Source organism: Acidovorax sp. FG48 (assembly GCF_057809085.1).
The window spans coordinates 55500-113170 of the sequence record NZ_JBMDJH010000012.1; the positions used below are offsets into that span (position 1 = coordinate 55500).

Annotated in this window: 45 protein-coding genes and 2 riboswitches (2 of these 47 cut by a window edge); of the genes, 21 read left to right on the forward strand and 24 right to left on the reverse strand. The window is 65.2% G+C overall.

Annotation, left to right across the window (positions count from 1 at the left end):
• The 3 genes from ACODSU_RS17005 to ACODSU_RS17015 all read right to left on the reverse strand — a co-directional run.
• Nucleotides 1-600, reverse strand: partial view of an AAA family ATPase gene (locus ACODSU_RS17005; protein WP_488843435.1) — the 5' end (the start) only. The gene continues 1491 nt to the left of window position 1, outside the view; 600 of the gene's 2091 nt are visible here — the first part of the coding sequence; the start codon lies at nt 598-600; its stop codon lies off the left edge, out of view.
• 1 nt (nt 601) lies between these two features.
• Entirely contained in the window at nt 602-847 is a 246-nt protein-coding gene (locus tag ACODSU_RS17010; protein WP_060985330.1) for a hypothetical protein, read from the reverse strand.
• A gap of 347 nt (nt 848-1194) precedes the next feature.
• Nucleotides 1195-3078: a serine hydrolase domain-containing protein gene (locus ACODSU_RS17015; protein WP_488843437.1), complete on the reverse strand. Its 1884-nt coding sequence runs from the start codon at nt 3076-3078 to the stop codon at nt 1195-1197.
• A gap of 106 nt (nt 3079-3184) precedes the next feature.
• On the opposite strand from ACODSU_RS17015, the gene hrpA reads away from it, so the two are divergent.
• Nucleotides 3185-7270, forward strand: coding sequence for an ATP-dependent RNA helicase HrpA (gene hrpA, locus ACODSU_RS17020; RefSeq protein WP_488843439.1), 4086 nt, complete (start codon nt 3185-3187; stop codon nt 7268-7270).
• A gap of 94 nt (nt 7271-7364) precedes the next feature.
• Here hrpA and ACODSU_RS17025 read toward each other — a convergent pair whose 3' ends face one another.
• Nucleotides 7365-7721: a hypothetical protein gene (locus ACODSU_RS17025; protein WP_209819828.1), complete on the reverse strand. Its 357-nt coding sequence runs from the start codon at nt 7719-7721 to the stop codon at nt 7365-7367.
• Between the two features lie 269 nt (nt 7722-7990).
• On the opposite strand from ACODSU_RS17025, the gene ACODSU_RS17030 reads away from it, so the two are divergent.
• Entirely contained in the window at nt 7991-9676 is a 1686-nt protein-coding gene (locus ACODSU_RS17030; protein ID WP_476018304.1) for a long-chain fatty acid--CoA ligase, read from the forward strand.
• Nucleotides 9677-9761: 85 nt separating this feature from the next.
• Here ACODSU_RS17030 and ACODSU_RS17035 read toward each other — a convergent pair whose 3' ends face one another.
• A complete protein-coding gene (locus ACODSU_RS17035; RefSeq protein ID WP_209819826.1) occupies nt 9762-10136 on the reverse strand; it encodes a PilZ domain-containing protein in 375 nt (124 codons plus the stop codon).
• Between the two features lie 123 nt (nt 10137-10259).
• On the opposite strand from ACODSU_RS17035, the gene ACODSU_RS17040 reads away from it, so the two are divergent.
• The 4 genes from ACODSU_RS17040 (at nt 10260) to ACODSU_RS17055 (ending at nt 15614) form a co-directional block, all read left to right on the forward strand.
• Nucleotides 10260-13220 (forward strand): EAL domain-containing protein, encoded by a 2961-nt coding sequence (locus ACODSU_RS17040; protein ID WP_488843441.1) that lies wholly within the window; start codon nt 10260-10262, stop codon nt 13218-13220.
• Between the two features lie 225 nt (nt 13221-13445).
• Nucleotides 13446-13931, forward strand: a complete 486-nt coding sequence (locus ACODSU_RS17045; protein WP_291444511.1) for a hypothetical protein — start codon at nt 13446-13448, stop codon at nt 13929-13931.
• Between the two features lie 345 nt (nt 13932-14276).
• On the forward strand, nt 14277-15056 hold the full coding sequence (locus ACODSU_RS17050; protein ID WP_488843443.1) for a 2OG-Fe dioxygenase family protein: 780 nt from the start codon (nt 14277-14279) through the stop codon (nt 15054-15056).
• A gap of 120 nt (nt 15057-15176) precedes the next feature.
• Nucleotides 15177-15614, forward strand: a complete 438-nt coding sequence (locus ACODSU_RS17055; RefSeq protein ID WP_056067661.1) for a universal stress protein — start codon at nt 15177-15179, stop codon at nt 15612-15614.
• A 69-nt stretch (nt 15615-15683) separates the two neighbouring features.
• Here the strand turns inward: ACODSU_RS17055 and ACODSU_RS17060 are convergent, their stop codons facing one another.
• The 4 genes from ACODSU_RS17060 to ACODSU_RS17075 form a co-directional block, all read right to left on the reverse strand.
• Nucleotides 15684-16667, reverse strand: coding sequence for a tripartite tricarboxylate transporter substrate binding protein (locus ACODSU_RS17060; RefSeq protein ID WP_110958878.1), 984 nt, complete (start codon nt 16665-16667; stop codon nt 15684-15686).
• Nucleotides 16668-16865: 198 nt separating this feature from the next.
• Nucleotides 16866-18050 (reverse strand): beta-ketothiolase BktB, encoded by a 1185-nt coding sequence (gene bktB, locus ACODSU_RS17065; protein WP_488843446.1) that lies wholly within the window; start codon nt 18048-18050, stop codon nt 16866-16868.
• 91 nt (nt 18051-18141) lie between these two features.
• Nucleotides 18142-18903, reverse strand: coding sequence for an SDR family NAD(P)-dependent oxidoreductase (locus ACODSU_RS17070; RefSeq protein WP_488843448.1), 762 nt, complete (start codon nt 18901-18903; stop codon nt 18142-18144).
• Between the two features lie 39 nt (nt 18904-18942).
• Nucleotides 18943-19458, reverse strand: coding sequence for a MarR family winged helix-turn-helix transcriptional regulator (locus ACODSU_RS17075; RefSeq protein WP_488843450.1), 516 nt, complete (start codon nt 19456-19458; stop codon nt 18943-18945).
• A 75-nt stretch (nt 19459-19533) separates the two neighbouring features.
• Here ACODSU_RS17075 and ACODSU_RS17080 point away from each other — a divergent pair, with 75 nt between their 5' ends.
• Nucleotides 19534-20439: an EamA family transporter gene (locus tag ACODSU_RS17080; RefSeq protein ID WP_488843452.1), complete on the forward strand. Its 906-nt coding sequence runs from the start codon at nt 19534-19536 to the stop codon at nt 20437-20439.
• Between the two features lie 71 nt (nt 20440-20510).
• Here ACODSU_RS17080 and ACODSU_RS17085 read toward each other — a convergent pair whose 3' ends face one another.
• Nucleotides 20511-21173 (reverse strand): RluA family pseudouridine synthase, encoded by a 663-nt coding sequence (locus ACODSU_RS17085; RefSeq protein ID WP_488843454.1) that lies wholly within the window; start codon nt 21171-21173, stop codon nt 20511-20513.
• Complete coding sequence (locus tag ACODSU_RS17090; protein ID WP_488843456.1) at nt 21160-23412, reverse strand: PAS domain-containing hybrid sensor histidine kinase/response regulator; 2253 nt, start codon at nt 23410-23412, stop codon at nt 21160-21162. The genes ACODSU_RS17085 and ACODSU_RS17090 overlap by 14 nt, the downstream gene beginning before the upstream one ends.
• A 253-nt stretch (nt 23413-23665) precedes the next feature.
• On the opposite strand from ACODSU_RS17090, the gene ACODSU_RS17095 reads away from it, so the two are divergent.
• Nucleotides 23666-24322, forward strand: coding sequence for an NAD(P)H-dependent oxidoreductase (locus tag ACODSU_RS17095; RefSeq protein WP_060986838.1), 657 nt, complete (start codon nt 23666-23668; stop codon nt 24320-24322).
• Nucleotides 24323-24386: 64 nt separating this feature from the next.
• On the opposite strand, the gene ACODSU_RS17100 is transcribed toward ACODSU_RS17095, so the two are convergent.
• From ACODSU_RS17100 to ACODSU_RS17145, 10 genes are all read right to left on the reverse strand, one after another.
• On the reverse strand, nt 24387-25757 hold the full coding sequence (locus tag ACODSU_RS17100) for an MFS transporter (RefSeq protein ID WP_488843458.1): 1371 nt from the start codon (nt 25755-25757) through the stop codon (nt 24387-24389).
• Nucleotides 25747-27027, reverse strand: a complete 1281-nt coding sequence (locus ACODSU_RS17105) for an acyltransferase family protein (protein WP_488843460.1) — start codon at nt 27025-27027, stop codon at nt 25747-25749. Before ACODSU_RS17105 ends, ACODSU_RS17100 begins: the two co-directional genes overlap by 11 nt.
• Before the next feature lie 45 nt (nt 27028-27072).
• Nucleotides 27073-28143 (reverse strand): MerR family transcriptional regulator, encoded by a 1071-nt coding sequence (locus ACODSU_RS17110; protein ID WP_488843462.1) that lies wholly within the window; start codon nt 28141-28143, stop codon nt 27073-27075.
• 4 nt (nt 28144-28147) lie between these two features.
• Nucleotides 28148-28516 (reverse strand): FKBP-type peptidyl-prolyl cis-trans isomerase, encoded by a 369-nt coding sequence (locus tag ACODSU_RS17115; protein WP_082576793.1) that lies wholly within the window; start codon nt 28514-28516, stop codon nt 28148-28150.
• Nucleotides 28517-28724: 208 nt separating this feature from the next.
• Nucleotides 28725-31613, reverse strand: a complete 2889-nt coding sequence (gcvP, locus tag ACODSU_RS17120; RefSeq protein WP_488843464.1) for an aminomethyl-transferring glycine dehydrogenase — start codon at nt 31611-31613, stop codon at nt 28725-28727.
• Nucleotides 31614-31727: 114 nt separating this feature from the next.
• Nucleotides 31728-32102: a glycine cleavage system protein GcvH gene (gene gcvH, locus ACODSU_RS17125; protein WP_108625643.1), complete on the reverse strand. Its 375-nt coding sequence runs from the start codon at nt 32100-32102 to the stop codon at nt 31728-31730.
• Between the two features lie 81 nt (nt 32103-32183).
• Complete coding sequence (gene gcvT, locus ACODSU_RS17130) at nt 32184-33326, reverse strand: glycine cleavage system aminomethyltransferase GcvT (RefSeq protein WP_488843466.1); 1143 nt, start codon at nt 33324-33326, stop codon at nt 32184-32186.
• 47 nt (nt 33327-33373) lie between these two features.
• Nucleotides 33374-33505, reverse strand: a riboswitch (glycine riboswitch).
• A 13-nt stretch (nt 33506-33518) separates the two neighbouring features.
• A riboswitch (glycine riboswitch) is annotated at nt 33519-33624 on the reverse strand.
• Between the two features lie 5 nt (nt 33625-33629).
• On the reverse strand, nt 33630-34907 hold the full coding sequence (locus tag ACODSU_RS17135; RefSeq protein WP_488843468.1) for a TRAP transporter large permease: 1278 nt from the start codon (nt 34905-34907) through the stop codon (nt 33630-33632).
• Nucleotides 34904-35398, reverse strand: coding sequence for a TRAP transporter small permease (locus ACODSU_RS17140; RefSeq protein WP_488843470.1), 495 nt, complete (start codon nt 35396-35398; stop codon nt 34904-34906). The genes ACODSU_RS17135 and ACODSU_RS17140 overlap by 4 nt, the downstream gene beginning before the upstream one ends.
• 125 nt (nt 35399-35523) lie before the next feature.
• Nucleotides 35524-36495 (reverse strand): TRAP transporter substrate-binding protein, encoded by a 972-nt coding sequence (locus tag ACODSU_RS17145; protein WP_488843472.1) that lies wholly within the window; start codon nt 36493-36495, stop codon nt 35524-35526.
• Between the two features lie 448 nt (nt 36496-36943).
• Here ACODSU_RS17145 and ACODSU_RS17150 point away from each other — a divergent pair, with 448 nt between their 5' ends.
• The 10 genes from ACODSU_RS17150 (at nt 36944) to ACODSU_RS17195 (ending at nt 49698) form a co-directional block, all read left to right on the forward strand.
• Nucleotides 36944-37402 (forward strand): Lrp/AsnC family transcriptional regulator, encoded by a 459-nt coding sequence (locus ACODSU_RS17150; protein WP_056067700.1) that lies wholly within the window; start codon nt 36944-36946, stop codon nt 37400-37402.
• Between the two features lie 254 nt (nt 37403-37656).
• Nucleotides 37657-38568: a LysR family transcriptional regulator gene (locus ACODSU_RS17155; RefSeq protein ID WP_309823823.1), complete on the forward strand. Its 912-nt coding sequence runs from the start codon at nt 37657-37659 to the stop codon at nt 38566-38568.
• Nucleotides 38569-38828: 260 nt separating this feature from the next.
• Nucleotides 38829-39668: a putative hydro-lyase gene (locus ACODSU_RS17160; RefSeq protein WP_488843474.1), complete on the forward strand. Its 840-nt coding sequence runs from the start codon at nt 38829-38831 to the stop codon at nt 39666-39668.
• A gap of 24 nt (nt 39669-39692) precedes the next feature.
• Nucleotides 39693-40658 carry a TRAP transporter substrate-binding protein gene (locus ACODSU_RS17165; protein ID WP_056640576.1) on the forward strand — a complete coding sequence of 322 codons (966 nt, stop codon included), beginning with the start codon at nt 39693-39695 and terminating at the stop codon, nt 40656-40658.
• A 111-nt stretch (nt 40659-40769) separates the two neighbouring features.
• Nucleotides 40770-41279, forward strand: coding sequence for a TRAP transporter small permease (locus ACODSU_RS17170; RefSeq protein WP_056640579.1), 510 nt, complete (start codon nt 40770-40772; stop codon nt 41277-41279).
• Between the two features lie 21 nt (nt 41280-41300).
• Complete coding sequence (locus ACODSU_RS17175; protein WP_488843476.1) at nt 41301-42599, forward strand: TRAP transporter large permease; 1299 nt, start codon at nt 41301-41303, stop codon at nt 42597-42599.
• 42 nt (nt 42600-42641) lie between these two features.
• Nucleotides 42642-43607, forward strand: a complete 966-nt coding sequence (locus tag ACODSU_RS17180; RefSeq protein ID WP_488843478.1) for a TRAP transporter substrate-binding protein — start codon at nt 42642-42644, stop codon at nt 43605-43607.
• 31 nt (nt 43608-43638) lie between these two features.
• On the forward strand, nt 43639-44187 hold the full coding sequence (locus tag ACODSU_RS17185) for a hypothetical protein (RefSeq protein ID WP_488843480.1): 549 nt from the start codon (nt 43639-43641) through the stop codon (nt 44185-44187).
• Between the two features lie 49 nt (nt 44188-44236).
• Nucleotides 44237-47890, forward strand: coding sequence for a hydantoinase B/oxoprolinase family protein (locus tag ACODSU_RS17190; RefSeq protein WP_488843482.1), 3654 nt, complete (start codon nt 44237-44239; stop codon nt 47888-47890).
• A gap of 134 nt (nt 47891-48024) precedes the next feature.
• Nucleotides 48025-49698: a methyl-accepting chemotaxis protein gene (locus ACODSU_RS17195; RefSeq protein ID WP_488843484.1), complete on the forward strand. Its 1674-nt coding sequence runs from the start codon at nt 48025-48027 to the stop codon at nt 49696-49698.
• A 93-nt stretch (nt 49699-49791) separates the two neighbouring features.
• On the opposite strand, the gene ACODSU_RS17200 is transcribed toward ACODSU_RS17195, so the two are convergent.
• On the reverse strand, nt 49792-51510 hold the full coding sequence (locus tag ACODSU_RS17200; RefSeq protein ID WP_488843486.1) for an electron transfer flavoprotein-ubiquinone oxidoreductase: 1719 nt from the start codon (nt 51508-51510) through the stop codon (nt 49792-49794).
• A gap of 139 nt (nt 51511-51649) precedes the next feature.
• On the opposite strand from ACODSU_RS17200, the gene ACODSU_RS17205 reads away from it, so the two are divergent.
• The 3 genes from ACODSU_RS17205 (at nt 51650) to ACODSU_RS17215 (ending at nt 56365) form a co-directional block, all read left to right on the forward strand.
• Nucleotides 51650-52432, forward strand: a complete 783-nt coding sequence (locus ACODSU_RS17205) for an SDR family oxidoreductase (protein ID WP_015014335.1) — start codon at nt 51650-51652, stop codon at nt 52430-52432.
• A gap of 20 nt (nt 52433-52452) precedes the next feature.
• Nucleotides 52453-52878, forward strand: a complete 426-nt coding sequence (locus ACODSU_RS17210; RefSeq protein WP_110958852.1) for an acyl-CoA thioesterase — start codon at nt 52453-52455, stop codon at nt 52876-52878.
• Nucleotides 52879-53203: 325 nt separating this feature from the next.
• Nucleotides 53204-56365 carry an EAL domain-containing protein gene (locus ACODSU_RS17215; protein WP_488843488.1) on the forward strand — a complete coding sequence of 1054 codons (3162 nt, stop codon included), beginning with the start codon at nt 53204-53206 and terminating at the stop codon, nt 56363-56365.
• A 69-nt stretch (nt 56366-56434) separates the two neighbouring features.
• Here ACODSU_RS17215 and ACODSU_RS17220 read toward each other — a convergent pair whose 3' ends face one another.
• Both ACODSU_RS17220 and ACODSU_RS17225 read right to left on the reverse strand, forming a co-directional pair.
• Entirely contained in the window at nt 56435-57148 is a 714-nt protein-coding gene (locus tag ACODSU_RS17220; RefSeq protein ID WP_488843490.1) for a hypothetical protein, read from the reverse strand.
• 8 nt (nt 57149-57156) lie between these two features.
• Nucleotides 57157-57671, reverse strand: partial view of a peroxidase-related enzyme gene (locus ACODSU_RS17225; protein ID WP_488843492.1) — the 3' portion only. It continues 67 nt past the right edge of the window; only the last 515 of its 582 coding nucleotides appear in the window; the start codon falls outside the window, past its right edge; its stop codon occupies nt 57157-57159.

Sequence of the window (57671 nt, forward strand, 5' to 3'; positions counted from 1 at the left end):
GGCTGGCGGCAGGCGCCCGTCGGACAGCAGCGTCCACACGTCCTGGTAGCGCTCCACCTTCACGTCGGCGCCCTTGGTATCCACCGTGCGAAAGCGCTGGAACTCGTCCAGCACCAGGATGCCCGGCATGCCTTCGTGGATGCCCGAGTCGCCCAGCATGCCGGAGATGGACGAGCTGCGGTAGCTCGCGCCGTGGCTGAAGCCGTCCATCTGCACTTCCACAAACCGGTCGTAAAAGCCCAACAGCTGGGCCAGCCGCCGCGTGAGCTGCGTCTTGCCGGTGCCGGTCAGGCCCCACAGGCACACGATGACCGGCCGGGTGATGAGCTGCGGCAGCACGTACCAGGCGCGGATGGCGTTGATCACGCGGTCGATCACATCGTCGATGCCGAACAGCTCGGCTTTCAGTTGCAACGCCGCGTGGGCCAAGGCCTGCTGGCGCTGGGCCAGTTCTGCGCTGCTGGCAAGCACCGTGGAAGGCCCGACCGCTTGGGCACGCACGGGTGCGGGGTGCACCGCGTGCGTTGGCACACCGGCCAGCGCCGAATGCGGAGTGGGATGCCGCTGGTGTGGCGGCAGGGGGTTGTTGAAGGGATTCATGTCAATCGTTCAAAAAGGGGCTCTGGATCGCCTTTCGCAGGGCGACGTTGTCAGCGCGGCGCTGGGCCCCACGGGTTCGGATGTGCTTGCCTGCTGCGCTGGACAGGCTGCGTTGGGCCAGCGCTGCGGCCACAGGGTTTCGGGGCGGGCCCGAGGCTTCGAGCTTCAGCACCAGGGGCTGCTTCATGCGGCGCAGCTTCTTGATTTCACCCTGGGCGAAGGCCCGAGACAGTTTTTTGGCACTCATGTGTGCATTCCACAAACAAAAAACCCCGGCAAATAAGCCAGGGCTTGTGGAGCGCTGCACGGGAGTGCAGGAGGTCGCTTGTCTGCCATGGCTGGATGCGTGAAAACACAGTCCAGCCGGGGCGGTGGACAGTGGTCAGGCGGGAGCGAACAAAGGAACAAACATAGCGGTGACCTCCAGGGCTCTCAGGGGCTGGCCGACATGGCCGCGCAGTGCTGAAAGAAGGCGCGATTGTGGCGAGGCGTGCTGCGCGTGGCAAGCGCAGGGGGGCGCGGCGCTGGCCGATGTGTCGCACAAAACGCACAGTGTGTGCGCATTGCCCGCACATTGCACGGGGGCAGGGCAGCTCAATCGTGGCGGCGATACATCCAGCCTGCGGCGTGCACCCACTCGTCCTTGTCGTGCGTGCGCACCACCAGCTCCACCAGGTCGCGGCCCGCGTTGTGGGGCACCTGCACCGCCATGCCCGCGCGGTCTGCCGACAGGGGGAGCAGGAACTGCCTGTCGTCCCAGAGCAGGTAGCCGGGCAGGTCTGGCAGCTCCTGCAGGGAGGCGGCCCCCATGCCCATGGCCAGCGGGATGGAGTCGGGCGCCTCGTTGGCCAGCAGCCACGTGCTGCCCAGCCGCGCCGACCACTGCGGCGGTAGCGGGGCGGGGGCCCGCTGCATCTGCTGTGCCACCGTTGTGGCAACCCCGTAGTGCCCGGCCGTGGCTGTCTCGCGCGCAAGCAGGTAGCGGCGGCCTTCGACCTGCTCCCAGCGGTACTGCGTGCGGGGCTGGGCGTCCGACCACCACCAGCCATCGCTGCACAGGCGCAGCCCGGTGCACAGGGACTCCCATCCCTGGGCCTTGGCGGACCAGATCGACAAATCCACCTGCTGGCTGTCGGGCGAGCTGGCTTTGATGGGACGTGCGGAGCAGCCGTAGATGCCCAGCAGGGCGTCCACCGCGCTGGAGGAGATGGTGGCCTGCGCCGGGAAGGCCGCCGACACCTTGGGGGGCAGCATGCTCAGCTGCCCTGTTTCTTGCAGCGCGCGCAGCAGTATGCCTTCGGCAACGGGTCCCGGCTTGAAGCCGGGCGCACTGCCGGTGATCAGCAGCGCCAGGCCCGCTTGCGGCAGCACGTAGAAGTCGCTGGCGTAGAACATCGTGTTGCCGCTCTTTTGCCAAGCCACAAAGCCTGCGGCGTCCAGTCCCGGGTGCTGGGTGCTGTCCCAGCCAAGGCCCGCGTGCCAGTCGAGGGTGAGGTGGCTCAGGCGCATGTCCTGGTGCTGCGCGCTGCCCATTTCGGCCACTGCGGCTTTCGAGACGATGCGCTGGCCGTCCAGTTCACCTCCCCGCATCAGCAGGGCGGCCAGCTTCATCATGTCGCCCGGGGTGGTGCACAGCCCGCTGGTGGCGTAGCCCATCACAAACTCCTGGCCCTGGCGGGCATCACCGATGTAGCCGTGGGCAAAGCTGCCTGGGGGCAGCGGCTGCAGCGTGTAGCCCGACCGCGCCATGCCCAGCGGGTTGAGGATGGCCGACTGCACGAACGCCGGATAGGCCTGCCCGGTGACCGCGAGCACGATGCGCTCGACGAGGGTGAAACCATCGTTGCAGTACACCGCCATGGCGCCGGGTGCGTGCTTCAGGTGCACGTCGGCCAATGCAGCCTCTAGTTCGGCCGCATAGCCCGGTTGCGGGGCAAACGAAAACAGGTTGTGGGTGTGGGTGCCGGGCAGCCCCGACGTATGGTTCAGCAGGTGCCGCACCGTGATGTCGCGGTAGCCCGGCGACAGCATAGCGAACTGCGGCAAGTAGCTCACCACGGGTGCGTCCAGTTCCACCAGCTGGCGGTCCACCAGAACCATCACGGCCAGTGCTGCCAGCACCTTGCTCACAGACCCCACGTTGAAGCGCGTATCGGGGGTGGTAGGCGTGCGGGTGCTGTCGTCCAGCACGCCAAACGCCTCTTGCCAGACCAGGCGCTCGCCCTGCAGCAGCGCAATCGATGCCGCCCGCGCCCGGCTCGCCTGCATGGCCTGCCGGATCTCCTGGCGGCCCCAGGCCATGGTGGCTGGCAGCTGGGGCCCCGGGTTGTTGCTGCCACCGCAGCCTGGCAGCCAAGGTGCCACTGCGGTGGTGCCCGCCCATGCCATCCAGTCGCGGCGGGACGGGGAGCGGGGTGGGGGGCGAGTTGCGGCGTGGTCGTCGGCAGCGGGTGTGGGGGCAGATGTCTGCAAGGGCATGCGGCTGTTCCAAGGGGCCCACCGGCCACGGAGACATCGCCGCGCGGTGGAGAAGGTGTGCGCATTACATACCGAAAACCCCGGCTCTCGGATAATGCGTGCCTTCATGACCGAATCCGCGCCTCTCTCCCCCACGTCTCCCGCCCCCCGCGCCGCCCCTGCCACCACGCCGCTGCGCATCACTTTTCCTGATTCCCTGCCCGTTTCGGGCAAGCGCGAAGAGATCATGGCGGCCATCACCAAGCACCAGGTCATCATCGTGTGTGGTGAGACGGGCTCGGGCAAGACCACCCAGCTGCCCAAGATCGCGCTGGCGCTGGGACGGGGCAAGTGCAATGCCAAGCCCGGACAGAAAGGGCAGCTGATTGGCCACACCCAGCCGCGCCGCATTGCCGCCAGCAGCGTGGCCAAGCGCATTGCCGAAGAGCTGAACACGCCGCTGGGCGACGTGGTGGGCTTCAAGGTGCGGTTTCAGGACCGCTTGAGCCGCGATGCGTCCGTCAAGCTGATGACCGACGGCATCTTGCTGGCCGAGACGCAGACCGACCCGCTGCTCAAGGCCTACGACACCATCATCATCGATGAGGCGCACGAGCGCAGCCTCAACATTGACTTTCTGCTGGGCTACATCCGCCAGATCCTGCCGCGCCGGCCGGACCTGAAAGTCATCGTCACATCGGCCACGATCGATGCGGACCGGTTTGCCAAGCACTTTGAAAGCGCCAAGGGCCCGGCTCCGGTCATCATGGTGTCGGGCCGCACCTTTCCGGTGGAGCAGCGCTACCGCCCGTTTGAAGAAAGCCGTGACTACGGTTTGAACGAGGCCATTGCCGATGGCGTGGACGAACTCTGGCAGGGCAATGCTGCGGGCGACATCCTGGTCTTTTTGCCCGGCGAGCGCGAGATCCGCGAGGCGGCAGACCATTTGCGCAAGCACCTGTCGCACCAGCCGGTGATGCGCAATGCCGAGGTGTTGCCGCTGTTCGCGCGCCTGTCGCAAGCCGAGCAGGATCGCATCTTTGACGGCCACACGGGCCGCCGCATCGTGCTGGCGACCAACGTGGCCGAGACCTCGCTCACGGTGCCGGGCATCCGATACGTCATTGACGCAGGCACAGCGCGCGTCAAGCGCTACTCTTTCCGTAGCAAGGTGGAGCAGCTGCTGGTCGAGCCCATCAGCCAGGCCGCCGCCAACCAGCGCGCGGGCCGCTGCGGCCGGGTGGCCAACGGCATCTGCATCCGCCTGTATGACGAGGCAGACTTCAACAGCCGTCCGCGCTTTACCGACCCCGAAATTTTGCGTAGCTCGCTGGCCGGCGTCATCCTGCGCATGAAGTCGCTGCACCTGGGCGACGTCACTCAGTTTCCGTTCATCGAGGCGCCCTCGGGCCGCGCGATTGCCGACGGCTACCAGCTGCTGGCCGAGCTGGGCGCGGTGGACGACGCCAACGAACTCACGTCCGTGGGCGTGGAGCTGTCGCGCTTGCCGCTGGACCCGCGCGTGGGCCGCATGATCATCGAGGCGCGCGACCGCAAGGCGCTGGACGAGGTGCTCATCATTGCCAGCGCCCTGAGCGTGCAGGACGTGCGCGACCGTCCTATGGAAGCGCAGCAGCAGGCCGACCAGGCGCACGCCAAGTTCGACGACGACAAGAGCGAGTTCAGCGGGTATCTGAAGCTGTGGAAGTGGATCAACGAGGCCCGGGGCGGGGCGCCCAGCCTGCCGTCGGCCCGTGCCCAAAAAGCCATGGCCGCGCAGAAGGCGCCGTCGCAGGCGTACCTGCCCGTGGAGCGGCGCGGCGGCGCGCCTGCAGCGGCTGCTGCAGCAGCAATACCCGCCGCCCCAGCCGCCACCCACAAACTCAGCAACCGCCAGTACGAGCAGTTGCTGCGCCAGAACTTCATCAGCATCCGCCGCCTGCGCGAGTGGCGCGACATCCACACCCAGCTGCTCACAGTGGTGACCGAGCACAAGTGGCAGATCAACACCCAGCCCGCCAGCTACGAGCAACTGCACCTGTCCATGCTGGCCGGGCTGCTGGGTAACGTCGGCTGCAAAAGCGACGAGGAGGACTGGTACCTGGGCGCGCGTGGCATCAAGTTCTACAAGCACCCGGGCGCGCACCTCAACAAGAAGCCCGGCCGCTGGATCATCGCGTCGGAACTGGTCGAGACCACGCGCCTGTTCGGCCGGGGCATCGCTGCGATTGAGCCGCAGTGGCTGGAGCAGATCGGCGGCCACTTGCTGAAGAAGCAACTGCTGGACCCGCATTGGGAGAAGAAGTCCGCCGAGGTCGTGGCGCTGGAGCGCGCCACGCTGTACGGCATCGTGGTCTACAACAACCGCCGCGTGAACTTCGGCAAGGTAGACCCGCACGCCGCGCGCGAGGTGTTCATCCGCGAGGCGCTGGTGGGCGGCAACTGGGAGACGCGCCTGCCGTTTTTGGCCGCCAACCAGAAGATGATCGCCAAGGTCGAAGAGCTGGAGCACAAGTCCCGCCGCCAGGATGTGCTGGTGGACGACGAACTCATCTACGCCTTCTACGACCAGCAACTGCCGCCCGAAGTGTGCAGCGGCCATAGCTTTGAGGCCTGGTACCGCGACGAAAGCAAAAAGCAACCCGACCTGCTCAAGCTCACCCGCGAAGAGCTGATGCGCCACGAGGCTGCAGGCATCACCACCAACGCGTTTCCCAAGACGGTGCGCCTGGGCGGCGTGGACTGCGCTGCGAGCTACCTACACGAGCCCGGCGATGCGCGTGACGGCATCACCGTTACCATCCCGCTCTTTGTGCTCAACCAGGTGAGCGAAGAGCGCTGCGAATGGCTGGTGCCCGGCATGCTGAAGGACAAGATCCAGGCCCTGCTCAAAAGCCTGCCCCAGCGCCCGCGCAGCCGCTTTGTGCCGCTGCCCGAATCTGCCACGCGCCTGGCCGAGCTGCTGGGTGCGCCCGAGCGCTTTGGCACCGGCAGCCTGACCGATGTGCTGCTCAAGCAGGTGCGCGACGAAACATCGCTGGACGTGAAGCGCGCCGACTTCAAGCTCGACATGCTCAGCCCTCATCTGTTCATGAACTTCCGCGTGGTGGACGAGCACGGCCGCCAGCTGGGGCATGGCCGCAACCTGGGCGCGCTGAAGGCGGAGTGGGGCGCCAAGGCGCGGGGCGCGTTTCAGGCGCTGGCGGGGCTCAAGCTGGGTGGTGGCGGGGCTGAGAAAGAAAAATCTGAGCCAAATATGCCTCCAGCGCTTGATGGTAAAGCGCAAACAGCTATCAAATCAGGAGTAAAGGGCCCTGCACCCGGCTCCGCGAAACCTGCGACCACTACGCCATCCGCCCCTGCGGGCCAGCGCTACACGGCCTGGACGTTTGGCGAGCTGCCCGAACTCATGGAGATCAAGAAAGCCGGCCAGACGCTGATCGGCTTTCCCGCGCTCATCGACGGAGGCGACGCCGTCACCATCGAAGTTTTCGACGAGCCTGAGGTGGCCGCCGCCAAGCACCGCGCCGGCCTGCGCCGCCTGTTTGCGCTGCAGATCAAGGACGCGCTCAAGTACCTGGAAAAGAACATCCCCGACCTGCAGAAAATGGCCGTGGCCTACATGCCCCTGGGCACGCAGGAAGAGCTGCGCACCCAGATCATCGACGTGGCGCTGGACCGCGCCTTCCTGCTCGACCCGCTGCCCACCGACGAGTTCGCCTTCAAGCGCCGTGTGGAGGAGGGCCGAGGCCGCCTCACACTCATCGCCAATGAGGTCGCGCGTCTGGCGGGCACCATCCTCACCGAATACTCCGCCGCTGCCCGCAAGATCAAGGACACCAAGAACGCCCCGGATGCGACGGCCGACGCGCAGCAACAGCTGCAACGCCTGGTGCCCAAGAACTTCATCGCCGTGGCCCCCTGGGCGCAACTGGCCCACTATGCCCGCTACCTCAAGGCGATCACCCTGCGGCTGGACAAATACCGCGCCGACCCTGCCCGCGACGCCGCCAAACTGGCCGAACTGCGCCCGCAAGAGCAGCGCTACTGGCGCCTGGTCGCCGAGCGCAAGGGCGCGGTGGATGCGCGCATGCAAGAGCTGCGCTGGCTGCTGGAGGAACTGCGCGTGAGCTTCTTTGCGCAAGAGCTGCGCACGCCGCAGCCGGTGAGCGTCAAGCGGCTGGACAAGCTGTGGGCGCAGATTCAAAGTTGAACGCGCTGCCGGTCCGCGGGTACTGCGCCCGGCTGCGATATGCGATGTGAGTTGGCCCCCCGGGCAGCACGAATCCGACAGTGGCCTGCGGACGTCAGGGCCGTGTCCAGAGCTTGAAGGTCACGTACATGGCATACGCCAGCGCAACCACCATCCACACCACGAAAAACAGGTTCGCCCAATATTTGTCAGCATGCTCGGCCAGCGTGTAGATCTGCCCTGCGCAGCCCTTGCCAACGCACGGAATCTGGCGCAGAACCATCGCGCGCAACGCTTCATAGAGCAGATAGCACCCGATCCCCGCCACGACCAGAAAGCTGAAAGGTCCCAGTGGTGATTTGGTGTACTCGCCGCTGTCATCCCGTGGGCCCTGGCGCAGTAGCTTTTGCCCGTAGCGGTACCAGACGTATCCGACGAGCAGCATCAATGCGTAGTACAGGGCTGTGAGCATGCTTTGCAGAGCGTGATTCGGTAGGTTGAGGTAGGGACGACGTCGGCCTTCGTGCGGCAACTGGCTGAATGAACGCATGGACCTAGCACGGCTGCCTTCCGGCGATCTTAGCGGCAAGGCATTTGGTAACCACTTGTTTTTGTCGACAGCGTGTTCCGTCTGCGCGCCATGGGGTAACGGTCGCCTGCGCGACCATTCATCAGTGGCATCCCCAATGTCCTCGGGCTCCATGCGACCTAGGCTGGTGGCTTCTAAGGAAATCCAGCCCCATGCGACCTCACTACAAGTTCTGGCCCCGCCGCCTTCCCCATGCCATCACGCTGCCTGCCACCTCGCTGTGGGACAACCTGGCGACCAATGCACGTCGCTACCCCGACAAGGCGGCGTTGGTGTTTTTCGGCACCACGGTCAGCTACCGTCAGCTGATGGAAGGCGCGGAGCGCCTGGCTGCGCGGCTGGCCCAGTTGGGGGTGCAGCGTGGCGACCGGGTGGTGCTGTGCATGCAGAACTGCCCGCAGCTGGTGATGGCGCACTTTGCCATCCTTCGCGCCAACGCAGTGGTGGTGCCGGTCAACCCCATGAACCGGGCTGAGGAGCTCAAGCACTACATCACCGACCCCGACACCAAGGTGGCAATCACCACCGGCGATCTGGCCCCGGAGATGGCCAAGGCAAGTAACGCGTTGGCCGCTGGCGAGCGGCTGGCGCATCTGGTGGTCACGCAGTTCTCGGATGCGTTTGACGTGGGCGTGACCGGCATGGATGCGCCGCCCGAGGCCTGGATGGACTGGCTGGGCACACGCCACCCTTTGCCTGCGCTGGAGGGCGGGCAGGCCCACGCGTGGGTGGATGCCCTGGCTTGCACCGTCGCGCCCCCTGCCTTGTCGGTGGGCCCGGCCGACCTGGCGTTGTTGCCCTACACCAGCGGCACCACGGGGCTGCCCAAGGGCTGCATGCACCTGCACAAAAGCGTCATGCACAACGCGGTGGCCAGCAGCCTGTGGGGCAATGGGTCTGCCGACAATGTGACGCTGGCGGTGGTGCCCATGTTCCACATCACCGGCATGGTGAGCGTGATGCACACGTCCATTTACTGCGGCGCCACGCTGGTCATCATGCCCCGCTGGGACCGCGACCTGGCAGGGCGCCTGATATCGCGTTACCAGGTCACCACCTGGACCAACATTCCCACCATGGTCATCGACCTGCTGGGCAGCCCGAACTTTGCCAGCTATGACCTGTCCAGCCTGGCCTATATCGGCGGTGGCGGCGCGGCCATGCCGCAGGCCGTGGCGCAGCGCCTGCTGGAGCAATATGGCCTGCGCTACGCGGAAGGCTATGGCCTGACCGAAACGGCCGCTCCGTCGCACGCCAACCCGCCCGACCATCCCAAGCAGCAGTGCCTGGGCATTCCGTTCATGAGCACCGATGCGCGGGTGATCGACCCCGACACGTTGCAGGAACTGCCCGTGGGCGAGCAGGGCGAGATCATCATCCATGGCCCCGAGGTGTTCGAGGGCTACTGGAAGCGGCCCGATGCCACGGCATCGGCCTTCATCGAGTTCGAGGGCAAGCGGTTCTTCCGCTCAGGCGACCTGGGGCGCATGGACGAGGACGGCTACTTCTTCCTGACCGACCGGCTCAAGCGCATGATCAATGCCAGCGGCTTCAAGGTGTGGCCTGCCGAGGTCGAAGCGCTGATGTTCCGCCACCCTGCCATCCAGGAGGCCTGCATCATCGCGGCCAAGGACAGCTACCGGGGCGAGACGGTGAAGGCGGTGGTGGTGCTGCGCGCCACGCACAAGGACACCACCGAGCAGCAGATCATCGACTGGTGCCGCGAGAACATGGCGGTATACAAGGTGCCGCGCATCGTGCAGTTTGTGCCTGCGTTGCCCAAGAGCGGGAGCGGCAAGGTGATGTGGCGCGCACTGCAGGAGCAGGAGGCGCAGTGATCGGGCGGCACCGGCTGGTCTGACCAGCGCGCAAAGAGAACCAGAAGCGCCGCTGCAGCAGCGGCGCTCGCGCCTGCGGCAGCCGTCAGTGCGCCGCGCCCGCCATCGTCAGCTCGCCCAGGTCCCGCTCCAGCAGGGCGGGGTCGCCCAGTTGCAGCTCGATCAGGCGGCGCAGGTGGGTGACGCTGTCCAGATCGATGCCCTTGCACAGCAGCCCGGTGTGCAGGCCCTGCACGTGGGCTACCTCGGTGGACATGGCGATGTGGTTGCCCGTGTCGGCCAGGGGAATGGTCAGTTGGCACAAGGTGCCTTGCCCCAATGCCGCCTGTGCGGGCACCATGATCAGAGCGCCCTTGAGGGACAGATCCAGCACATGAACGCTGAACGCAGCGGTGGCCGTGGTCAGCAGGGCCGGCGCATCAAAACCAACGCGGACGAAGTGGCGGCGTTCATGGGGCATCGCTGTCTCCTGGGCGGGGCGGGGTGTGGAACACATGCTAACCCAACCGGCGCACGGCAGTTAATTTTTGGAGGTTTTTGCAAGCATTAGTTACTATGGGTTCTCCATCACCAAGGGGCCGGTGTGAAACCTGGCGTGAACTGGCTGGTGCGGCGCTGCGCCGCGTGGCTCAAAGGCATTGTGTGGGTGGCCGTACTGACGGCCAGCGCCAGCATTGCCGCCGCCCCGCGCGAGCTGCGTGTGGGGGTGTATTCCAACGAGCCCAAGGTGTTTGTGGATGCCGATGGCAAGGCTGCAGGCATTTTTGTGGACCTGCTGCAACTGGTGGCGGCCCGCGAGCAGTGGACCCTGAAATATGTGCCTTGCAGCTGGCAGGACTGCCTGGATGCGCTGCGAGAGGGGCAACTGGACCTTATGCCCGATGTGGCCCGGTCGCCCGAGCGCGAGATCCTGTACGACTTTCACCGCCTGCCGGTGCTGCACAGCTGGTCGCAGATCTACCGGACCTCGGGCGCCCCCATCTATTCGCTTTTCGACCTGCAGGGCAAGCGGGTGGCGGTGCTCAAGGGCTCCGTGCAGCGGTCCACCTTCTTGAATATGGTGGACAGCTTTGGCATCCAGGTGTCTCTGGTGGATGCCCCTAGCCTCATCGAAGCGTTTGCCATGGTGCAGCGGGGCGAGGCCGATGCGGTCATCTCCAACCACCTGTTCGGCAACTTTCATTCGGCCCGCTACGGGGTGGTGGATACGGGCATCGTGTTCCAGCCCGCAGCGCTCTTCTTCGCAACCGGCCCCGGGCGCAACGCCGAGGTGCTGGCGGCGATAGACCGGTCGGTCGAGGCTTGGCGCAGCGGCGCCGATCCCGCCTATGCCCAGGTGATGCGCCATTGGGGCGGGCAAGACCCCGGGGGGCAGATTTCGCCCTGGGTGTGGCGTGGGCTTGCGGGCTTGGTGGCGTTCAGCTTACTGGCTGCGTTGATGGTTGCCATCTTGCGCCGGCAGGTGCAAGAGCGTACGCGCCACCTGCGGGAGAGCGAGCAAAAGCTCGCCACCATTCTGGACAGCGTGGGCGCGCTTATCTACATCAAGGGCAAGGACTTCCGCTACCAGTACGTTAACCACCAGACGCTGCATTACTTTGGCAGACCCGCGCACGAGGTGTTGGGCCATGACGATGCGGCGTTTTTCGACGCAGCCACGGCGCAACGGCTGAGGGCCAATGACCGGCGGGTGCTGGAGGACGGCGAGACGCTGGAGGCTGAAGAAGTCAACACCCCCGCCGCCACGGGGGAGACACGCGCGTTCCTGTCCATCAAGATACCGCTGCGCCATGCGGACAGCAGCATTTATGCGCTGTGCGGCATCTCCACCGACATCACCGAGCGACGCAAGGCCGAAGAGTCACTACAGATTGCGGCGACGGTGTTCGAGTCGTTCGAGGGCATGATCGTGACGGGGCCAGACCAGCGCATCCTCAAGGCCAACCAGGCGTACGCGCGGCTGACTGGCTACTCGGTGGATGAACTGGTGGGCCAGACGCCGCGCCTGCTGCACTCGGGCCGGCAGGACGCATCTTTTTACGCGGCCATGCAGAACACGTTGCACTCCAGTGGCATGTGGCAAGGCGAGGTGTGGAACCGGCGCAAGGACGGCACCGAATACCCGGCCTGGATCACCATCACCACCGTGCGTTCGCCGCGCGGCGAGATCACCCATTACGTGGGCACGCAGACAGACATCTCCAGCCGCAAGGCGGCCGAGGAGGAAATCCGCCTGTTGGCCTTCTACGACCCGCTCACCGGCCTGCCCAACCGCCGGCTGATGAACGACCGCCTGCAGCACAGTCTGGCCGCCTGCGCGCGCTCGGGAGCGGGCGGCGCGCTGCTGTTTGTGGACCTGGACAACTTCAAGGACCTGAACGACACCCAAGGGCACGAGCTGGGCGACCAGCTGCTGCGCCAGGTGGCTGCGCGCCTGGGGGGCTGTGTGCGCATGGGCGACACCGTGGCCCGCCTGGGCGGGGACGAGTTTGTGGTGCTGCTGGAGGGGCTCAGTCCCCAGGTGCACGAAGCCGCTGCCCAGGCCGAAACGGTGGGGCGCACGGTGCTGCAGGCGCTCAGCCAGAGCTACCAGCTCGACGGCCACGCGCACCACAGCTCCTGCAGCATCGGCATCGCGCTGTATGCGGATGCGCGTGGTTCGGTGGACGAATTGCTCAAGCACGGCGACATGGCCATGTACCAGGCCAAGGGCGCTGGCCGCAACACCCTGCGGTTCTTTGATCCGCGCACCCAGGCCAACGTGACCGCGCGCACGCTGCTGGAGGCGGGTTTGCGCGACGGCCTGCGCGAAGGGCAATTCTTGTTGCACTACCAGGCGCAAATCCACCAGCAGCGCGGCATTGTGGGCGCCGAGGCCCTGGTGCGCTGGCAGCACCCGCAGCGCGGGCTGGTGTCGCCGGCCGAATTCATTCCGGTGGCCGAGGCTTCCGGCCTCATCGTGCCGCTGGGCGTGTGGATTCTGCGCACGGCCTGCCTGCAACTGGTGGAGTGGGCCCGCGACCCGCAGACAGCCCACTGGACCCTGGCCGTGAACGTGAGCGCCCGGCAGTTCCGCCACAGCCACTTTGTGGATGAAGTGCTGGGCGTGCTAGAAGAAACCGGCGCGAACCCGCACCGGCTGAAGCTGGAGTTGACCGAGACCCTGCTGCTGGACGATGTTGAGGACACCATCCTGCGCATGGACACCCTGCGCGCGTCGGGCCTGGGCTTCTCGCTGGATGACTTTGGCACGGGCTATTCGAGCCTGAGCTATCTCAAACGCTTGCCGCTGGACCAGCTCAAGATCGACCAGAGCTTTGTGCGCGACCTGCTCACCGATGCCAACGACGCCAGCATCGCCCGCACCATCGTCACCCTGGCCCACAGCCTGGACCTGGGGGTGATTGCTGAGGGGGTCGAAACACAGGAGCAACGCGACATGCTGGCCAGTCTGGGTTGCCACACCTGGCAGGGCTACCTGTTCGGCCGCCCCGGGCCTGCCGATGCGCTGGTGCAGTCGGTGGCCAGCGCGACGACTTGGTGACGCCTTTTTTTGTCGGCAGGGTACCCTCCGCCGGGCGTTATCCATGGGCTGCCCATGGGTTGCCCACATTTGTCGCCAATGGCTGACATTGGGTAGCCTGTGAACGGTGTAAGGTACGGCACGCCACGTGACTCAGCGTACGGCCGACCGTATGACTGACGCACGGCCTCCGCCACCCCGCATCTGTGTTCGTATGCAGGGTGGAGTAGCCCTCAGGAGCTTTCCATGAAAAACAATCTATTTCCCACGATCCGCCTTCTTGTTTCTGGCGCGGCTGCCGCCGTGCTGCTGGGCCTGGGCGGCGGCGCCCATGCGCAGGCCTATGTCAACGCCACCGTGGGGGGCGAACTGGCTCCCGGTGTGTATGGCCGCATCAACATTGGCAACGCGCCACCACCTCCTCTGCTTTACGCAGAGCCCGTCATCATCCAGCGCCCTGCGGTGGTGGTGCCCCGTGCGCCCATCTACATGTACGTGCCGCCCGGCCATGCCAAGAACTGGAGCAAGCATTGCGCACGCTACAACGCCTGCAGCCAGCCGGTGTATTTTGTGCAGGAGCCACCTCCCCGCCGCGGCAACCCGCACCGCGGGCCCCATGGCCGGGACGACCGCCGCTGGGACCATGACCATCGCCACGATGACCGCCATGACCACGATCGCGGTCCCGGGCGCGGAGAGGGCCGTGGCAAGGGCCATGGACATCGGGACTAAGAGCCTGTTCAAAGTCTTTTTGGAGATCGCATTGGAGTGAAATCGGGATGAGTGGATGCTTCGGATGCGCCGCATGGGCTCGTGCCCATGCAAGCAGCCGGGGCGTCCAATCGCCCGATTTCACTCCAACCCTTCGGGCAAGTGCCTTGCCGGGCGGTCTGCGGCGTTGCGGCGCTTGCCAATAGCACGGGCTATTGGCTGCGCACCGCGCCTGGCATCTCATCCCGGCAAGGTACTTGTGCGACTCCAAAAAGACTTAGAACAGGCTCTAAACCACCCTGCATTTCGCAGGGTTTGCGCCAGCGCAGAGGAGGGGGTCGCACCAGCGGTTAAGCTTGGGCCCCTATGGCCCAAGTCTCCTTTTCTCCCCCTTTCACCCAACCGGCTGATGTTGCCAGCCAGTTGCGCCACAGCGGTTTTGCGGTGCTCAGCCCGGCCGCAGTGGCCGAGTGGGTCGGCTGTGATCTGTCGGTGCTCATGGCGCTCAATACCGATTGGGCAGATCTTCCCCCCGATGAATTTCTGAAGGATGGTGGCCGCTACCGTCGCCGTCGCCATGCCTGTTTTGTGCTGCAGCAGGGCCAGATGCAGCAGGTGCCGCACCGTGCCCACTGGCAGCCAGTGGAATACAACGCCCTGCACGGCGGTATGGAGCGCTGGTTTGCTCCCATGGAGCCCGCGACTGTGGCGCAGCCCGTGTGGCAGCAGTTGCTCGCCGCTCTGGCGGGCGTGTCGGACGCTGTGTTTGCCGGGCCTCAGGCGCCGGTGCCGTGGTTTGTCGAGGCGCACCAGTTCCGCATCGACACCACCGACGGCATCGGCCGCCCCACACCCGAAGGCGCCCACCGCGATGGGGTGGATCTTGTGGCGGTGTTTCTGGTGGGGCGCGAGGGCGTCAAGGGCGGTGAGACGCGGGTGTTCGAGGCCAACGGCCCTGCCGGACAACGCTTTACGCTGACCGAGCCCTGGTCCCTGCTGTTGCTGGACGATGCGCGCATGATCCACGAGTCCACGCCCATCCAGCCGCTAAAGGACGGGGGCTACCGCGACACCCTGGTGGTGACCTGCCGGCGGGGCAACTTCCAGGGTGCGGATGTGGTGGGGCAGGCGCCGTCGGGGGTTTGAACACTGCGGCAGAAGTGCATCCGATTTGATGCGAATCAAGATGCGGGGTATGGTGGCGGTTCACACTGGTCACTGTGGGGCCACAAGCCCGTCACACCATTCAACCCAAGGAGAAGCACCATGTTCAAGCACATTCTGGTTCCTGTCGACGGTTCCAAGACCTCCATGCTGGCCGTCTCCAAGGCCGCAGGCCTGGCCAAGACCTTTGGCAGCGCCGTCACTGCGGTGTATGTGATCGACCCGTATCCCTTCACCGGCGTGGGTGCCGACTTTGCCTACGGACAGGCCCAATACATCAGTGCCGCCACGGCCGAGGCCAATGCAGCGCTGGATGCCACCAAGCAGGCCATGGCCGATGCGGGTGTGCAGGTCACCACCGTGGTGGGGGAGGGCCATGCAGTGCACGACGGCATCCTGCGCGCGCTGGAGAGCACGGGCGCCGACCTCATCGTGATGGGCTCGCATGGCCGCCGTGGCCTGGAAAAGCTGGTGCTGGGCAGCGTCACGCAGCGTGTGCTGGGTGTGGTGCACATCCCTGTGCTGGTGGTGCGGGACTGAGCGTCCTTGCCCCATGCAAAAACGGCTCCTTTCGGAGCCGTTTTTTATTGCAGAGTACGCTTCAGGCGGTCACTCGATCTTTGCGCCCGAGGCTTCCACAATGCCCTTCCACTTGGCGTAGTCGGTCTTGAGCAGGGTGTTGAACTGAGCGGCCGACATGGCCTCGGGCTCGGCGCCCTGGGCGTGGATGGCGGCCTTCATTTCAGGGGTGGCCAGCAGCTTGTTGATTTCTGCGTTGACGATGTTCACCACGGTGGCCGGTGTGCCGGCGGGCGCAAACACGCCGTACCAGGTGCTCACATCAAAGTCCTTGAAGCCCGACTCGGACACGGTGGGCACTTCGGGCATGGACGAGCTGCGCTTGGCCGAGGTCACGGCCAGCGGGCGCAGCTTGCCCGACTTGATCTGGGCCATGGCCGATGGCACCGAGGACATGAGCAAGTCCACGTTGCCCGACAGCGCATCCATCAGCGCAGGGTTGGAGCCCTTGTACGGGATGTGGCTGAGCTTGATGCCCGCAGCCTTCTCGAACAGGTCACCCGCCAGGTGGATGGAGGTGCCGTTGCCGGGCGACCCGTAGGTGATGGTGCCGGGCGCAGCCTTGGCGGCAGCCACCACGTCGGCCAGTGTCTTGAACTTGGAGTTGGCACTGGTGGCAATGACCACGGGCGTGTAGGCCACATGGGCCACGGCGGTCAGGTCCTTGGTGGGGTCCCAGGGCAGGTTCTTGTACAGCCAGGGGCCGATGACGAGGTTGTCCTTCTGGCCCATGACCAAGTCATAGCCTGTGGGCGCGGCCTTGACGGCCTCGCCAATGCCGATGGTGCCGCCGGCGCCGGCGCGGTTATCGGCCACCACGGTCCACTTGGCGCTCTCGGTGAGCTTGGTGGCCACCAGGCGCGACAGGATGTCGGTGCCGCCGCCGGGTGGGAAGGGCACGATCAGGCGGATGGGCTTGGCCGGGTAGGCCGCCGCAGGGGCTGGCGCCTGGGCGTGGGCTGTGGTGCCCAGCGCAAAGGCGAGGGCGGTGAAGGAAAGCAGGGTGCGCATCATGGTGAGGGTTGTCTCCGTCGGTTCAGTGGTGTACGGGCGGCCTTTGAGCCGCTAGGTGCGGCTGCGGTGGCCCGGCTGATCTGGGGCAGCGGGCGCCAATGATCGCTGATCGACCGTGGCGCTCGCATTGCCAATAGCGGGTGGCAGCATCGCGGGTGGCGATGGCAGTGTGCGCACCCGCATGCAGGTCAGTGCGGGTCAGAGGCGTTCAAAAATCGCCGCAATGCCCTGGCCGCCGCCAATGCACATGGTCACCAGCGCGTAGCGGCCCTGGATGCGTTGCAGCTCGTGGATGGCCTTGACGGTGATGAGCGCACCGGTGGCGCCAATGGGGTGGCCCAGCGAGATGCCCGAGCCGTTGGGGTTGACCTTGGCGGGGTCCAGGCCCAGGTCCTTGGTCACGGCGCAGGCCTGGGCGGCGAAGGCCTCGTTGGCTTCGATCACGTCCAGGTCGTTGACAGTGAGGCCCGCCTTCTTCAGCGCCAGCTGCGTGGCGGGTACGGGGCCGATGCCCATGTACTTGGGGTCCACGCCCGCGTGGGCGTAGGCCACCAGGCGGGCCAGGGGCTTGGCGCCACGGGCCTTGGCGGCACCGGCTTCCATCAGCACCACGGCGGCGGCAGCGTCGTTGATGCCCGAGGCATTGCCGGCGGTGACCGTGCCGTTTTCCTTGAGGAACACGGGCTTGAGCTTGGCCAGGTCGTCCATCGTGGCGCCGGGGCGGAAGTGCTCGTCGGTGGCGTACTGCACGTCGCCCTTCTTGCTCTTCAGGGTGACGGGGACGATCTGGTCCTTGAACAGGCCGTTTTGCGTGGCACGTTCTGCGCGGTTGTGGCTCTCGACGGCCAGCTTGTCCTGGTCTTCACGGCTGATGCCCCACTTGGCGGCGATGTTCTCGGCCGTCACACCCATGTGGATGTTGTGGAAGGGGTCGTGCAGCGCGCCGATCATCATGTCCACCATCTTGGTGTCGCCCATGCGGGCGCCCCAGCGCATGTTCAGGCTGGCAAAAGGCGCGCGGCTCATGTTCTCGGCACCGGCGCCAATGGCCACGTCGGTGTCGCCCAGCAGGATGGACTGGCTGGCGCTGACGATGGCCTGCAGGCCCGAGCCGCACAGGCGGTTGACGTTGAACGCAGGCGTGCCCTCGGCGCAGCCGCCGTTGATGGCCGCTACGCGCGACAGGTACATGTCCTTGGGCTCGGTATTGACCACATGGCCGAACACCACGTGGCCCACGTCCTTGCCTTCCACGTTGGCGCGGGCAAGCGATTCGCGCACGACGAGTGCACCCAGCTCGGTGGGGGGCACGTCCTTGAGGCTGCCGCCAAATGTGCCAATGGCGGTGCGCACTGCGCTGACGACGACGACTTCACGGGTCATGGGGAGGTCCTTTCAGAGAAATTCAGGTCAAAATGGCTGCAAGCGCTAGTGAATCATGCGGTTGAAGCTATCAAAATAGGAGTAATCGGGCTCACGCCTCGCGCACGTCGGCCACCGGGTTGGTGCCGAAGTCTGCGCGCTCCAGCCAGGCAAGCACGCGGGTGGCGGCGTCGGCAGGCGATGTGAGCTGGCCACCCGTCTTGAGGTTGGCGAAATTCTGGCGGTCCGGGAAGGCGGCCGGGTCGGCGCCGCGCAGCTGAACCTGCATGTCGGTGTCGATCACACCGGGAGCCAGCGAGCATACCTTGGCCCCATGGGGCTTAAGGGCCTCGTCCAGCGCCACGCAGCGCGTGAAATGGTCCATGCCCGCCTTGGCGGCGCAGTAGGCGGCCTGCGAGGCCATGGCCCGGCGGCCCAGGCCCGACGAGATGTTGAGCACCTTGCGCGGCACCGTCCAGGCGTCCGTCGCGCCCAGGAAGGCGGCGGTGAGCTGCATGGGCGCCTCCAGCCCCACGCGCAAGGCGGTGGCCAGGTCGTCCGCGTCGCTGGCCGATAGGGGGGCAATGCGCGGGATCATCCCTGCGTTGTTGATGAGGGTGGCGCTGGCAAACGCCTGAGGGCCCTGGGCTTGCAGCCAGGCTTGCAGTTTATGGGCCGCCTGCTCGCCCTGCGACAGGTCTTGCTGCCACTGTTCAATGGTGACGCCTGCGGCCCGGGCCTCGGCGGCCAGGTCGTCGTTGGCACTGCGGGCAATGCAGATCAGGGTGTTGCCGCTGCGCAAAAGCTGCTGGGCCATGGCCAGGCCCATGCCGCGCGATGCGCCGGTGAGGATGTAGAGGTGGTTTTGAGGCATCCCGCCATGTTACTGCGCAGTACACAGGGGCGGGGGTTGTCACTGCCCTCTGCGTGACTCCAGCGCGGCCAGCAGCAAGGCCAGCCGTGCGTCCAGCGCCGCTATATCGGCCGCCTTGAGGGCCGAAAGGATGCGGTGTTCGTTGGCCACATGGGCCTCCACTGCGCGGTCGATCAGCTCCAGCCCCTGGGGCGTGAGCTGCACCAGCGAGCTGCGGGCGTCGGCCGGGTTGGGCAGGCGCTCGATCCAGCCCTGGGCTTCGAGCTTGGCCATGCGGTGCGTCATGGTGCCAGAGGTGACCATGAGCGTGGAGAACAACGTGGTCGGCGCCAGGCAGTAGGGCGCGCCGCTGCGGCGCAGCGTGGCCAGCATGTCGAACTCCCAGCGGCTCAGGCCGAAGTCGGCAAAGGTTTCATCCAGCCGCCGCTCCAGCAGCGCGGCGCAGCGCTTGATGCGCCCGATGGGGCCCATGGGGCTAGCGTCCAGGTCGGGGCGCTCTCGCTTCCACTGGGCCAGGATGGCGTCGACGGCGTCGGGTTGGCGTGGGGTGGCCATGGGCTTGTGGTGGTTGATTTGTCTTGAATTCGAGATTGTATGGTAGAGTTTTTGTCTTGATTTGAAGATAAATATATGGCTGCTTCACGTGCTTCTGCAAGTTCCTCAACCTGGCTGGATGCGCTCACCACAGCGCTCGGACCGGTCATCTGGGGCTCGACCTACATCGTCACCACCGAGCTGTTGCCGCCCGACCGGCCCTTCACCGCCGCACTGCTGCGCACCTTGCCCGCGGGCTTGCTGCTGGTGCTGTGGTGCCGCCGCTGGCCGGCCTGGGGCGACTGGGTGGGGTGGCGGCGCCTCATGGTGCTGGCGGCGCTGAACATTGGCGTGTTCCAGGCGCTGCTGTTTGTGGCGGCCTACCGGTTGCCCGGCGGCGTGGCGGCCGTGGTGGGCGCCGTGGGGCCGCTGGTGGTGATGGGCCTGACCTGGGCGCTGGACCACCGGCGCCCGCCCGCACTGGCCCTGGCTGCGGGGGCTTTCGGTGTGCTGGGCATGGCGGCGCTGCTGTTGTCGCCCGGTGCACGCTGGGACATGGTGGGCGTGGCGGCCGCGCTGGTGGGCACGCTGTGCATGGCGGCGGGCACGTTCTGGTCGCGGCGCTGGCGGTCTGACTTGCCGGTGCTGGCGTTTACCGGCTGGCAGTTGCTGGCGGGCGGCCTCATGCTGGCGCCGGTGGCGTGGGCGGTGGACCCGCCTTTGCCTGCACTCACCCTCACCAATATCGCGGGTTATCTGTACCTCAGCCTGGCAGGCGCGCTGGTGGCGTATGCGCTGTGGTTCCGTGGCATTGCGCGGCTGCCGTCGGTGGCGGTGTCGTCACTGGGGCTGCTGAGCCCCGTCACGGCGGTGCTGCTGGGCTGGGCGCTGCTGGGGCAGGCCATGACGGGGGTGTCGCTGGTGGGCATGCTGGTGGTGCTGGCAAGCATCCTGGCCGTGCAGTGGGCCATGTCGCGCCCCGTGCCGCCGGGAGGGCGGTGACCAGCAAATACTTTTGCTATTGAATGGATAGCGGTCTGCGCATGTTTCACCAGCACTAGCGGGCAATTGTGCTAGAAATCGGCCGCCCACTCCAGTGCTACCGGCTCCCCCGTGCCGGGGTGCGCAAAGGCCAGGTGGCTGGCGTGCAGCAGCAGGCGTGGCGCCTGTGCCTGCGTGGCGGCATCGGCATACAGCGCGTCGCCCAGGATGGCGTGGCCGATGGCGGCCAGGTGCACGCGCAATTGGTGGGTGCGGCCGGTGAGCGGCTCCAGTTCAACGCGGGTGGTCTGTGCCGTCGCGTCGTGCGCCAGCGCGCGCCAGCGGGTCAGACTGGGTTTGCCCACGCCGTGGTCGATGACGCGCAGCGGGCGCCGCTCCCAGTCGGCGGCAATGGGCAGGCCGATTTCGCTCCAGTCGCCACCCACGGTGCCCAGCAGGCCTTGCACCACCGCCTGGTAGCGTTTGTGCACCAGGCGCTCGGCAAACGCGTGGCCCAGGCGGCGCTGCGCGTCGATGTGGCGTGCCATGAGAACCAGGCCCGAGGTGGCCTGGTCCAGCCGGTGCACGACGAGCGCACCGGGCCAGCGCAGCTGTGCGCGGGCGCTCAGGCAGTCTTGCTTGTCGGGCCCCCGGCCGGGCACACACAGCAGCCCAGCAGGTTTGCACAGCACCAGCAGGTCCTCGTCTTCATACAGCGCCTGTACGCCATCTGCCACGGGTTCAGGCAGGGTCATGGCCCACGATCAGCCGTTGCACGGTGGCGCAGAGTTCTTCCACGTCGTTGGGTTTGTGGATCAGGGCCTGGGCGCCTTCGGCCAGCGCAGCCTGTTCGATCTCGGCCGTGACGTAGCCCGAGGCCAGGGCCACGGGCAGATCGGGGCGGATGAGGCGGGCCTCGCGCACCAGGTCCACGCCACAAAAGCCGGGCATGTTGTAGTCGGTCACCAGCAGGTCATAGGCCTGTGGGGCGGCCCGCAACGCGGCCGTGGCCTCGTGGGGGTCGGTATAGCCGCTCACTTCGTAGCCCCGGCGGCGCAGCAGGCGCTGGACCAAAAAGACCAGGGCCTGGTCGTCGTCCACGTACATCACATGGTGCTTCTTGGCCGGAGTGGGGCTGGGCGGTGCGGCGGGGACTGGCGCGGACGCTGCAGCCTCGGTGGCTGGGGGCTGTGTCTGCGGCGCCGGGTGGGTGGGCACATCGGCCGCCGCGATGGTTGGGATGCTGGCCGTGGCGTCAGTCGCTACCGGAAAGTACAGCGTGAACCGGCTGCCCTGGCCGGGCGTGCTCTGCACGTCCACACCACCTTCGTGTGTGCGCATCACGCCATGCACCACCGCCAGGCCCAGGCCCGTGCCCTGGCCCACGGGCTTGGTGGTGAAGAAGGGCTCGAAGATGCGCTCCAGGGTGGCGGCGTCCATGCCGGGGCCGGTGTCGCGCACCGTCAGGGCCACGTAGTCGATGGGCGCGAGGCCCAGGCGCTCGGTCAGGCGCTGGTCGGGTTGCACCGTGGCGGCCTCCACATGGATGCTGCCGCGCTCGGTGCCCTGGCTTTGGATGGCATGGACGGCGTTGGTGCACAGGTTGAGCAGGGCCTGCTCGACCTGCGTGGCGTCGGCCAGCACGGGCGGCAGGCCCGCCTGCAGCTGCATGTGCAGTTCGATGGCGGGGGGCAGGGTCACGCGCAGCAGGCGCTCGGTGTCGTGCACCACCTCGGCCAGCGACACGGCCGAGCGCTGTGGGGGCTCGTTGCGGCTGAAGGTGAGGATCTGGCGCACCAGGTCGCGCGCGCGGCGGCCGGCCTTGTCGATCTCCAGCAGGCTCTCCAGCACGGGCGAACCCGGGGTGCAGTCTGCCTTGGCCAGCTCCACGTTGCCCAGGATCGCACCCAGGATGTTGTTGAAGTCGTGCGCAATGCCCCCGGCCATGGTGCCCACGGCCTGCATCTTGTGCGACTCGCGCAACTGGGCTTCCAGCTCGTTGCGGTGCGCCTCGGCCTTCTTGCGACCGGTGAGGTCGCGCGCGAACACGGTGGTGGTCTCGCCACCGCCCACGCTTTCTGCATGGCGCTCGAACGATACGCTCACCTCCACCGCCAGCTCCTTGCCGCTGGCGGTCAGGGCCGTCATCTCGCCCAGCAGGGCCTGCGTGGTGAGCTGGGCAAACGCAAGGGCTTGGGCGGCATCGGGCAGAAAGCGGTCGAGCGTGCTGCCCAGCGCATCGCTGGCGCTGCACTGGAACAGCGCGGCGGCGGTGGGGTTGAACACGGTGATGCGCTGGTGCTGGTCCACGCAGATGATGGCGTCCAGCGCGGAGTTGATGACAGCCTCCAGCCGCTTTTCGCTGGCGCGGATCTGCTCGTTGCGCTGCTGCAGGGTCTCGGCGCTGTGCTGCAGCGCCTGGCGCTCGGCCAGCAGCGGGCCCTGGTCGATCACCGCGCACAAAAACTGCGACAGCGGCGGCCCGCTGGTCTGCGGTGCATCGATGTGGGCAATGTGCAGGTCGCCGGTGATGCGCGTGGCGTCGCTGATGAGGAACACGACCTCCTTGACCTCGCTGTGCCCCAGGTCTTGCGCTTGGGCAAAGGCCTCGCGCACACGGGCGGCGTCTTGCGGGCACACAAAGGGCATCAGCGCGGTCAGTGGCCGGTCGCGCTCGGTGGGCTGGAACGAGCGGTGCGCCATGGAGTTGGCCTGCACCACCATGTCGTGGTCGTCCACCACCATGAGGGCCAGCGGCACGCTGGCAAACAGGGTCTCGAAACGCTCGTAGGCGCTCTCGGCCACGGCCTGGCTGTAGCGCAGCACCTTGTTCTGGTTTTCCAGCTCGGCCTGGTAGGCGCGCAGATCGGCCACCAGGCCCTCTGCCGAAGCGCCGGGCGTGCGGGATGGGCTGGCAGGCGGGCGGGGCATGTGCTCTGCAGCTGCGGGCTGGCGGCCTGCAGGGTCCAGAAAAGACAGGTCGGGTTCACTCATGAAGGGGCGCGGTCAGCCGGGTGCGTGCCCGGGCGCTCGCCCAGGCTTTCTCAAGTAAGTGTACGCCCGCCCATCTGACGCCATGCGATGGCGACTGCAGCGTTAGAGCGCAGTTGCAACGTGGATGGAGGTCGATTGTTGATGAATTACGAACAATCCGTTTCTTTGGCAGGGCTTACCGAACCCTTGTGGGGTGCCTACAGTTCCACCATCGATACATCCCTCGATTCACCCATTCTTTCAGGACCCTGCCATGACCACAGATACCACCCTCGCCCAACCCCTGCTGAACAAGCTGCAATGGCGCTACGCCGCCAAGAAGATGAACCCCGCCAAGAAGGTGCCGCAAGAGAAGGTGGAGCGCATTCTGGAAGCCGCCCGCCTAGCACCCACCTCCAGCGGCCTGCAGCCGTTCGAGATCATCGTGGTGACCGACCCTGCCGTTCGCGCCAAGATCCAGCCCATCGCCTGGAACCAGGCCCAGATCACCGACGGCTCGCACCTGCTGGTGTTTGCGGCCTGGGACAACTACACGGCCGACCGCATCAACATGATGTTCGACCTGACCAATGACCAGCGCGGCTTCAAGAACGAAGGCTGGGAAAACTACCGCCAGATGCTGCTGAACAGCTACCCCCAGCGCGATGCCGAAGTGAACTTCCAGCATGCTGCCCGCCAGGCCTACATCGGCATGAGCGCCGCCCTGATTGCAGCGGCGTTTGAAGAAGTGGACTCGACGCCCATGGAAGGCTTTGACCCCAACGCGCTGGATGAAATCCTGGGCCTGCGGGCACGCGGCCTGCGCAGCGTTGCCATCTTGCCGTTGGGCTACCGCGCCGACGAAGGCGACTGGCTGGTGAACCTGAAGAAGGTGCGCCGCCCCCGCGAGCAGTTCGTCACCGAAGTCTGAGGCACGCGTCCTCCGTCATGAAAAAGGCTGGACCCGTGGCCCAGCCTTTTTTGCGTGGGGAGCCTCAGCGTGTGGCGGGCGCTGCATCCGTCACGCGGCGCATGGGAGTGAGCACAAAGGCCAGTGCGGCCAGCACCACCAGCGTTCCGCCGCTGGCCGCAAACAGCTGGGTGAGCGTGATGCTCTTCATCACCCAGCCGGTGACGGCGGCCGAGATGGGTGCCAGGCCCATGAAGATGAACATGAACAGGCTCATCGCGCGGCCCAGCAGGGCGGGCGGGACCCGGTGCTGGATCCAGGTGAACACGCTCACCTGCATGAAGCCGCCGAGCAGGCCGATGACCAGCATCAGCACCGCGCCCTGCCACACGGCGGTGATCAGGCCCATCGGCATGAACAGCGCGCCAATGATGGCGTCGAACGCCAGGATGGTCATGCCCAGGCTGCCAAACCGCAACCGGGGCACCATGCCCGATACCACCATGCCCAGCAGCGTGCCCGCACCATGGGCGCCCACGATGATGCCGAAGGCGGCAGCACCCAGCTGGGGGCTGCTGCTGGCCAATACCGGAATGGCGATGTGGATGGGGCCCATGATGTACAGGGCAATGGCGCTCCAGTACAAAAAGCAGGTGCGCAGCTCGCTGTCACGCCAGAAGTGACCCAGGCCCTGCGCCACCGAAGCGAGCACCGCCTGCGGCGCGGCCGTGTGGGCTGAAGCGCCCGCAAGGCCTGCGTGGGGCTGCACCTTGGACAGTGTCCAGGCTGACACGGCGAAGCTCAGCGCATCCAGCGCAAAGGCCATGCCGATGCCGGTGGCGTTGGCATGTGTCGAGGTGCCGGTAGCCGCCCCGGTTGCATCGCCCGCGCCAAACAGTGCAATCAGCAGCCCCGCGAGCAAGGGCCCGAGGAACATCGTCAGCTGCCGCAGGCCCAGGCTGATGCCGTTGGCGGCCTGCAGCTGGGGGCGCGCCACCACCGACGGCATCATGGCCGTGCCGGCCGGAATGCTGAAGGCCGTGGCCAGCCCAATGCCCAGCGACAGCGCGTACACCATCCACAGCGACAGCGTGCCCGCAAACACCAGCCCCGCCAGCGCGGCCAGCAGCACCAGGTTGACGTGTTTGGTGATCATCAGCACTTGCTTGGGCGAATGGCGGTCCACCAGCGCGCCGCCAATCAGGATGAACAGCGCACGCGGTACGCTGATGAGGGCCAGCACGGTGCCCAGCACCAGTGTGTCGCCCGTCATTTGCAGCACCAGCCAGGGCAGCGCGATCAGCGTGAACTGGTCGCCCAGCATGGACAGGGCCGAGCCGCCAATCATCCAGCGGAAGTTGCGGTCCTTCAGCAGCGCGGCGCGCGGGTCTGCGGGTGGGGTTGCAGGGCCTGCACCGGGTGAGGGGGCAGGACGGGGTGAGGTATCAGGTCGCATGAGCGAGGTCTCCCAAAGAATGACGGGTGTGCGTGCGCCCCGTGAGCAAGCGGCCCACCGCGGTAAAACGCACAAACAGGTGGTAGCTGGTCAGGCACAGGGCCGTGGTGGCCAGCACGTTGATCAGCATCTTGGCCAGGGCTGGGATAGGCAGGCCGTACAGCAGCGCACCCAGGCCGATCGTGAGTGGCAGGTGCACCAGGTACACCCAGTACGAGCTGTCGGCCAGGTAGGCCAGCCAGGCGCGGGGCTGTCCCACATGGCGCAGAAACAGCCCGATCAACGCAAAGCTCCAGAGCCACGACGCGCTGTTGTAGGCCAGCGCCATCCAGAACTGCAGGTGGCGCGTGGCCGATACCGGCGCGGCCAGCAGATCGGTGAACGCTCCGGTGACCAGCACCAGTGCAAAGGCCGATGCCTCGGGCTGGGCCAGCACTTCTGACAGCAGCGCGGTGAGCAGAAAGCCCACCAACCCCAGGCCCGCCAGCGCAGGCCAGTGCCGTTCGTAGCGCGCCATCAGCGCCTTGCGGTGCACGTACAGGCACAACCCAAAGCCGTAGAACAGCCCGTTGTGTATCCATTCCGCCAGTGGCGGCAGAAAGGAACCGCTGGGTGTGACGATGCCGTGGTCGTAGCCCGCGCCAATCCAGGCCAGCGGCAGGGTGAGCGCCAGCAGACCGGTTGGCGTGCCACCCAGCCAGAGGGCGCTGCGTTGCAGGGCCTGCTGTATCTTGTGTGGCAAGGCTCGCACCGCTGTCCATGCCACGGGCGTCAGCAGCGCCAGCCACAACAGCATCCACAAGAACCACAGGTGCATGGTGGGCGGACCCTGGGGCACGTTGGGGCCTTGGGGCAGCAGGCTGCGGTCCACGCCCCAGGTGCCATCGGCCATGCGGTGCAGGAACATCAGCCCGAGCAACGCGCAGGCCACAAACAGCGGCGGCCAGAACAGTGCAAAGGGCAGGCCCAGGCGGCGCAGCCGGTTGCGCACCATGCCAGCCAGCCCGTGCCTCTGGACCAGCGCCGCCACGAAGAACCCGGCGAGGATGAAAAACAAGGGCATGCGAAAGGCATGGATCACCGCCACCAGCAGGTCCGCCAGGGGGCTGGACTGGTCGTCGTGCCAGGGCAGGGGCGAAGGCCGGCTCATGTAGATGACCGAGACATGCAGCACGATGCCCAGCCACATCATGGTGGCGCGGAGGTTGTCCAGCGCGTGCAACCGCCGTGTGGGGGAGGAGCTGCTGGAAGAGGGTGTCGATCCGTTCATGGGGACCGACTGTGAGGCCTCACGTTGCGTGAGGGTCAAGCACTTTCAGTGGCTTTTTGGCGACGGTGTGGCCGCCTCACGGGCGGCAGCTGCAGCGGTCCAAGTAGGCGTTGGCATCGCCTGTGCCAGCGCTGCCTGCAGGTAGGCACGCACAGGCGCGCTCAGCGGCGAGCCGGCCTGCAGAAGCGGCTCGTTGGCCGACGCCGTGAGCAGCTTGTGGCGCAATAGCGCATCGTTGCGGGTCAGCTGGTTCAACAACGTGTTCCAGCGCAAAGCCGCAGCCGCTGCGTCGGCATGGTTGGTGGGTATCTGGCGGTCGAGCAACTGTTGCACATCGCATTCCAGCGCCGCCCATGCGGTGTGCGGCACATGGCCCAGCGTACGCAGGTCGTCGCGGGTCAGGTATTTCATCAGCAATTCCAGGCGAAGATCGATGGCGGCCTCCACATAGGCAATCATGTCGCCGGGTGGCGCGTGGTTGCGCCCCTGGGCGCTGGGCTCGGTGCGGAACATGTGGCCCCAGCGTTCCAGCAGATCGAGGTCGCCCTCCATCCAGTGCAGCATCAGCGCCATCCAGCGGTAGGCCAATGCCTGCACTTCGGGCGAATCGGGTGGCAGCTGGCGGTCCATGGCGCTGCGCACTAGGTCTTTCACAATGAGCCAGTCGGCCTCGATCAGGCTCCAGTTGGTGAAGATCTGCTTGAGCTCGGTGGTGCTGAAGTACTTGCCGTAGGTCGTCATCAGCGCCAGGGCTTCGAGCCAGTTGCCCATGTCAGGCTCGGCACCCGCCATGAGACCGTCGCGCAGCATGGTCAGGCGCCCGCGCAGCTCTGTGGCCTGCGTGATCTGCTGGTCCAGCGCGCGGATCTGCTGGCCGATGATGCGCTCGGGTGCTACCCCGTCGCCCGCCAGCAGCTCGGCAATGTCGCTGAGCGCCAGGCCCATCTGGCGCATGGTCTGGATGCCATGCAGCCGCTGCACGTCTGCCTGGCTGTACAGGCGGTACCCCGCGTCCGACCGGCCCGAGGGCTTGAGCAGCCCGACCTCGTCATAGTGGTGCAGCGTGCGCACCGTGAGCCCGGTGCGCCGCGCGAGGTCGCCGACCTTCAGCAGCATGGGATCAGCGGCCGACGGAGATCAGCTCGATCTCGAAGTTCAGCGTGGCGTTGGGCGGAATCACGCCACCTGCACCGGCCGCGCCATAGGCGATGGCAGGTGGGCAGGTCAGCTTGGCCTTGCCACCGGGCTTCATGCGCTGCACGCCCTCGGTCCAGCAGGGGATCACGCGGTTGAGCGGGAACGAGGTGGGTTCGCCGCGCTTGTAGGAGCTGTCGAACTCCTTGCCGTCGAGGAACGTGCCCTTGTAGTGCACCTTGACCGTGTCGGTGGCCTTGGGCGATTCGCCCGTGCCGTCTTTGAGCGATTCATAAACCAGGCCGCTGGCCGTGGTGACGGGCTTGGAGGTCTGGGCCATGGCGGCGGGGGCCATCACAACGGTGGCGAGCAAGAGGCACAAGAGGTTTCGCAAAGGGGGCTCCTGAAAGAGTGAATCACAACGCAGCCCGCGATCTTATGCGCGTTCGTGCCGCGGCCTGCGGGAGCGGCACCACGAAAAAAGCCCTGGGCACGGGAGCGCCAGGGCTTGGAAGGCCAAGAGCCACGGCAGCGGACGCGCCACCGGGGTCGCTATGGCAGGGTCAGGCGTAGTCGCTCACCGGGATGCAGCTGCAGCTCAGGTTGCGGTCGCCCCACACGTTGTCCACGCGGCCCACGGGCGACCAGTATTTGTTGCTGCGCAGTGCGGCCACGGGGTAGGCAGCTGCCTCGCGGGTGTAGGGGCGGTTCCACTCGCCGCTCAGCAGGCTTTCTGCGGTGTGCGGGGCGTTCTTGAGCGGGTTGTTGTCCTGCGGCAGCTTGCCTGCTTCGATCTGGCGGATCTCGTCGCGGATGGCGATCATCGCGTCGATGAAGCGGTCCAGCTCAAACAGGGTTTCGCTCTCGGTGGGCTCCACCATCAACGTGTTGGGCACCGGGAAGCTCAGCGTGGGCGCATGGAAGCCGTAGTCGATCAGGCGCTTTGCCACGTCTTCGGCCATCACGCCGCTGGTGTCCTTGAGCTGGCGCAGGTCCAGAATGCACTCGTGGGCCACATGGCCGTTTTCGCTCGCGTACAGCGTGGGGTAGTGGTCCTTGAGGCGGGCGCTGATGTAGTTGGCGCTCAGGATGGCGGTCTCGGTGGCCGCCTGCAGGCCTTCGGCGCCCATCATGCGGATGTACATCCAGCTGATGGGCAGCACGGCAGCGTTGCCCAGCGGGGCAGCGCTGACGGCGCCCACGCCGCCTGTCACGCCCGCTGTGGCATGGCCGGGCAGGAAGGGCACAAGGTCTTCCACCACGCAGACGGGGCCGACGCCGGGGCCGCCACCGCCGTGGGGGATGCAGAAGGTCTTGTGCAGGTTCAGGTGGCTCACATCGCCGCCAAACTCGCCGGGGGCGGCTACGCCGACCAGTGCGTTCATGTTGGCGCCGTCCACGTACACGCGGCCGCCGTGGCTGTGCACCAGGGCACACAGCTCTTTCACGCTGGTCTCGAACACGCCGTGCGTGCTGGGGTAGGTGATCATCACGGCGGCCAGGTTGGCGCTGTGTTGTTCGCACTTGGCTTTCAGGTCCACCAGGTCCACGTTGCCATTGGCATCGCAGGCCGTCACCACCACCTGCATGCCCACCATCTGGGCGCTGGCGGGGTTGGTGCCGTGTGCGCTGCTGGGGATCAGGCAGATGTTGCGGTGGCCTTCGCCACGCGACTCGTGGTAGCCCTTGATGGCCAGCAGACCAGCGTATTCGCCTTGCGAGCCTGCGTTGGGCTGCAGGCTGATGCCCGCGTAACCTGTGGCCTGGCACAGCCAGGCGCGCAGCTGCTCGTCCAGCTCCTTGTAGCCCACCAGTTGGTCAGCGGGGGCGAACGGGTGCACGTTGGCAAACTCGGGCCAGGTGATGGGGATCATCTCGCTGGTGGCGTTGAGCTTCATGGTGCACGAGCCCAGCGGGATCATGCTGCGGTCCAGCGCCAGATCCTTGTCGGACAGCTGGCGGATGTAGCGCAGCATGCCCGTTTCGGAACGGTGGGTGTTGAACACCGGGTGCGTGAGATAGCAGCTCTCGCGGCGCAGCTCGGTGGGGATCAGCGGCTCCACGCCCTTTTCAAACGCATCGAAGGTGGGCAGCGCCTGGCCGTCCTTGGCGAAGATCTTCCACAGCAGCTCGATGTCGGCGCGTGTGGTGGTCTCGTCCAGCGAGATGCACAGGTACTCTTCAAAGTAAATTCGCAGGTTGGCGCCCATTTGCACTGCGCGAGCAGCTATGGATTTGGTAGCGGCGCCGGTGTGCAGGCTGAGCGTGTCGAAGGTCGCCTGCTCACGCACTGGGGCGCCCAGCTGCTTCAGGCCCTGGGCCAGGATGGCGGTGTAGGCCGCCACGCGCTGTGCAATGCGCTTGAGGCCTTCAGGGCCGTGGTACACGGCGTACATGCTGGCGATCACAGCGGGCAGTACCTGGGCCGTGCAGATGTTGGAGGTGGCCTTTTCGCGGCGGATGTGCTGTTCGCGCGTTTGCAGGGCCAGGCGATAGGCAGGTTTGCCATGCACATCCACGCTCACACCCACCAGACGGCCAGGCATGGAGCGCTTGAATTCATCGCGGCAGGCCATGTAGGCAGCGTGGGGGCCACCTGCGCCCATGGGCATGCCAAAACGCTGGGTGGTGCCCACCACAATGTCGGCACCTTGTTCGCCGGGTGGCGTGATGAGGGTGAGCGCCAGCAGGTCGGCCGCCACGATGAAGGCAGCTTGCTTGGCATGGGCCTTTTCCACGTCGGCACGCAGGTCGTCAATGCGGCCGCTGGTGGCGGGGTATTGGGCCAGCACGGCAAAGTAGTCGCCGTCCAGCAGGGTGTTCCATTCTTCGGCCGAATTGGCCAGGCGCACTTCCAGGCCCAGGGGCTTGGCGCGGGTCTGGATGACTTCAATGGTCTGCGGGTGGGCGTCGCCCGCCACCACAAACACGTTGCTCTTGCTCTTGACCGAGCGCTTGGCCAGCGTCATGGCCTCGGCGGCGGCGGTGGCTTCGTCCAGCATGGACGAATTGGCAATCGGCATGCCAGTGAGATCGCACACCATGGTCTGGAAGTTGACCAGGGCTTCCATGCGGCCTTGCGAGATTTCGGCCTGGTAGGGGGTGTAGGCGGTGTACCAGGCGGGGTTCTCCAGGATGTTGCGCAGGATGACACCGGGCGTGTGCGTGCCGTAGTAGCCCTGGCCGATGAAGCTCTTGAGCAACTGATTCTTGCCCGCGATGGCCTTGAGTTCTGCCAGTGCTGCCGCTTCTGTGAGCGGCGCTGGCAGGTCCATGCCCCGGCTGCGTGCGATGGAGCGCGGCACGATGGATTCGATGAGCGCACGGCGCGAGGCCTCGCCGATCACCGACAGCATGTGCGCTTCGTCGGCCGCGTCGATGCCGATGTGGCGGGGCAGGAATTCGGTGGCGTTTTCAAGCGCGCCAAGGGGGGTGGCGGATTGCATCAGCATGGGGCAGTCTCGTAGGTCGCAGCGGGTTGGGGGCGGTGCCGGGGAAAGAGCGCGCACGCGGCAGGGCGGCGGGCCGGGCATGGCCCGGCGCCATGCCCTGTAAGTCGGCAGGGATCAGGCGTTCTTGGCGAACTCTGTGTACGTGGCTTCGTCCAGCAGGGCGTCGAGCTGGCTCGCGTCGGCCAGCTTGACCTTGAAGAACCAGCCAGCGCCCAGCGGGTCGCTGTTGGCAAGGGATGGGTCGGCACGCAGGGCTTCGTTCACTTCGACCACTTCGCCAGAGACGGGCATGTACACATCGGCGGCGGCCTTCACGGACTCGACCACACCTGCCACTTCGCCCTGGGCAAAGCTTTTGCCCACTTCGGGCAGGTCTACAAACACCACGTCGCCCAGGGCGTCCTGCGCGTGCACGGTGATGCCCACCACCGAAGCGTTGGCATCAGCGGCGTTGATCCACTCGTGGTCTTTGGAGAATTTGATCGTCATGGGAAGCTCCTCAAGCAAAGGAAAAAAAGTAAAGGAATCTGCAATGTAAGCGGGCGCAGCTTCTGCGCTTCGCTGATGAAATCAGCCGCGGTAGTAATTGGCCGGCACAAACGGCATGGCGCGCACTTCCATGGGCACCGCCTTGCCGCGCACGATGGCGTTGACACGGGTGCCGATGGCTACAAAGGCGGGCGTGACGTAGCCCATGGCCACGGGTTCGTTCACCGTGGGGCCCAGCAGGCCGCTGGTGACTTCGCCGATCTTCTGGCCGTCCGTGCTTTGCAGTTCGGTGTGTTCGCGCACCGGCACGCGCTCGAGCGCCACCAGGCCCACGCGCTTCCGGGGCAGGCTGGAAGGGTTGTCGATCTGTGCGAGCACCTTGTCGGCACCCGGGAAGCCGCCTGCACGCGCGCCACCGGTGCGGCGCACCTTCTGGATGGCCCAGTTCAGCGCGGCTTCGGGGGGTGTGGTGGTGGTGTCGATGTCGTTGCCATACAGGCACAGGCCTGCTTCGAGGCGCAGCGAGTTGCGGGCGCCCAGGCCGATGGGCTTGACTTCAGGCTGGACCAGCAGGGCGCGGGCGAGCGTCTCGGCCTGCGCGGCGGGTACAGAGATTTCAAAGCCGTCTTCGCCGGTGTAGCCGCTGCGGGTCACAAAGCAGTCGCAGCCTGCAATGCTGAACGCGCCACCGGTCATGAACACCAGCTTTTCAACACCGGGCGCCAAGCGGGCTAAGGCGGTGACGGCCTGTGGGCCCTGCAGAGCGAGCAGGGCGTGGTCGGGCATGGGCACCACCTTACAGCGCTGGCCGATGCGGGCCTGGATATGGGCAATGTCGCCCACCTTGCAGGCGCCGTTGACAATGACGAACAAGGTGGGCTCGCCATCCACGATGCCCTGGTTGAAGAACATCAGATCGTCAATGATCGTGCCTTCGTCGGTCAGCAGCAGACCGTAGCGCTGCTTGCCCACGGGCAGGTCGATCACATCCACGGGCATCAGGGTTTCAAACGCTGCGGCAGCGTCGGCGCCGATGAGCTTGAGCTGGCCCATGTGCGACACGTCAAACAGGCCGGCGGCGGTGCGGGTGTGCACATGCTCGGCCATCAGGCCTGCGGGGTACTGCACGGGCATGGAATAGCCTGCAAAAGGCACCATGCGGGCGCCCAGCTCGATGTGCAGGGCGTTCAGGGGCGTGGTGAGCAGGGGGGCGGTGGCTGACATGGCGGACTCCGGGCAAATGGGGGCCGCGACCAGGGTGTGGTCACGGGATTTGCCCTGCTGTCCGCTTTACCTGAGAGATTCACCGCAGCGCCCTGGCTGGCCGTGCGGTTTGCTCCTTCGGTGGATGGCCTGCACACAGTTTCTTTTCTGTGGGGCCACCTCTCTCCAGCAAGGGAACGCCCACATCGCTGCGGGCGGTTGCCAGTCCTTTTGCCTGAGCGTTCGGCTGCTGCCTGCGCCTTCGGCGGTGCTGCGCGTCTTATGGACAAGATGGAGCACTCTCTCCTGACCGGGCGATTCTAACTACTTTGCGTAGACCAGATCCCGAAGTGCCAACGAGATCGATGGCACGTAGGTGATGATCAGCAGGCACACCAGAATCACGCCCACGAACGGCAGCAGGTGCTTGATGATCCGGTCCAGCGAGATTCTGGCCACCGTGCAGGCAGCAAACAGGTTCACTCCGAACGGGGGCGTGATCATGCCCAGCGCCAGGTTCACCACCATGATCAGCCCGAAGTGCACGGGGTCTACGCCAAAGTGCATGGCCACGGGCGCCAGGATGGGGGCCAGCACGATGATCGCCGCACTGGTCTCGATGAACATGCCAATCACGAACAGCGCGGCGTTCACGCCCAGCAGGAACAGGGTCGGGGACTGCAGCACCGCCTCCAGCCACCGGCCGATGGCATCGGGCACGCCTGCACGTGTAATGAGGAATGCAAACAGCCCGGCGTTGGCGATGATGAACATGATCACCGCCGATGAGATGGCCGATTTGCGCAGGATGGCGAACAGGTCCTTGAGCTTGATCTCGCGGTAGATGACGATGCCGACCACCAGCGCGTAGAACACAGCGACGGCTGATGCCTCGGTGGGGGTGAACACGCCGCCATAGATGCCGCCCAGGATGATCACGGGCATCAGCAGCGCCCAGCCCGCCTGCAGCGTGGCCTTGCCAAAAGGCATGCGCCCATCACCGTCGTTTTTGCCCCAGCCCTTGTACTTGCAGTAACCCCACACGAACAACATGAGCGCGCCGCTGATCAGCAGCCCGGGGCCAAAGCCGGCGATGAACAGTTCACCGATCGATACCTCGGCGCTAACCCCGTACAGGATCATCGGAATGGACGGAGGGATGATCACGCCCAGCTCAGCACTGGTGGCCTGCAGCGCGGCGGCGTAGCTGGTGGGGTAGCCATGCTTGATGAGCGCAGGGATCAGGATGGCGCCAATCGCAAACGTGGTGGCGACTGACGAGCCAGACACGGCCGCAAAGATCATGCAGGTCAGCACACAGGTCATGGGCAGGCCGCCCTGCACGCCGCCGACGATGCTCTTGGCAAACTCCACCAGACGGCGCGAGATGCCACCGGTCTCCATCAGGTTGCCCGCGAGGATGAAGAAGGGGATGGCTGCCAGCGGAAACTTGTTGATGGCCCCGAACATCTCCTTGACGGAAATGAGCATGTTCGCGTTGGAGGCCTGGATGCCCAGGATGGAAGCCAAACCGATGGACACGGCCACCGAGACGGTGAGCGCAAAGCACAGCACCATCGTTGAAATCATGACCAAACTCATTGGGCAGTCTCCAGTTCCATACGCAGGGGATCAATGAGGTTGCCAATGATGCCGACGATACAAAAAAGACCACCCACCGGCATGGCCAGGTAAGCCCAAAACATGGACACAGACTCCAGCCCGGCCATGCTCTGTACCCCCCCACGTTGCGCATAGTCCCAGCCATACCAGATGATGATGCCTATGAGGGCCAGTGCCGCCAATGCCACCACCCAGTCCAGCATCCGCTTGATGCGCGGAGGACTCCAGCGGTACAGCACATCCACGCTCACCATCGCGCCCTGGCGAAACGCAGCCGGGATGGCCAGGAACACCATCCAGATCAGGCTGAAGCGGATGAGCACTTCGGTCCATTCGGCGGGCTGCTCCAGCACAAAGCGGGTCACGATCTGGAACATGCCCAGGGCCGCGGCAATCGTCAGCATGGCGCAAGCGCCGAGCATGGCGATGAAGGTGGTCCATCGCTCAAAGGTAAGAAAAGCGTTTTTCATGGGGCGGTGCCAACCATGGGTAGGTAGGAGGTGATCAGAACCAGCGATGGTTCAAGAATAAAAACGCCCGGTAGCGCAATGGCTACGGGCGTTATCAGCTGCAAAGGTAATAGCAGAGACCCAAATTACTTGACGTCGCGGATCTTGTCGATGGCAGCCTTGCCGAACTGCTTTTCAAACTCGGCGTTCACGGGGGCCAGTGCCGCCACAAACTTGGCCTTGTCCACGTTGTCGATCACGGTCATGCCCTTGGCGCGCAGGTCGGCCACGCCCTTGGCGTCGTCTTCGTCCACGCGCGCACGGTTGGCTTTGGTGCCTTCCTTGGCTGCGTCAATGAAAGCCTGCTTGTCGGCTGCCGAGAGCTTGTCGAACGCTGCCTTGTTCATCACGAAGATGCAGGGCGAATACACGTGGCCGGTGAGGGTGAGGTGCTTTTGCACCTGATCGAACTTGGCCGAGATGATGACGGACAGCGGGTTCTCCTGGCCGTCCACGGTGCCTTGTTGCAGCGCCGTGAACACTTCAGGGAAGGCCATGGGCGTGGTGATGATGCCAAAGCCCTTGTAGGCGGCGATGTGCACGGGGTTTTCCATCGTGCGCATCTTCAGGCCCTTCAGGTCACCGGGCTCCTTCACGTCACGCTTGCTGTTGGTCATGTGGCGGAAGCCGTTCTCGGCCCAGGCCAGTGCCTTGAAGCCCTTGGCGTCGAACTTCGACAGCAGATCCTGGCCGATGGGGCCGTCCAGCACTGCGCGTGCATGGGCCTTGTCGCGGAACAGGAAGGGGACATCCAGGATCTTGGTCTCGGGCACAAAGTTGGGCACAGGGCCTGTGGAGCTGAAGGCCAGCTCCTGGGTGCCCAGTTGCACGGCTTCAATCGATTCGCGCTCGCCGCCCAGGGCGCCGTTGTAGAACGTCTGGACCTTGTAGCGGCCCCCCGTGCGTTTTTCGACCTCTTTGGCAAACGTGTCGATGGCTACACCCTGATGGGAGTTCTGGGCCGTCGAGATGCTGATGCGCATGGTGGCCTGCGCAGCAGCGGTGGCCACAAAGCCGAGCGCGAGGCTCAGTCCAACGACGAGTTTGGTCAATTGCATGGTGTCTCCTGTTGATGTTGGGGCAGGGGATGGGGGCACTTTGGCTCCTCGCAGAGCCGCCCCTGGCCTCGGGCAAATTATGGCGGTGCAGCATTGCCGCAGGCATCCGGGTTTGTGCTGGTAAGCGTGCTTATCAACTGGTCCACCCGGCGTTTGCAGTTGCATTGGCGACACCTCCTTGGAGCGGGGCGGCTGAGGTTCGTACGCAGTCCGCATGTCACCCACGGATGGAGGCAGCTATTCAATCTGAGGAGATATCTGGAATGCCAAGGGCCCCGTGCTGGCGGTAACCAGCCGGGGCCTTGTCAATTTGTGCACTCCGGTAAGAGCGCCTTGATGTAAGAAGTATGCGCCGGGTGTTGCAGATGAATTTGCTGAATTTGGCGAATTCTGCTGGATGTGCAGAATAATTTTCTGAATCTGAATGATCTGTTGAATAATTAGGCCGATGGATCGACTGGATAGAAAAATTCTCGCTGTCTTGCAGGCCAACGCTCGCGCCAGCCTGCAAGAGATAGGGCAGGCCGTGGGCCTGAGCCCGTCACCCTGTTGGGGGCGCATCAAAAAGATGGAAGAGGCCGGTGTCATCCAGGGCTACACGGTGCGCATCAATCCTCAGTCCCTTGACCTGGCCGACACGGTGCTGGTGCAGGTCACGCTCGACAGCCATTCGGACAACACGCTCGAAAAATTTGGCGAGACACTGGCCAGCATTCCCGAAGTGATCGAGGCGCACCTGGTCTCCGGTGACTACGACTACCTGCTGCGCATCGTCGTCAAGGACACCCGCGATTACGAGCGCCTGCTGCGCGAGAAGCTGTACAAGATCAAAGGCATACGACACAGTCGCTCCAGCTTTGTGCTGCGGACCTTGAAGAAGGCAGACCTGCCCTTGTTCACCGGGTAGGCCAGTGGTGTGGCGTGACAAGGCGCCGCAGATTCCTTGCAGAAAACTGGCAACGCACTTTTGGCCAGCGCCCCAACTGCGAGCAGTTCTGCGTTGTGACCTTGAAACGCGACGGCACAATGGCTTTTACAGCGCGGTGTCTGCCGGAAAAAGGGCGGGTGGATTCCCACACCGCGCACCATCGCTGTGCGCGCGTCTGGGCAGTGCGCAGAGCTGTTTGAGTAAAAGCACACCCAGCCCTTCCGAAGAACACCATGAACCTGCGTTTTGTCGAAGCCTTCTACTGGGTGGCCTCTCTCAAGAGCGTGACACGCGCTGCCGAGAAGCTGTTTCTGACCCAGTCCGCCATGTCCAGCCGCATCTCCGCGCTCGAAGAAGAGCTGGGCGTGCTGTTGCTGGACCGGCGCGACAAGCATTTCAAACTCACGGTGGCTGGCGCCCGGTTCCTGGTGTATGCCAAGCGCATGCTGGAGCTGCAGCGCCAGCTCAAATCCGAGATGGGATCGGGCGGCCCGCTGGAGGTGTCGATCCGCCTGGGGGCCATCGAATCGGTCTTGCACTCATGGCTCATTCCGTGGGTGGAACAGCTGCGCAAGGACAACCCGTTGCTGGAGCTGGAGTTGACGGTGGAGACCACCCCGGTGTTGCTTGACCAGATCCGCCGCGGCACGCTGGATGCCGTGTTCGCAGCCCTGCCGGCGGCGGCGGATGGCATCCGCAGCCAGGCGGTGACGCCCATGGAGATGGTGTTTGTGGGCAACAGCAAAACGCATCGCAAGCGTCGCTATGCGCTGGAGGATTTTGCAGGCGCTGACATCCTGACTTTCCAGCGTGGCTCGCAGCCGCACGTGTCCCTGCTCGACACGCTGCGCCAGGCCCAGGTTGAGCCGCGTTGCGTGCACACCATCTCGTCGATTTCTGCCATGGTGCAGTTGGTGCAAGGTGGCTTTGGCGTGGCCACGCTGCCGCGTCTGGCAGTGCAGCGCCTGCTGGCGTTCCCTGACTTGCGAGCCCTGGCGTGCGACACGGCATTGCGGCCGCTGCCCATCCACGTGAGCTACCGTGAAGACCCTTCATCGCCCGCCATGGAGGCCGTGGTGCGTTCGGCGCTGGACTTCATCGAACAGCAACAACCCGCGCCAGCCCGCCGCTCTCGCAAGGGCTGAGCCTCCCTCAAAAACGCCTCGGCCCACTCTGCCGGGCGCGCTCGACCTACGCCTTTTTCTCCGGCATTCCAATGGTCCGGCGGTGTCAGGGTATACCCGTAAATTTTCTCTCAGGGTTTTCCCTTGGCACCAAGATGGTTCGCCTCTCCCCAATGGAGTGCATGGAAAAAATCGATGATGTGATAGAAATTTTTTGAATTTGCCAGGGTCGTTCACACCCCAACACAATCTGCCCAACGTCACGCAATTGACATTTCTCAATGCAAGGAAAAACGGTGGATTCAGCTCAACACACAGCGCTCGCAGTGTTTGGTTCGGAAGGGATCAACGACCCTCGCCATGTGCGCAGCGTGATACGCCACGGGCTCTGGTCATCGCATACCAGTGGCTTGGCCCACGGACGCGTCCAGGGCAATCTGGTGATCCTGCCCGAGGTACTGGCGGGAGACTTTTTGCGCTTTTGCCAGCGCAACCCCAAGCCCTGTCCCGTGCTGGCGGTGAGCGAGCCAGGCCAGTTCACGCTCCCCACGCTGGGCGACGGGATCGACATTCGCAGTGACCTGCCGCAGTACCGCATCTGGCGCCATGGCGAGATGGTCCGGGAGGTGGGCGACGTCGGTGACGTGTGGCGCGATGACTTGGTGACATTTGTGCTCGGGTGCTCTTTCTCGTTCGAAGCAGCGCTGCAAGAGGCCGGCATCAGCCTGCGCCACATCAACGAGGGCAAGAACGTGGCCATGTACCGCACCAGCATTGCCACCGAAGCGGCGGGGCCGTTCGGCGGCGCCATGGTGGTATCCATGCGGCCCATGCGCGCTGCCGATGTGATCCGTGCCGTGCAGGTCACTTCGCGCTTTCCCAACGTGCATGGCGCACCAGTGCACATCGGCGATCCCGCGCTCATCGGCATTGCCGATATTGGCAAGCCCGACTACGGCGACGCCGTGGCCCTGCTGCCCGATGAAATCCCCGTGTTCTGGGCCTGCGGTGTCACACCCCAGTCCGCCATCCTGAACGCCCAACCGGCCTTCTGCATCACGCATGCCCCGGGTTGCATGCTGATCACCGACCTTCTCAACCACCAACTCGCCAGCTTCTAAGCGGCTTACCCCAGGAGTCTCCCCATGAAAAAATTTGCACTGTGTATGACGGCAGCCCTCAGCGTGTGTGCGGCCCAGGCTCAGGTCAAGTGGGACCTGCCCACCGGCTACGGCGCCAACAGTTTCCAGACGCAGAACGTGCAGCAGTTTGCCGATGAAGTGGACAAGCTCACCGGAGGCAAGCTCAAGATCACCCTGCACCCCGGTGGTTCGCTGTACAAGGCCAACGAAATCAAGCGCGCGGTGCAGACCGGGCAGGTGCCTTCGGCCGAGTTCATCCTGTCGGGCGCCACCAACGAGAACCCGCTGTTTGGTGTGGACTCCATCCCCTTCCTGGCGACCACCTATGCAGAGTCCAAGCGCCTGTACCTGGCCGCCAAGCCAGCGCAAGAGAAGCTGCTGGCCGCCCAGGGCGTGAAGGTGCTGTTCTCGGTGCCATGGCCCGGCCAGTCGCTGTATTCGCTCAAGCCGGTGAGCACGCCCGCAGACTTTGCGGGCACCAAGATGCGCGCCTACAACCCTGCCACCACGCGCATTGCCCAGCTGCTCAAGGCGCAGCCCGTGACGATCCAGCTGTCGGAGCTGGGCCAGGCCCTGGCGACCAACACGGTGCAGAACTTTCTGACATCGAGCGCCAGCGGCGTGGAGTCCAAGCTGTATGAGCAGGTCAAGTACTTCTACCCCGTCAGCGCGTGGCTGCCGCGCAATGCCACGGTGGTGAACCAGAAGGCCTTTGACGCCCTCGACAAGCCCTTGCAGGACGCCGTGCTCAAAGCCGCAGCTGCCGCCGAAGAACGCGGCTGGGCCACCAGCGAGCGCGTGGACAAGGAGTTCATCAAGGAGCTGTCGGCCAAGGGCATGACAGTGGCCGAGCCGAGCGACAGCATCAAGAAGGAGCTGGCGAGCATCGGCGAATCCATGACCGCCGACTGGGTGAAATCGGCCGGTGCCGAGGGGCAGGCCATCATCGACGCCTACCGCAAGAAGTAGTCACGTCTGAACATGTCTGAAGGCCCCCACGGGGCCGGGTAGCGCACCGCGCGCTACCCCCGCAATCTCGTTACCGCTCCCCCTCTTTTTCAAGCGTTACAGGAGTACGCCATGGACAAGCTCGTCCGAAATTTCTACAGGCTGCTGATGCTGCTGTCCGGCCTGTCGATGCTGGCCGCGTTCGGCGCAGTCACTCTGGGCGTTTTTGCCCGTGAAGTCATCCACCTCAACATCGACGGACTTGACGCTTACGCGGGCTACGCCATTGCCGCCGCCTTGTTCTTTGCACTGCCCAGCACGCTGCAAAACGGTGATCACATCCGGGTGACGCTCATCCTGGACAGGCTGCCCGCCCGCTGGCGCAGTGCCTTCGAATGGTTCTGCCTGGTCAGCGCGCTGGTGCTGTCCGTGTACATCGCCTGCTATGCCGTGCGTTCAGTGTGGATCTCCTACATCACCCATGACATCTCGCCCGCGGCCGACGCGTCACCGCTGTGGATTCCCCAGATCAGCATGGCCATGGGCTGCATTGGTTTTGCGCTGGCGTTTGCCCATGCGCTGGTGTTGCGCTTCCAGGGGACGGCCTTCATGGCGGTGTCCGAAGCCGCACGTTCCGAATAACCCGATCCAGGAGACCTCATCATGGACGTCATCATCGCTTTGGGTCTGATCGTGGTGCTGTTCGCAGTGCTCGGATCGGGCCTGTGGATCGGCCTGTCACTGCTGGCAGTGGCTCTGGTCGGCATGGAGCTTTTTACCAACCGCCCGGTGGGCGACAGCATGATGCTGACCATCTGGGGGTCAACCTCCAGCTGGACGCTGACGGCTTTGCCGCTGTTTTTGTGGATGGGCGAGATCCTGTTTCGCAGCAAGCTGTCAAGCAGCATGTTCAAGGGCCTGGCGCCCTGGCTGGAGCGCTTGCCCGGCCGCCTGCTGCACGTCAACGTGGTGGGCTGCACCATCTTCGCAGCCATCTCGGGCTCATCGGCCGCCACTTGCGCCACCATCGGCAAGATCACGCTGCCTGAACTCAAGCAGCGCGGCTATCCCGAAGACATCTCCGTGGGCACGCTGGCCGGTGCGGGCACCCTCGGCCTGCTCATTCCGCCATCGATCATCATGATCGTTTACGGCGTGGCGGCGAACGTGTCGATCTCCAAGCTGTTCCTGGCGGGGGTGATTCCGGGGCTCATGCTGGCTGTGCTGTTCATGGGCTACATCATCGTGTGGGCCTTGTTCAACAAGGACAAGGTGCCTGCGCCTGATGCCCGTCTAAGCTTTGTGCAAAAGCTGTATGCCTCCCGCCACCTGATTCCTGTCGTGTCGCTCATCGTCGTGGTGCTGGGCGCCATCTACAGCGGCATAGCCACCGCCACCGAAGCTGCGGCGCTGGGTGTGGCCGGGTCGTTGATCCTGGCCAAGATCGAGGGCTCTCTGAACTGGGCGCGTTTCAAGGAAGGGCTGGTCGCTGCCTGCCGCGTGTACTGCATGATCGGCCTCATCCTGGCGGGTGCCGCGTTCCTCACGCTGGCCATGGGCTTCATTGGCCTGCCACGGCACCTGGCCGAGTTCATCGGGGCGCTGCACCTGTCGCCCTTCGCGCTGATGCTGCTGCTCATCGTGTTCTTCATCATGCTGGGCTGCTTCCTGGACGGCATCTCCATGGTGGTGCTGACCATCGCTGTGCTGCTGCCCACGGTAGAGGCCGCAGGCTTTGACCTGGTGTGGTTCGGCATCTTCATCGTGCTGGTGGTCGAGATGGCGCAGATCACGCCGCCTGTGGGCTTCAACCTCTTCGTGTTGCAGGGCATGACGCGGCGCGAAGTGACCTGGATCGCACGCACGGCGTTGCCTCTGTTCGCTCTGATGATCGTGGCCGTCGTGATGACGTACTTCGTGCCCGATGTCGTGCTCTGGCTGCCACGCCAGATGCAGGGCTGACCCCCAGCACCCACGCCTGAAACATCCGCGCAGGAGTTCCCCATGAAGACCTTGGTGTTGTTGGCCGCGTTCGCCGTGGCCCCGGTGCTGCACGCCCAGACCCAGTGGAAGCTGGCCACGGGCTACCGCGCGGAGTCGTTTCATACCCGCAATCTCGTGCAGTTTGCGCAGGACGTGGAGCGTGCCTCGGCGGGCGCTCTGCGCGTCGAGGTCCATGCCAACAACACCTTGTTCAAGCTGAACGAGATCCCCCAGGCCGTGCAGGAGGGCAAGGCCCAGGCGGGAGAGACCATCATGACCACCCTGGTGCGGGACATCCCCATTGCGGGGGCGGATGCCGTGCCCTTTGTGGTGCGCAGCTATGCCGACGCGCGGCGCATGTGGGACGTGCAGCGCCCGTTGATCGAGTCGCACATGGCCAGCAAGGGGCTCAAGGCGCTGTACGCCGTGCCCTGGCCGCCGCAGGGGCTGTTCTCGATCAACCCCGTGCGCTCATCCGCCGACTTCAAGGGCACGCGCATGCGCACCTACAACCCCGGCACCGTGCGCATTGCCGAGCTGCTGGGCGCCACGCCCGTGGATGTGCCGATGGTGGAAGTCAACCAGGCTCTGTCGGCGGGCAAGCTCGATTCCATGATCACTTCGGCCCTCACGGGGGTCGAGAACCAGGTCTGGGGCCAGATCAAGCAGTACTACGGCATCAACGCCTGGTTTCCCAAGAACATTGTTTTTGTGAACCAGCGGGCTTTTGACGCACTGCCTGCACCCACACGCCAGGCGGTGACCAAGGCCGCCGCCGAGGCAGAGACGCGCGGCTGGGCCATGAGCGCTGCGGTGGCCGAAGAGTCGGTGGCCGAGCTGCAGCGCAAGGGCATCAAGGTGGATCGTGCGCCAGCAGATTTTGATGCCGAACTCAAGCGCCTGGGCGAACGCTTCTCGCGCGAGTGGGTGCGCTCGGTGGGCAGCGAGGCCAACCAGATCTTCATCCCTTACTACACGCAGCGCTGACCTTTCCTGCAAGTCTTTCAGGAGAAGCACCATGCACACACCCTCGGACACCATCGAGATGTACCTGCGCGCCAAGGATCTCAATCGCCCGCACCTCATTACGCAAGCCTTTGCCGGTGGTGCGCTGCTGCAGATGGAAATGCGCCAGGGCGACGAGCAGGCCCCAGCATGCACCCTGGGCCGCGAGGCCATTGCCGAGACCCTGGTGCGCAACTTTGGCCGCGCTTACGAAAACGCCTACACCTTCTGCCTGACCGAGCCTCCAGCCCCGGCCTGCGCCGACTTTCATTGCCTGTGGCTGTCGGCCATGACGGCCAAGGAAAACCGCGCCGTGTGTGTGGCGGGCGGCCAATACCACTGGCGATTTGCCCCCGGCAACCGCCTGGCGCAGGAGCTTCGCATCGTGATCGACACCATGCAGACCCTGCCGCCCGCCGACATCTTGCCCGTGATGGCCTGGGCCGCTTCGCTGGCAAGCCCCTGGTGCCCTGTGGAGCGGGCTCTGGCCACCGCACCCCCCATTCCTGCCGTGTGGCAGGTCATGCAAAGGCTGGCCCCCGCCCACCTTGCCATCGCCTAGCCACACAGCCACCACCTCTTTCCATTTTTTTATCTCGGAGCCACTACACATGACCACCATGACACCCCAAACGCACACCCCACGCTGGCAGTTCTGGATCGACCGGGGCGGCACTTTCACCGACATCGTGGCCAAGCGGCCCGATGGCTCCCTGACCACCCACAAGTTGTTGTCCGAGAACCCCGAGCAGTACAAGGATGCCGCCGTGGCGGGCATCCGCCACCTGCTGGGCCTGAAGCCTGGCGAGCCCGTCACGCCCGCGCTGGTGGAGTGCGTGAAGATGGGCACCACGGTAGCCACCAACGCACTGCTGGAGCGCAAGGGCGAGCCCACGCTGCTGGTCACCACACGCGGCTTTCGCGATGCACTGCGCATCGCTTACCAGAACCGCCCGCGCCTGTTTGACCGCCACATCCAGCTGCCCGAGCTGCTCTACACCGAAGTCATCGAGGCCCGCGAACGCATGGGCGCCCATGGTGGCGTGCTGCAGAACCTGGACGAAGCCACTTTGCGCGGTGACCTGCTGGCCGCCTATGGTCGCGGGCTGCGCAGCGTGGCCATTGTGTTCATGCACGGCTACCGCTACACGCAGCACGAGCAGGCGGCCAAGCGCATCGCCCAAGAAGTGGGCTTCACTCAGATCAGCACCTCGCACGAAACCAGCCCCATGATGAAGTTCGTGAGCCGGGGCGATACCACGGTGGTGGATGCGTATCTGTCGCCCATCCTGCGCCGCTACGTGGAGCAGGTGGCCAGCGAGATGCCGGGCGTTAAGCTGTTCTTCATGCAGTCCTCGGGCGGGCTCACCGATGCGGGCACGTTTCAGGGCAAGGACGCGATCCTGTCCGGCCCTGCAGGCGGCATCGTCGGCATGGCGCGCACAGCGGGCCTGGCCGGGCACGAGAAGGTCATCGGCTTTGACATGGGCGGCACCAGCACCGACGTGAGCCACTACGCGGGTGCCTTTGAGCGCGAGTTCGAGACCCACGTGGCGGGCGTTCGCATGCGCGCTCCCATGATGAGTATCCACACGGTGGCGGCGGGCGGTGGCTCGGTGCTGGCCTACGATGGCGCCCGTTTCCGCGTGGGCCCCGAGAGCGCCGGTGCCAACCCCGGCCCCGTGAGCTACCGCCGGGGCGGCCCCCTGGCCGTGACCGATGCGAACGTGATGGTGGGCAAGGTGCAGCCCCGTTATTTCCCCAGCGTGTTCGGCCCCGCAGCCAACGAAACGCTGGACGCTGACGCGGTGCGCGCCCGCTTTGAAGAGATTGCGACGCAGACCCAGCGCAAGCCCGAAGAAGTGGCCGAAGGCTTCATCCAGATTGCCGTGCAGCAGATGGCCAACGCCATCAAGAAGATCAGCGTGGCGCGCGGCTATGACGTGACGCGCTACACCCTGCAGTGCTTTGGTGGTGCAGGCGGCCAGCACGCTTGCCTGGTGGCCGATGCCCTGGGTATGTCGCGCGTGTTCGTGCACCCCTTGGCTGGTGTGCTCAGCGCCTACGGCATGGGCCTGGCTGACCAAACGGTGATCCGCGAGCAGGCGGTGGAGATGCCGCTGGCGGCTGAATCTCTGCCCTTGATCGCCGAGCGCCTGGATACGCTGGGCGCTGCCGCGCAGGCCGAGCTGGAGCGCCAGCAGGTCAGCACCAACCCCGTGCAGGTGCGCCACAACGTGCATGTGCGCTACGAGGGCACGGACTCGGCCCTGGTCGTGCCGTTTGGCGACATGGCCAGCATCCAGGCAGCCTTTGAGGCCGCCTACCGCCAGCGTTTTGCCTTCCTCATGGCGGGCAAGAGCCTGGTGGTGGAGGCGGTGTCGGTCGAAGCCATGATTGCCGGTGACGCCCCTGCCGAGCCGCGCCTGCCCGTGCACCCGCACCGCAAGCACCCGCAGCGCGAGGTGGTCCAGATGTACTCGGGCGGCTCCTGGCACGACGCGGCCCTGGTGGTGCGCGAGGACCTGCACCCCGGCGACGTGATCCCCGGCCCGGCCATCATTGCCGAGAAGAACACCACCACCGTGGTGGAGCCCGGCTGGTCTGCGCGCCTGACCGACCTGGACCACCTGGTGCTGGACCGCGTCACCGCCCGCAAGGTGCAGTACGCCGCAGGTACCACCGTGGACCCGGTGCTGCTGGAGGTGTTCAACAACCTGTTCATGAACATTGCCGAGCAGATGGGGCTGCAACTGCAGAACACGGCGTACTCGGTCAACATCAAGGAGCGTCTGGACTTCAGCTGCGCGTTATTCGACGCGGCCGGCAACCTGATCGCCAACGCGCCCCACATGCCCGTGCACCTGGGGTCCATGGGCGAGAGCATCAAGACCGTGATCCGCGAGAACGCGGGCAAGATGCACCCGGGCGACGTGTACATGCTCAACGACCCGTACCACGGGGGCACCCACCTGCCGGATGTGACGGTGATCACCCCGGTGTACGTGGCCGAGGGCAACGAGCCCACGTTTTATGTGGGTAGCCGGGGCCACCACGCGGATATTGGCGGCACCACACCGGGCTCCATGCCCCCGTTCTCCACGCGCATCGATGAAGAAGGCGTGCAGATCAACAACGTGAAGCTGGTGGACCGGGGCATCTTTCTGGAAGAGGAAGTGCGCACCCTGCTGGCCACGGGCGGCGGCACCACGCCATACCCCAGCCGCAACCCGCAGCAGAACCTGGCCGACCTGCGTGCACAGATCGCGGCGAACGAAAAGGGCGTGCAAGAGCTGTCGAAGATGGTGGACCAGTTTGGTCTGGATGTTGTGCAGGCCTACATGCGCCATGTGCAGGACAACGCCGAAGAGTCCGTGCGCCGTGTGATCACGCAGCTCAAGGACGGCAGTTTCACCCTGCCGCTGGACAACGGCGCGCAGATCAGCGTGTCGGTCAAGGTCAATGTGGCCGAGCGCAGCGCGGTCATCGACTTTGCAGGTACCAGCCCGCAGCAGATGAACAACTTCAACGCACCGCGTGCCGTGTGCATGGCGGCCGTGCTGTATGTGTTCCGCACGCTGGTGGACGACGACATCCCGCTCAACGCCGGTTGCCTCAAGCCCCTGCAGGTGATCATTCCCCAAGGCTCCATGCTCAACCCCAACCCGCCGGCCTCGGTGGTGGCGGGCAACGTGGAGACCTCCACCTGCATCACCAACGCGCTGTTTGGCGCCCTGGGCGTGATGGCGGGTAGCCAGCCCACCATGAACAACTTCACCTTTGGCAATGCGCAGTACCAGTACTACGAAACCATTGCCGGTGGCAGCGGTGCGGGTGCGGTGCTGGACGCCTCGGGCCGGGCGGTGCGCGGCTTTGACGGCACCAGCGTGGTCCAGACCCACATGACGAACTCGCGCCTCACCGACCCCGAGGTGCTGGAGTTCCGCTTCCCGGTGGTGCTCGACAGCTACGAGATCCAGCGCGGCTCGGGCGGTGCAGGCCGCTGGGCGGGTGGGGACGGTGGCGTGCGGCGCGTGCGCTTCCTGGAAGCGATGACGGCCAGCATCCTGTCCAACGGGCGACTGAACCCCGCCTTTGGCATGGCGGGCGGCCAGCCCGGCAAGCCCGGTGCCAACCGCGTGCTGCGTGCCAACGGCCAGGTGGAGGAACTGGGCCACATTGGCGCGGCGCTGATGGAGCCGGGCGATGTGTTCGAGATCGCCACCCCCGGCGGTGGCGGCTTTGGCGAATGTGTCACGTCCTGACGTGATGGATTGCTGACCCACCCGGTGGGGCCGGTGCTGTGTGCTGCGAGTCAGCGAGGACCCACGGTGCACGGCGCTGGCCACCACCGGCTTCCACCCCCGCACGGTGCGGGATATGAAACAGGAGAACGCTCATGAACTATTTGCCCGCCACATCCGGGGCGCCTGGCGGCGCCGCCTTCTCCGCCGCACCAGCAGGCGCGGAGTTCAGCCGTGCCGTGCCAGACGCTGCCGCTCAGAGCCCTGCACCTGCGCGGCACCGCCGGACTCTGAGCGTGGGGCAAAAGCTGGCGGCCAGCTTTGGCATTCTGGGCTTTGCGGTGGCGCTGCTGGGGGCCACCACCTGGCTCACAGGGCAGGACACGAGCCGTCAGGCCACGTTGCTGACCACGGAGCAATTGCCCATCGAACGCACCGTGCGCGACTGGAAAACCCAGTCGGTCTATATCGGCCAGATTGCATTGCGTGCCACGTTGTCGTCCGATGTGTTCCCCCTGGTGGCCGAAATGCGCAATCAGATCGCCGCCGAAGACGCCATGCGCAAGCGCATTGATGAAGCGCTGACCAAGGCGTCTTCCAGCGAGAGCGCGAGGCCGCTGTGGGCACAGGCCCAGGCCGAGCGCCAGAAATACGCCGTGCTGCGGGACGCGCTGGTGCAGAACGCCCTCGAAGCCAAGATCATCAGCCAGAAGGAGCTGCAGGAGCACGCCGCCGCGTTGACTCAATACCTGCGGTCCATCGACCAGTTGCTCGCGGCGTCGGAGCAGTCCTCCCTGAACGCGGGCGACAGCATGATTGCCGACGCGTCCCGTGCGCAATGGATCAGCGCCGTGGCGGTGCTGGTGGTGGTGGCTCTGTCGGCGCTGTTTGGCTGGCTGCTGCGGCGCTCCATCGTGTTGCCGCTGCGCCAGGCCTCCGAGGCGGCCGCTGTGGTGGCGCAGGGCGACCTCACGGTGCGCATGCCAACCCAGCGCACCGACGAGATCGGCCAGCTGCTCACTGCGCTGGACAAGATGGTCGAGTCACTGCACTACGTGGTGACCGAGGTGCGTGACTCGGGCGAATCCATCCATGTCGCCAGCTCCGAAGTGGCCGCAGGCAACACCGACCTGAGCATGCGCACCGAGCACGCGGCCAGCAACCTGCAGCAGACGGCGGCCAGCATTGCCCAACTGGCACAGATGGTGGCCGCCAATGCCGACAGCACGCGCCAGGCCAACGCGCTGGCGCTCAACGCCACCGAGGTGGCCAGCAAGGGGGGCGAAGTGGTCAACCAGGTGGTCAAGACCATGGAAGAGATCAATGCCAGCAGCAAGAAGATCGCGGACATCGTGGGCATCATCGACGGCATTGCGTTCCAGACCAACATTCTCGCGCTCAATGCGGCTGTGGAGGCGGCGCGTGCGGGCGAGCAGGGGCGCGGCTTTGCCGTGGTGGCCAGCGAGGTACGCGGCCTGGCCGGGCGCAGCGCCAATGCGGCGCGCGAGATCAAGGCGCTGATCTCCACCAGCGTGGACAAGGTGAGTGACGGCGCCCGGCTGGTGGTGACCGCAGGTTCCACGATGGGCGACATCGTGCAAAGCGTGGAGCGTGTGACCACGCTGATGTCCGAGATCAACGAGGCCAGCAGCGAGCAGAGCACGCAGATCGGCCAGGTGAGCCAGGCGGTGGACCAGCTCGACCACATGACGCAGCAGAACGCCGCGCTGGTGGAGCAGGGCGCCGCAGCGGCCCAGAGCCTCAAGGACCAGGCCAACCGGCTGGCGGGTGCGATGGGGCAGTTTCAGCTTACGCGCGCAGCTGCGTGAGGGGTATTGCGCTGCAGATCGGACTGATTTCTATGAAAAAGGGCCTGCAGTGCAGGCCCTTCAATCGCAGGGCGCTATGAATTTTGACGGTGCTTACATGCCCGCGTAGTTCGGGCCACCGCCGCCTTCCGGCGTGACCCACACGATGTTCTGCGTGGGGTCCTTGATGTCGCAGGTCTTGCAGTGCACGCAGTTTTGCGCGTTGATCTGCAGGCGCTGGGCATCGCCGCCCTTGGTCGTGTCGGGCACAAACTCGTACACACCCGCCGGGCAGTAGCGCGCCTCGGGGCCTGCGTACTTGGCCAGGTTGATGTTGACTGGCACGCTCGCGTCCTTGAGCGTGAGGTGGGCGGGCTGGTTCTCTTCGTGGTTGGTGTTGCTGATGAACACGCTGGAGAGGCGGTCAAACGTGAGCTTGCCATCGGGCTTGGGGTAGACGATGGGCTTGCACTCGGCGGCAGGCTTCAGGTACGCGTGGTCGGGCTTGTCGCGGTGCAGCGTCCAGGGGATGTGGCCGCGCAGCACAAACTGCTCAAAGCCGTTCATCAGCGTGGCGGTGGTCAGGCCGTACTTGAACCAGTTCTTGAAGTTGCGGTCCTTGTTCAGCTCGGTATGCAGCCAGCTCTTTTCGAAGGCTTCGGGGTAGGCGGTCAGCTCGTCGTGCTGGCGGCCTGCCACCACGGCGTCATAAGCGGCTTCGGCGGCCAGCATGCCGGTCTTGATGGCGGCGTGGCTGCCCTTGATGCGACCCACGTTCAGGTAGCCCGCGTTGCAGCCCACCAGTGCGCCGCCCGGGAACACCGTCTTGGGCAAAGCGTTGATGCCGCTGGCGTTGATGGCACGTGCGCCGTAGGACAGGCGCTTGGCCGTGATTTCGCCCTTTTCGTTTTCGAAGTAGTAGCGGACGTTGGGGTGTGTCTTCCAGCGCTGGAATTCTTCGAACGGGCTCAGGTAGGGGTTGGCATAACCCAGGCCGGTGACGAAGCCCAGGGCCACCTTGTTGCCCTCCAGGTGGTACAGGAAGGCGCCGCCATAGGTGTCGTTCTCCATGGGCCAACCGGCGGTGTGCATCACAAAGCCGGGCTGGTGCTTCTTGGGGTCGATCTCCCACAATTCCTTCACGCCGATGCCGAAGCTTTGCGGGTCGCGGTCCTTGTCGAGGTGGAACTTGGCGATCAGCTGCTTGCCCAGGTGGCCGCGTGCGCCTTCGGCAAACACGGTGTACTTGCCCAGCAGCTCCATGCCGAGCTGGAAGTTCTCGGTGGGCTCGCCATCTTTGCCAACGCCCATGTTGCCGGTGGCCACGCCCCGTACCGCAGGTACGCCTCCATTTTCGGAGCCGTCTGTGTAGAGCACTTCAGCAGCGGTGAAGCCGGGGAAGATTTCCACGCCCAGGGCTTCGGCCTGTTCGCCCAGCCACTTGGTCAGGTTGCCCAGGCTGATGATGTAGTTGCCATGGTTCTGCGCAAACGGTGGCAGGAACATGTTGGGCACACGGAAGCCCGACTTTTCGCTCAGGAAGATGTAGGCGTCGTCGGTGACGGGCTGGTTCAGCGGAGCGCCGCGTTTTTTCCAGTCGGGGATCAGCTCGGTCAGGGCCTTGGGGTCCATGATGGCGCCCGACAGGATGTGCGCACCGGGCTCGGACCCTTTTTCGAGCACCACGACCGAGACGTCCTGGCCTTTTTCGGCCGCCAGTTGCTTCAGGCGGATCGCAGTGGCAAGGCCGCCAGGGCCGCCGCCAACGACCACCACGTCGTATTCCATGGATTCGCGGGGGCCGTATTGGGCGAGGATTTCTTCGTTGGTCATGGGCTTCTCGTCGGGCGTTTGATAATGGATTATTTTCTACAGAGCGCCGACCGCGCCCTGTCTGTCTGGCGACTGATTGTATTCACGGAATATAGACAATCGAACGACCGTTCTATTTTGATCAGTAGGGAGACTCTAAATGGCGTACAGCATCGACTTGTCCGGCCGCGTGGCCTTCATCACGGGCGCATCCAGCGGGCTGGGCGCACAGTTTGCCCGCACGCTGGCCCGCGCGGGCGCAGGCGTCGTGCTGGCCAGCCGCCGGGTGGAAAAACTCAAGGAGCTGCGCGCGCGCATCGAAGGCGAGGGCGGTGACGCCCACGTGATCGAGCTGGACGTGACCGACCACGACTCCATCAAGTCCGCCGTGGCCCATGCCGAGACCGAAATGGGGTCGATTGACATTCTGGTGAACAACTCGGGCGTGAGCACCACCCAGCGCATCCAGGACGTGACGCCCGAGGACTACGACTTCATTTTCGACACCAACGTGAAGGGCGCCTTCTTTGTGGCGCAAGAGGTGGGCAAGCGCATGCTGGCCCGCTCGCGCGGCGCAGCGCCGGGCAGCTTCACGGGCGGGCGCATCATCAATATCGCGTCGATGGCGGGCCTGAAGGTGCTGCCGCAGATCGGCGCCTATTGCATGAGCAAGGCTGCCGTGGTGCAGATGACCCGGGCGATGGCCCTGGAGTGGGGCCGGTTCGGCATCAACGTGAATGCGATCTGCCCTGGCTACATCGATACCGAGATCAACCACCACCACTGGCAGACCGAGCAGGGCAAGAAGCTCATGGACATGCTGCCGCGCAAGCGCGTGGGCCAGCCTCAGGATCTGGATGCGCTGCTGGTGATGCTGGCCAGCGACCAAAGCCATTTTGTGAACGGGGCGGTGATCGCTGCCGATGACGGCTTCGCGGTCTGATCCCCGGGGTACGGGCGGCTATGAAAATCGAAATCCCTGAGGTCAAGAAGCTGGTCTTTGAAATGCGGTTCCCGGTGCGCTGGGGCGACATGGATGCAATGGGCCATGTCAACAACACCGTGTACTTCCGCTACCTCGAAACCGCGCGCATCGAGTGGATGGTGTCGGTGGGCTGCAACCCCGACCCGCGCGGGCAGGGGCCGGTCATCGTCAATGCGTTCTGCAACTTTTACAAGCAGCTCGAATACCCGGCGGACGTGCTGCTCAAGCTTTACGTGAGCGACCCGGGCCGCACCACGTTCGAGACCTGGGGCACGATGGAACGCGTGGACCAGCCGGGCGTGATTTGTGCGGCGGGCGGCGCCACGACGATCTGGGTGGACTTTCCGCAGCAGAAGGCCGCACCGCTGCCGGACTGGATGCGGGCACTGGTGACGGCTGGTTGATCCGCAGGGCGGGCCCCTGCCTCGATGAAGGCCTCTAGCACCCGTTTGAGGGTTATTTTGGTCGGTGGCGCAGGTATCACATGCCTGGTGTGCTATCAAAAACATAGTGTTCGAGCTGGCGTGGCTTGGTGTGCGGCCGACGTGCAACCCTCTCCATCTGGACCGTGCGCACGCTACGGCCCGGCGGCCTGCAGTGGCGCTTGCCGGGTATCCTCGTTCAATTTGTTACCTGTTAGGATGGCCTGAAGGACGACCGAAGAAAACGAATAGAGCCGGGTAAGGAGACTCCCCACCCTGCACCGACGTGCCGTTTTGTGCTTTCTGAATGAATCCATCCATCCAAGCAAGCGCAGCTGCCAGCAGCATCCACAAGGTGACCAATCTGGTCATCGCGTCGGTTCTTTTGATGGTGGGCCTGTACGCCTTTGACGAATGGGGTCAGGTCAAGGAGCGGGAAGAGCAGCACATGCAGTCCAACCTGATGCTGCTGACGCGAACGCTGGACACCTTCTTTCTCTCCAAACGCGCCGGCATGTTCAGCCTGGCAGAAACGATGGCCGTCTCCCCCGGTGGCATCGACAACCTGGCGCTGGCGCAGCAGCTGCTGGCGGACTACCGCAAGCACCGCCCCGAGGTCCGCCAGATCTCCCTGAGCGACATGAACGGCAAGGTACTGGCCTCGTCCCATACGGCGGGCAGGAACGTCCAGCGCGATGTGGCGGATCAATCCGGTTTTCAGGACCTTGCGCGGGACGCGAAGGACCTTCACGACATCTACCTGGGACGACCCCAGCGTGACGCGCAGGGCCAGGACTGGGTGTTCACCTTGCGTCATGTGCTGCGGGACGCGCAAGGGCAGCCCCGTGCGGTGCTGACGGACGTGTTTCCGGTCGATTTTCTGGAGTCGCTCTGGCAGGACGCGCCGCTGGTGCAGCAAATCACCGTGGGTGTGCTGCGCGATGACGGCTACCTGATGTCCCGCTATCCCGTGCCCGCCACGGTCACCAAGGACGAGGTGTACGGCACACGCCGGGACGGGGCGCTGATACGGTATCTCACGCAGCACCGGTTCCCGGTGCAAGGCCGGGTCGAGGGGCCCAATGCGCTGTTGAACGGGCAGAACTTCATCAACCTGTTCCACCGGCTCGACAAACTCCCCGCGACCGTCTTTGTGGGGCAGCCCGAGATCCGGTTCTTTCAGGTCTGGGCCCGCAGCATCGACACGCCGCTGGCCTTGACGGCCCTGTTGCTGGTGTTCATCAAGCTCGTATCACGGCGCCTCGCCCGCCGTGAGCACGAAGCCGAGCAGCAGCGGCTGGCGGTGGAGCGGGTGCTGCGTGAGAGCGAGACCGAGCAGCGGTCCCTCATCGACAACCTGATGACGGGCCTGGTCATCCACGATGCGACGGGCGCCGTGGTGCGCTGCAACGCCGAGGCCAGCAAGCTGCTGGGGCTGAGTTTTGAGCAGATGACCGGCAAGCAGCTGATCGACCCGGCCTGGTCCTTCGTGAACGAGCAAGGGGCTGTGATGCCGGTGTCCGACTACCCCGCCTCGCGGGTGCTTGCGACCCGTGAACCCGTCAACGGGATAGTGGGGGGCATCGTCCGTGGCAAGGATGCAGACATCTGCTGGGTGCTCAGCCGGGCTGACCCGTGGTTCACCGCCGATGGACAGCTCGACAAGGTCGTGGTGACCTTTGTCGACATCACCATGCGGCGCAAGCTGACGTCGCAGCTGCAGGACCGCGAACTCAAGTTCCAGGCGCTGTTTGACAACAGCATGGACGCTGTGCTGCTCACCTCGCCCGATGGCACCGTGCTGGCCGTGAACCAGGCGGCGTGCCGCCTGTTTGGCTTGAGCGAAGCGCAAATCATTGCCCGGGGACGCGCGGGGCTGGCCGACCCCTCCGACCCCCGGTTGCACGAGCTGCTCGGGCGGCGCGAGCAGATAGGGCAGGCGGCCGGCCTGCTGACCATGGTCCGGGGCGATGGCAGCCAATTCACAGCCGAGATCAGCTCCAGCATCTACGGAGACAGCGAGGGCCGCCAATACAGCAGCATGATCGTTCGCGACATGACGGAGCGCCTGCGTAGCCAGGCCGAGCTGGAGGCCGCCAATGCGCAGATGCGCCGCATCAACGAACAACTGGCCGAGGTGGCGCACTTTGACATGCTGACGCACCTGCCCAACCGCGTGCTGCTGGCAGACCGGCTGCAGCAGGCCATGGCGCACTGCGTGCGGCACCAAAAGTCGCTGGCGGTGGCCTTTCTGGACCTGGATGGCTTCAAGGACATCAACGACCGCTATGGTCACGCGGCGGGCGACGAGTTTCTGGTGGCGATTGCCAAGCGCCTGCGGTTGGCATTGCGTGATGGCGACACGCTGGCGCGCATAGGCGGGGACGAGTTTGTGGCCGTCATGTCCGACCTGTCGACCGAGCACGACTGCGAACCCCTGCTGCTGCGGCTGCTGCAGGTGGCCGCAGAGCCGTTGCAGGTGGGCGGCAACTCCTTGCAAGTCTCCGCCAGTATCGGCGTCACCATCTACCCGCAAGACGGCTCCAGCTCGGAGCAGCTCATCCGGCATGCGGATCAGGCCATGTACCTGGCCAAGCAGGCGGGTAAAAACCGGTTCCACCTGTTCGATGTGGCCAGCGATGCTGCCATCCGCATCAAGCGCGAAAGCCTGGACCAGATTGCCGCTGCCATCGCGCTGCACCAGCTGGTGCTGTACTACCAGCCCCAGGTCAACATGCAGACGGGCGAAGTGGTGGGCATGGAGGCGCTGGTCCGCTGGCTGCATCCCGAACGGGGCCTGCTGGCGCCGGGCCAGTTCCTGCCGGTGATTGAAGACCATGACTTGGCCATGGCGATTGGCGAGCGGGTTCTGGACCTGGCCTTGTCGCAGATGGCGCAGTGGCTGGCGGCGGGGCTGCACATGCCGGTCAGCGTCAATGTGTTCTCCCGGCAGCTGCAGCGGGATGACTTTGTGCACAAGCTGCGCCAGGCACTGGCCGCTCACCCCACGGTGCCCTCGTCTTCGCTGGAGCTGGAGATCGTGGAGACCAGCGCGCTGCAGGACATGGCGCAGGTGTCAGGCCTGATGCACGCATGTGCCGAGCTGGGCGTGCGTTTTGCGCTGGACGATTTCGGAACAGGCTACTCTTCGCTGACCTATCTGAAAAAGCTGCCCGCAGAGCTGCTCAAGATTGACCAGAGTTTTGTGCGCGACATGCTCGATGACCGGGATGACCTGGCCATCGTTCAGGGCGTGGTCGGCCTGTCCAAGGCCTTCAATCGCAAGGTGATTGCCGAGGGTGTAGAGACCGTGGCCCACGGCCGCAAGCTGCTGGCCATGGGCTGCGTGCTGGGCCAGGGGTATGGCATTGCGCGGCCCATGCCTGCGCAGCAGGTGCCGGGCTGGCTGGACCAGTGGCGGGCGCAGCAGCCCTGGGTGCCCCAGGAAGACGTTGGCTTGCCTGCCTGATACCTGCGGCGGAGATGGCGAGGGCAAGGGGCGGCGCCATCTGCGGCGACCAGAAGGCAAGCAATGCCGTCAACCAGGCGGCAGGGCTACGCAGTGCGCCATGGGCATGCCCTGCGCCTCGGAGGCACCCAGCAAGAGCAGCCGCTGCAGCTCTGGCAGATAGCGGATGGCCGTCTGCGGGGCGCTGTAGCCGTTGCTGTTGTTTAGGCGCTCCTGCATGCGCAGCGCCAGACGGCTGGGCAGGTGTTCGATGCTGAGCGTGCGCACGCCCGTGTAGAAGGTGGTGTCGATGGTGCCTTCGGTGCCGAAAAAACCGCCACCCACGCGCGCGGCGCGGCGACGGCCCTCAAAGGCCGTGGCGATGCGCAGCTTTCCGTCGCGGCTGGTGCAGCTCCCTTCAAAGGCTGCAGCGCATTCCATGGGCAGGGGGTTTTGCTGCACCAAGACGGCCTGCACGGCGGGTGTTCGCAGCAGCGCAGGGGGCACGGGCTCCAGGCGCGCGCAAGCCGCTGTGGGCACCACCTGCCACGCCGTGGCGCCGGGCGAGTCCGGGATTTGCAGGCGCGAGCCGGCCACGCCGGCACCCAGGTAGTACGTGGGCGCCGCCCCGGCGTTGGACTCTTCGCGGAAGAGGGCGGAGGAGCGCGGCGGCGACAGGGCGCCCGCAGGCACAGCCACCGACAAGGGGTGAATGGGCAGCGTGCCCTCTGGCGGCCCAAACCCCGCAGCCTGCACCGCGGGGGCGGCCAGCACACAGAGCCAGATCGTTGCTGCGGCGCGCATGGTGGGAATCAGGCCGCAGGCTTGGCCTTCGGCACACGCCCCATCAGATAGAACTCGGGGTTGGGCTGCATGCCGGCGAAGCTGGCCATGCGGTTGGACAGGCCAAAGAACGCCGTGATGGCCGCGATGTCCCAGATGTCCTCGTCATCGAAACCATGCGGGTGCAGGGCCTCGAAATCGGCGTCGTCTATCTCGTGGGCGTTCTGGCACACCTTCATGGCGAAGTCGAGCATGGCCCGCTCCCGGGGGCTGATGTCTGCCTTGCGGTAGTTCACGGCCACCTGGTCGGCGATGAGCGGCTTCTTCTCGTAGATACGCAGGATCGCGCCATGCGCCACCACGCAATACAGGCACTGATTGGCGGCGCTGGTGGTGGTGACGATCATCTCGCGCTCGCCCTTGGTCAGGCTGCCTTCCTCCTTGAGCATGAGCGCATCGTGGTACGCAAAGAAGGCGCGCCATTCCGCCGGGCGGCGGGCAAACGCGAGGAACACGCTGGGGATGAACCCTGCCTTCTCCTGCA

Coding starts and splice junctions, on each gene's coding strand:
- ACODSU_RS17050 (WP_488843443.1), top strand. CDS start 14,277: ATGGCCCAAGTCTCCTTTTCTCCCCCTTTCACCCAACCGGCTGATGTT.
- gcvP (WP_488843464.1), bottom strand. CDS start 31,613: ATGCTGATGCAATCCGCCACCCCCCTTGGCGCGCTTGAAAACGCCACC.
- ACODSU_RS17170 (WP_056640579.1), top strand. CDS start 40,770: ATGGACAAGCTCGTCCGAAATTTCTACAGGCTGCTGATGCTGCTGTCC.
- ACODSU_RS17105 (WP_488843460.1), bottom strand. CDS start 27,027: ATGAACGGATCGACACCCTCTTCCAGCAGCTCCTCCCCCACACGGCGG.
- ACODSU_RS17180 (WP_488843478.1), top strand. CDS start 42,642: ATGAAGACCTTGGTGTTGTTGGCCGCGTTCGCCGTGGCCCCGGTGCTG.
- ACODSU_RS17015 (WP_488843437.1), bottom strand. CDS start 3,078: ATGCCCTTGCAGACATCTGCCCCCACACCCGCTGCCGACGACCACGCC.
- ACODSU_RS17145 (WP_488843472.1), bottom strand. CDS start 36,495: ATGCAATTGACCAAACTCGTCGTTGGACTGAGCCTCGCGCTCGGCTTT.
- ACODSU_RS17100 (WP_488843458.1), bottom strand. CDS start 25,757: ATGCGACCTGATACCTCACCCCGTCCTGCCCCCTCACCCGGTGCAGGC.
- ACODSU_RS17150 (WP_056067700.1), top strand. CDS start 36,944: ATGGATCGACTGGATAGAAAAATTCTCGCTGTCTTGCAGGCCAACGCT.
- ACODSU_RS17070 (WP_488843448.1), bottom strand. CDS start 18,903: ATGCCTCAAAACCACCTCTACATCCTCACCGGCGCATCGCGCGGCATG.
- ACODSU_RS17140 (WP_488843470.1), bottom strand. CDS start 35,398: ATGAAAAACGCTTTTCTTACCTTTGAGCGATGGACCACCTTCATCGCC.
- ACODSU_RS17095 (WP_060986838.1), top strand. CDS start 23,666: ATGACCACAGATACCACCCTCGCCCAACCCCTGCTGAACAAGCTGCAA.
- gcvH (WP_108625643.1), bottom strand. CDS start 32,102: ATGACGATCAAATTCTCCAAAGACCACGAGTGGATCAACGCCGCTGAT.
- ACODSU_RS17190 (WP_488843482.1), top strand. CDS start 44,237: ATGACCACCATGACACCCCAAACGCACACCCCACGCTGGCAGTTCTGG.
- ACODSU_RS17220 (WP_488843490.1), bottom strand. CDS start 57,148: ATGCGCGCCGCAGCAACGATCTGGCTCTGTGTGCTGGCCGCCCCCGCG.
- ACODSU_RS17185 (WP_488843480.1), top strand. CDS start 43,639: ATGCACACACCCTCGGACACCATCGAGATGTACCTGCGCGCCAAGGAT.
- ACODSU_RS17085 (WP_488843454.1), bottom strand. CDS start 21,173: ATGACCCTGCCTGAACCCGTGGCAGATGGCGTACAGGCGCTGTATGAA.
- ACODSU_RS17160 (WP_488843474.1), top strand. CDS start 38,829: ATGCAAGGAAAAACGGTGGATTCAGCTCAACACACAGCGCTCGCAGTG.
- ACODSU_RS17175 (WP_488843476.1), top strand. CDS start 41,301: ATGGACGTCATCATCGCTTTGGGTCTGATCGTGGTGCTGTTCGCAGTG.
- ACODSU_RS17055 (WP_056067661.1), top strand. CDS start 15,177: ATGTTCAAGCACATTCTGGTTCCTGTCGACGGTTCCAAGACCTCCATG.
- ACODSU_RS17155 (WP_309823823.1), top strand. CDS start 37,657: ATGAACCTGCGTTTTGTCGAAGCCTTCTACTGGGTGGCCTCTCTCAAG.
- bktB (WP_488843446.1), bottom strand. CDS start 18,050: ATGACCCGTGAAGTCGTCGTCGTCAGCGCAGTGCGCACCGCCATTGGC.
- ACODSU_RS17110 (WP_488843462.1), bottom strand. CDS start 28,143: ATGCTGCTGAAGGTCGGCGACCTCGCGCGGCGCACCGGGCTCACGGTG.
- ACODSU_RS17025 (WP_209819828.1), bottom strand. CDS start 7,721: ATGCTCACAGCCCTGTACTACGCATTGATGCTGCTCGTCGGATACGTC.
- ACODSU_RS17165 (WP_056640576.1), top strand. CDS start 39,693: ATGAAAAAATTTGCACTGTGTATGACGGCAGCCCTCAGCGTGTGTGCG.
- ACODSU_RS17010 (WP_060985330.1), bottom strand. CDS start 847: ATGAGTGCCAAAAAACTGTCTCGGGCCTTCGCCCAGGGTGAAATCAAG.
- ACODSU_RS17045 (WP_291444511.1), top strand. CDS start 13,446: ATGAAAAACAATCTATTTCCCACGATCCGCCTTCTTGTTTCTGGCGCG.
- ACODSU_RS17135 (WP_488843468.1), bottom strand. CDS start 34,907: ATGAGTTTGGTCATGATTTCAACGATGGTGCTGTGCTTTGCGCTCACC.
- ACODSU_RS17215 (WP_488843488.1), top strand. CDS start 53,204: ATGAATCCATCCATCCAAGCAAGCGCAGCTGCCAGCAGCATCCACAAG.
- ACODSU_RS17030 (WP_476018304.1), top strand. CDS start 7,991: ATGCGACCTCACTACAAGTTCTGGCCCCGCCGCCTTCCCCATGCCATC.
- ACODSU_RS17080 (WP_488843452.1), top strand. CDS start 19,534: ATGGCTGCTTCACGTGCTTCTGCAAGTTCCTCAACCTGGCTGGATGCG.
- hrpA (WP_488843439.1), top strand. CDS start 3,185: ATGACCGAATCCGCGCCTCTCTCCCCCACGTCTCCCGCCCCCCGCGCC.
- ACODSU_RS17035 (WP_209819826.1), bottom strand. CDS start 10,136: ATGCCCCATGAACGCCGCCACTTCGTCCGCGTTGGTTTTGATGCGCCG.
- ACODSU_RS17210 (WP_110958852.1), top strand. CDS start 52,453: ATGAAAATCGAAATCCCTGAGGTCAAGAAGCTGGTCTTTGAAATGCGG.
- ACODSU_RS17205 (WP_015014335.1), top strand. CDS start 51,650: ATGGCGTACAGCATCGACTTGTCCGGCCGCGTGGCCTTCATCACGGGC.
- ACODSU_RS17200 (WP_488843486.1), bottom strand. CDS start 51,510: ATGACCAACGAAGAAATCCTCGCCCAATACGGCCCCCGCGAATCCATG.
- ACODSU_RS17115 (WP_082576793.1), bottom strand. CDS start 28,516: ATGGCCCCCGCCGCCATGGCCCAGACCTCCAAGCCCGTCACCACGGCC.
- ACODSU_RS17090 (WP_488843456.1), bottom strand. CDS start 23,412: ATGAGTGAACCCGACCTGTCTTTTCTGGACCCTGCAGGCCGCCAGCCC.
- gcvT (WP_488843466.1), bottom strand. CDS start 33,326: ATGTCAGCCACCGCCCCCCTGCTCACCACGCCCCTGAACGCCCTGCAC.
- ACODSU_RS17060 (WP_110958878.1), bottom strand. CDS start 16,667: ATGATGCGCACCCTGCTTTCCTTCACCGCCCTCGCCTTTGCGCTGGGC.
- ACODSU_RS17075 (WP_488843450.1), bottom strand. CDS start 19,458: ATGGCCACCCCACGCCAACCCGACGCCGTCGACGCCATCCTGGCCCAG.
- ACODSU_RS17195 (WP_488843484.1), top strand. CDS start 48,025: ATGAACTATTTGCCCGCCACATCCGGGGCGCCTGGCGGCGCCGCCTTC.